We start from the raw sequence: 56900 nt of genomic DNA, 5'->3' as shown, positions 1-56900 counted from the left end.
CACCGCGGCGCGCGCGCTCCGGTACGGCAGCTTCCGCACGATCGGCGTCATCGCCCACCGCCTGGCCCGCACGGGCGAGTCGCGCACCGTCGAGGCGGTCGTCGAGGCCGCGCGCGCCGAGGGCTACACGGTCACCATCGTGGACGTCGAGAGCCCGTCCCCCGACGACGTCTCCGCCGCCGTCGCCCGGCTCTCCCACCAGGCCATCGACGGGCTCGTCATCGTGCGCGCCGAGTCCGCCACCCCGGACACGCTCGCCCTGCCCGCCCAGCTCCCGGTGGTCGTCTCCGACTCCCGGTTCGTCGGGACGCACCCCGCCGTGCGCGCCGACCAGGCCGAGGGCACCCGGCTGGCCGTGCGGCACCTGCTCGACCTCGGGCACCGCACCGTGCACCACGTCGCCGGCCCCGACGACTCGCTCCCCGCCCGCAGCCGCATCGACGCTTGGCGCGCCACGCTCGAGGAGGCCGGCCGCCCCGTGCCGCCGCCGCTGCACGGCGACTGGACCGCGCAGACCGGCTACGCGGCCGGCCGGCAGCTCGCCGCCGACCCCGACGTCACCGCCGTCTTCTGCGCCAACGACGAGACCGCCGCCGGCGTGCTGCACGCCCTGCACGAGGCCGGCCGCCGCGTGCCGGACGACGTGTCGGTCGTCGGGTTCGACGGCATCACCCTCGCCGAGCACCTGTGGCCGCCGCTGACCACCGTGGAGCAGGACTTCGCGCGCATCGGCAGCAGCCTCGTCGACCTGCTGCTGCGCCAGGTGCACGACGACGTCGACCTCAGCGGCACCCACGAGACCGTGCCCGTGCGCCTGGTCGTGCGGGAGAGCACGGGCCCGGCGCCGCGGTAGCCGTACCGACCCGCGGCCGGCAGGTCAGAGCGCGATCGCGGCCCGCGTCGTCACGAGGCCGACGTCGCCGAGGAAGCGCTCCAGCGCGATCATCGCGACCCCCGTGGCCACGGAGTTCCCCCGCACCGTCGAGATCTCCAGGCTCAGCCCGGCGGCGGACTCCCCCGGGGCCTCCTCGTCCACCCGCGCGCGGGTGAGCGGCAGCAGGCGGTCGCCGAGGGCCCACGTCGTCCAGCCGGTGAGGGTGACCCGCTCCGGGTTGACGACCGCCACGAGGTCGGCGAGCGCCGACCCGAGGTAGCGCGCGGTCGTCGCCAGCGTCTCCTCCACCGCCGGGTCGGGGGTGTCCGCCGCGGCGGCCGACGCGAGCGCCTGGATGAAGTCCCGCTGCATGTCCAGGCCGCACAGCGGATGCTCGGGGGCGATCTCGCGGAGGGTCTGCTGGATGCCGGGCGCGCCGACGTAGGCCTCCACGCAGCCGCGCCGCCCGCACCGGCAGCGGCGGCCGTCGACCGCGAGCAGCGAGTGTCCCCACTCGCCGGCCGCGTTGGTCGCGCCGCGCAGGATCCGCCCCTCGAGGACGATGCCGGCACCCACCCCGGTGCCGAGGTTCACGGTCACCATCGACCCGGCGTCCCGGCCGGTGCCGAACCACAGCTCCGCGGTCGCGATGGCCTTGAGCGGGTTGTCGAGCACGAGAGGGGCCCCGATGCGGTCGCGCAGGCTGTCGAGCTCCACCGAGTGCCAGCTCCAGTGCGGCACGACGACCGCCACCCCCGACGCGCGCTGCACGATGCCGGGCAGCGCCACCCCCACGCCGAGCACGTCGTCGACGCCCACCCCCGCCTTCTCGAGCGCGGCCTCGAAGGTGCGGCCGATGCCCTCCACGACGTACTCCGGCGCGCTCTCGTGCTCGTCGCGGGGCGTCTCGACCGCCGCCACCTCGTCGAGCGCCGCGTCGAAGACGATCGCGCGGACGTAGGTCTCCGCGACGTCGACCCCGACCACCCGGCCGCGGTCGGCGTTGATGCGCAGGCTGCTGGTGGGCCGGCCCACCCGCCCGGCGCTGAGGCGGGACTCGGTGACGATCCCCTCGGACAGCAGGTCGCCGACGACGGTGGCCACGGTGGCCGGGCTGAGCCCGGTCGTCCGGGCCAGGTCGTTGCGGGTGGCCTCCTCGGCCGACAGCAGGGCGTGCATCACGTCCAGCCGGGACTCGCTGCGGATGTCGCGCGACGTCCGCCTCTCGACTGCCATGGTCACTCCCGGGTGGAGACGGTGCGAAGGCGCGTCAGCCGCGGCCGGTCCGGCCCGGCGGTCGCGCGCACCAGCAAGCGTAGTCCGCCGTCGTTCCAGGCCGCGGGCAGCCAGAGCCGCGTGGGCCGGCCCCCGGAGAACCGCGGGGCGGCGGGGTCGTCGAGCCAGACGCGGCCGAGCAGCTCGCCGCGCGCGAAGGCGCTGACGCGCACCTGGGCGCCCTCGAACCACAGGGAACGCCCGCCCGCCGGGAGCGCGACGTCGAGCCACGCCTCGTCGCCGGGCTCGAGGTGCAGCGGCAGCTCGACGCCGGCCCCCGCGGCGGCCCGGGTGGAGAGCTCCAGCAGCGCGGCGTCCGGCTGGGCCTCGACCTGCCAGCCGTGCACCGGCTCGAGGCGCAGCAGCTCCGCCCCGCCCAGCGCGCCCGGCAGGTGCCCGAGCGTCACCTCGACCTGCCGCCCCTCGCCCGGCGCCAGGTGCAGCCACGGGTCCTCGGCCGTCACGGTGCGCCGCGCGCCGCCGTCCACCCGCACGTCGACCGAGCCGGGCATGCCGTCGAGGCGCAGGGCGTGGTGACGCGCACCGTCCACCGGCAGCGACCGGCGGTACGTCACCGCGCGCCCGACGCGCGTGCTGCTCCACCCGCCGAGCGTGCGCAGCGGCGCGGGGTCGCCGGCCCACTGCTCCCCCGCCGCGACGCCCCACAGCGCGGACACGTCGTCGCGTCCCACGACCGACCACACCCGGCCGAGCCCCCGGAGGGACCCGGCCCGCAGCGCGGGCAGCCGGGCGTCGTCGAAGTTCGCGTGCCCCCAGGTCTCGACGGTCGCCGCCAGCCGGCGGGCGCCGTCGGTGGGCACGACGACGGTGGCGCCGAAGCGCGCGAGGGTCGGGCGCGCGACGCCGTCGAGGGCGAGGTCGACGACGTCCGCCGCCCCCTCCAGCAGCAGCTCGCCGGCCCCGTCCAGGTCGGCGGCGTAGTGCGTGCGCCCGCGGTGGACGCCGACCTCCTCCGAGCTCGGCGGCAGGTCGTACCGCTCCGGGCGGCCGTCCCGGACGGGCAGGTCGAGCCGCACCGCCTCGGCCACGTCGACGGCGGCGACGGTGGGGTCGTCCGCCGGGTCGGTGTCCGCGGCGGCCGAGGGGCCGCGCGGGGACGTCTCCCCCGGGCCGGGCACGTCGTCGGGGTGGCGCAGGACGACGTCCCACCGGGCGGCGCCGGCCCGCACGACCGCGCGGACCTCCGCCCCGGGCTCCGGGGCGCGCAGCTCGACGAGCGTGCGGGCCCCCTCGTCGTCCTCCAGGACGACGACGGCGGGGCCCCGCCCGGCGAGCTCGAGCCCGGCCGGGCCCGCGCCGACGAGGTCCGCGGTCGACAGCCGCAGCGTGCCCGCCGCCCCGAACCGGCCGAGGGGCAGGTCGCGCAGCACGAGCAGGCACGACTCGGGCGGCAGGGCGACGTCCACCTCGGAGCGTCCCTCGACGTCCACCCGGACCGTGGCCACGGACCACGACTCCCCGAGGTTCGGTACGCCGAGCAGCGTGCCGCCGCCGTCGAGCTCCAGGAGCGACGGCGACGCGCTCGTCGGGGCGTCGGTCGGGCACGCGCCGGGCGCCGGTCGCGGCACGGCGCGCGCCAGCGCCGGGCCGAGGGTCCGCACGACCGCCGCCAGCACCCGGGCCTCCGCCACCTCGGGCCGCGCGACGCCCGTCGGGGAGAGGAACCCGCCGAAGTCGTAGTCGTGCGTCATGAAGCTGCCGGGGTCGCCCCAGTTGCCCACCGACGGCGTGTAGCCGAGGTCGACGCCGGACGCCTGCAGGTACGGCGCGAGCAGCGTCGCGCCGCTGACCAGGAGCCGGCGCAGGGTGACGTGGCGCCGGTTGGTCTCGGTGACCAGGAGCGGCAGCCCGCGCTCGGCGACCAGGTCGGCGTAGCGGCGCACCTCCGCCTCGACGTGGGGCGACCGGTCGTCGGGGTAGAAGTTGAACGCCGGCGCGACGCCCTCGGCTCCGCCCGTGGCGCCGACCAGGTCTCCCTGGCCGGCGCACGCGACGAGCGGCACGGTGATGCCGTGGGCGCGCGCCAGGTCCGCGAGCGCCCCGACGTAGCCCGCCCGGTCCTCGCAGTCGAAGAAGTCGAGCTCGTTCTCCAGCTGCACGGCCACGACGCTGCCGCCGCGCCCGTGCTGCCGGGCCGCCAGGACCGGCAGGGCCCGGTCGAACCACTCCCGCACGTGCGCCAGGTACCGCGGCTCGGCCTGGCGCAGCCGCAGCCCGGGCTCCAGCGCGAGCCAGGCGGGCAGCGCGCCGCCGTCCCACTCCGAGCAGATGTACGGCCCGGGCCGGGCGACCACCAGCAGCCCCGCCTCGTGGGCGAGGTCGAGGAAGGTGCCGACGTCTCGCCGCCCGGTGAAGTCCCAGCGGCCCGGCTCGAGCTCGTGGAAGTTCCACGGCAGGTAGACGTCGACGGCGTCGTACCCCGTCGCCCGCACCTGCGCGAGCCGCTCCGCCCACTCCTCGCGGGGCAGCCTGAAGTAGAACAGGGAGGCGCACAGCAGCACCTTCTCCGCGCCGTCGACCACGAGGCCCGAGGGCCCGAGCTCGACGGCGGTCCGGGTCGTCACGTCCGTCACTTCACACCCGCGCTTCCCACGGAGACGTTCATCTCGTACAGGTACTTCTGGCCGAGGTAGTACACGACGATCATCGGCAGCGTGAGCATGATCGAGCCGACCATGACGAGGTTCCACGGCGGCAGCTGCATGGCGTTGCTCGTCGACGTCATGTACTGCAGGCCGAGCGCGAGCGGCATCGTCTCCTCGGCGTTGAGGTAGATGAGCGGCCCCATGAAGTCGCCCCACGCGTGCGTCAGGGTGAAGATCGCGATGGCCGTGAGGATCGGCCACATCATGGGCAGCACGATGCGGCGGTAGATGCCGAAGTAGCCGAGCCCGTCCACCTGCGCGGCCTCGTCCATCTCGCTCGGGATGCGCGAGACGAACTGCCGCACGAGGAACACGTTGAAGGCGTTGGAGAAGAAGCTCGGCACGATGAGCGGCAGGTACGTGTTCACCCACCCCAGCTCCTTGAACAGCAGGAACTGCGGGATCATCGTGATCTGCGCGGGGATCATCATGGTGGCGAGGACGACGACGAACATGACGTTCTTGCCGGGCGCCCGCAGGCGGGCGAAGGCGTAGCCGACCAGCGACGACGAGAGCACCTGGCCGACGGCGGACAGCGTCGCGATGATCACCGAGTTGAGCACGAACCGGCCCACGGGCAGGCCCGTGGCGGTGAAGACGGTGGCGAAGTTCGACCACCGGAACTCGGTCGGGATCACGGTGAACGCGTTCTGCGCGCTGGTCTGGTCGCTCGACAGCGCGATGGAGACCATGAGGATCAGCGGCACGAAGAAGACCGCCGAGACGATCAGCAGCACCGCGTAGGTGGCCGGGGTCGCCTTGAAGGCCTTGAGCGTGCGGGCCGTGGCACCGGTGCCGGGCGCGACGCCCGGGTCGGCGGCGGCCACGGGTGGGGCCTGGGTCGCTGCGGCCATCACCGCACCTCCGTCTCGTAGAACACCCAGCGGCGGGACGTGCGGAACGCCAGCGCGGTGAAGCCGATGATCACGACGAACAGCAGCCAGGCCACCGCCGACGCGTAGCCGAAGTGGTAGAACCCGAAGGCCTGGTCGAAGAGGAGCGGGACCATCATCATGCTGGCGTTGTCGGGCCCGCCCTGGGTGAGGATGTACACCTGGGAGAAGATCTGGAACGCGCCGATCAGCCCCATGATGAGGTTGAAGAAGATGATCGGCGTGATCTGCGGGAACGTGATCGACCAGAACTGGCGGAACGGCCCCGCCCCGTCGATCTCGGCGGCCTCGTAGAACTCGCGCGGGATGCCGTTCATGGCGCTGAGGAGCAGCACGGTCGCGCTCCCGGCGCCCCAGGCCGACAGCACGATGAGCGCAGGCTTGACCCAGAGGGGGTCGAGCAGCCAGTTCGGCCCGTGCACGCCGAACACCCCGAGCAGGTCGTTGAGCGGCCCGGACGGCGCCAGCACCATCTTGAACACCATCGCGGTGGCCACGAGCGGCACCAGCGTGGGGAGGTAGATCATCGTGCGGAAGAACTTGCGGCCGCGGACCTTCTTGTTGAGCAGGTTCGCCAGCCACAGCCCGACCGCCAGCCCCAGCGGCACCGAGATCGCGGCGTAGTAGAAGGTGTTCCAGAGCGCCTTCCAGAACACCGGGTCGCCGGTGAGCGCCTGGACATAGTTGTCCAGGCCCACGAACACGGGCGGCGTGAACGAGTCCCACTCGGTGAGCGAGATGTACACCGACGCGATCATCGGGCCCAGCAGGAACCCGACGAAGCCGACGAGCCACGGCGAGATGAAGAGCCAGAAGAACAGGGCCTCCGTCCTGCCGCGCCGGGAGAGCTTGGGGCGGGGCAGGCGGGCGGCGCGCCGGCCGCCGGCGCGGCGCGAGCCCTGGGCCCGCGCCGCACCGATGACGGCGCCGAGGTCGGCGGCCACGGTCAGCCCTGGCCGACGATCGACTCGAGCTTCGTCTGGATCGCGTCGAGCTGCGTCTTCGCGTCGCCGCCCTCGTTCCAGAACGTGCCCAGGTTGTCGTCGAAGGCCGCCTGCATCTCGTTCCACTCGGGGATGAGGGGCGACGTGAACACGAAGTCGGACGACTCGGCGAAGGCTGCCATGTTGATGTCCTTCGTGGCCCACTTCGGCTTGAGGAAGGCGTCCGACTGCTGCACCTGCACGTTGGCGGGCACGTCCTGGGCGTTGTCGATGATGACCTGCTGCGCCTCGGCGTCGGTGAGGTAGTCGATCGCCTCGAACGCCTTGTCCGGGTGCTCGGAGTCGCGCGAGATCGCCAGCCCGGAGCCGAAGGCCGACACGGCCTGCTCGTCGCCCTGCCACATCGGGGCGATGTCCCAGTCGAAGTCCGACTCGAGCAGACCGCCGATGGCCCAGAACCCGGTCGTGTTCATCGCGACCTTCTGGGCGGCGAACGCCGGGTCGCCGCCCATGTCGGGGCCCATGTCCGCGTACTCGGCCGCGGTCGGGACGACGTGGTCCTTGAAGGTCAGGTCGTTCGCCCACTGCAGCGCGTCCACGACCTCGGGGCTGTTCACCGTCGGCGCGCCCGCGTCGTCGATGATCTGGCCGCCGTTCTGGTACGCGAAGCTCCACCACTGCGCCCACCAGCCGGCGCCGCCGTAGCCCCACTGCTTGCCTGGCACGGTGAGCTTCTCCATCGCGGCCTGGGCGTCCTCCTGGGTCCAGTCGGCCGTGGGGTAGTCCACGCCGGCGGCGTCGAAGAGGTCCTTGTTGTAGTAGACGATCATCGCGCCGGAGCGGTCCGGGATCGCGTAGACCTTGTCCTGGTAGGAGTACAGCTCGCCGGTGGGGCCGAAGCGCTCCTGGAGGTCCATGCCGGACTTCGACACGTACTCGTCGAGCGGCAGGATCTGGTTCTTGGACGAGTAGACGTTGACGCCCTCGGCCACCTGCATGATGTCGGGGCCGTTGCCGCCCGCGATCATCGTCTGCACCTTCTGCTCGTACTGCTCGCTCGGGATGAGCTGCAGGTCGACCTTGATGTCGGGGTGCGCCTCCTCCAGCATGTCCACGCGCTGCTGGTAGGACTTCTTGTCGACGTCGCCGCCCCAGACGGTCATCGTCAGCGTCGTGACCCCGCCGTCGGCGGAGTCCTCCCCCGAGCCGCACGCCGCCAGCGCGGTCATGCCCAGCGCGGCGACCGCCAGGCCGGCGACCCCCTTGGTCCATCGCGTCCTTGCGTTCATCGTCTCCGCCTCTCTGCGGTGGGGCCGGTCGTCCTCGACCGTCCCTCGATTGCAACGGTGGTAAATCTAACCCGTAGATAAATTAATCGCGAGGTTCTGGCGATCACGAACTGGTCACGGCGGGCCGGGCCGGCACCGAGGCGCCGGCCCGGCTCACCGTCAACCGCAGGTGTGCGCCGTGTACCCGACGGTGACCTGCGGCCCCTCGCCGATCGCGACCGTCGCCGTCCCGGCGGCGAGGGCCTGCTCGCGCGTGCTCACCACGGCAGACCCCGTGGCGCCGGGGGCCACGCCCCGCACGGTGCGGTCGCCGAGCGCCGTCCGGACCTCGACGTCGCCCGCGCGGTCGGTCACGTTGCGGACGGTCGTCACGAGCTGGGCACGCCCCTGCCCCACGCAGCGCGTGGCGACCGCCGGCTCGACGGTCGTGGGCGGGGAGTCCACCGTGAGCTCCGAGATCTTGAGGTACGAGCCCGGGGTCGCGAAGGTCAGCCGTACGGCCGACGCCCAGACCGGGTCGAAGGCGACGGCGGTGCGGGTGCCGTTCCCCTCCGGCGCCACGTCCTGCGCCGTCGTCGCGTGCCAGGTGCCGTCGCCGTCGCGGTACTCGACGCCGAACTGCGCGATCGTGCCCTCGACGTTCGTGAACGCGACCTGGTCGACGACGTGCGCCGCCGCGGGCTCCACGGTGAAGGTGACCTCGTCCTGCGTCGAGCCGCTCGCCCACGTGGACCACGACGTCGACGCGTCGCCGTCGCAGGCGTTCTCGGCGGGCATCGTCTCCCAGTCGGTCTGGTGGAAGCTCGCCGAGACCGCGGTGCCGTCCGCGCCGCACAGCTCGACGACCCCGTCCTCGGACACCTCGATCGTGCGGCTGAAGGTGCGGCCGGCGGAGAACCGGTCGTCCGCCGCGAGGGTGCCGGTGATCGTGTGCTCGCCGCGCGTGGCGAACGACGTCGCGTCCCAGGTCACGGCCACGTCGGTCGTGACGCCGTCCACCTCGACCGGGACCGTCGCCGGGAGGACGTCGGTGAGGTCCTCACCGGGCGCGACCCGCTCGGGCAGCCCGTCGTCGACCACCGACCAGACGCCGTCGCCCAGACCGCGCGAGTCCCACCAGCTCTCGTCCCAGCCGCCGCCCCAGCGCTCCGGGTCCTCCGCGGCGGGGTTGCGCAGCTCGGCGCGCCCGTTCTCGCCGATCGTGATCGGCAGCCACACGTAGGTGGAGTCGGCGGCGCCGGCGTTCCAGCGGTCGCCCATGTAGACGAACCGGCCGCCGCCGAGGTCGAGCACGTTGGTGGACTGCGAGCCGAAGGTGGACCGCCGGGTGTCGCCCACCGACAGCAGGCCGTCGCCGCCCTCGGGGATGGTGTTGTACGGGACGTCCTCGTACCGGTCGTCGGCCTCGACGCCGCGGATCCACGGCCCGAGGATGCTGTCGGCCGTGTAGTACGTCTGCGGGTTCGGGTCCCACCCCGTCGCGCCGGACGCGACGGCGTAGTACGTGCCGCCGTGCTCGAACAGCGCGGGCGCCTCGAGCATCCCGCACTCCTTGACGATCTGGAAGTCCTCACCGCGCACGGGCGCCTCGGCGGAGCCGTCCGCGAACAGGTACGGGTACCGGCCGTCCTCGGAGTACTGGCCGGCGTCCGCCATGTCCGTGTCCGTGGTGTGCGTGACGTTGGTGTACGTGTCGTCCAGCTCGGCCACGTAGAGCGAACGGTTCTCCTCCGACGAGTACACGATGTATGCCGTGCCGTCGTCGTCCTGGAACACGGTCATGTCGCGCGCCTGCCCCGGCACGGCCGCCGAGATGCAGTCCTGGTAGTTCGTGCGGTTCGGCATCCGGTACACGCCGGTCATCCGGAACGGGCCGGTCGGGCTGTCCGCCACCGCCACGCCCGCCATCGAGCGGGCGTACATGCTGCCGCCGGCCGTCGTCTGGCCGTCGGAGTGCCACCACAGCACCCACTTCCCGGTCTTCTCGTTGTGCAGCACCTTGGGCCGCTCGAAGATCGTGGTGCGGTCGGCCGCCTCGTTCGTGTCGAGGTGGTAGTCCAGCTCGGCGATCCGGTCGGCGCGGGGCTGCCCGGCGTCGTCGACGGTGTCGTAGAGGTCGTCGAAGTACGGCGACTCCAGCTCCGCCGGGTCGGACACGGACCGCATGACGACGCCCTCGTCCGTCCAGCTCCTCGTGTCGTACGACTTGTACGCGTGCACGCCCGGGCTGCCGTAGTAGCCGTTGCTGCGGTCCTCGCCGTACCAGTAGTAGACGGTGCGGCCGTCCTCCTCGCTCTGCACCACCTGACCGCCGTGCGCCTGGATGTGCTCGCCCTGGTCGTCGGGCCAGGCCGGGGAGAAGTAGTCGTCGGCGCCCGGGCCCGGGTCGAGGACGGCGGGGTAGGTCGCCCCGCCCGTGTCGCCGGCCGCGTCGCCGGACGCGTCGTCGGACGCCGTGCCGACGGTCGCCTGCAGGCCGACCAGCGCGAGCGCCAGGCCCACGCCGCCGGCCGTCACGCGGAGCCGGACGGGCCGCCCGGGTCCACGCTGTCCTGGCTGGGGATGTGGCATGTCGTTCTCCTTCGTCGTCGAAGCGAGTCGAGCGGCGGGGCCACCTCGAGCCCGCCGTGCGGCAGGCTGGCACGGCCGAATGTTGACGTCAACATTTCGGCCGCGCCCGCCGTGTCGCGTCTGCTGGAGAGGGCACGGTGGTCCGCAGCGCGTACCGGGCCGCACCCCACACCGCGAAGAGCAGGGGAGCGGCGGCCAGCCCCAGACCGACGGCGGGTCGCGCGGTGACCACGCCGGCCAGGAGGGCGAGCACGAGGAGTGCCGGCCCCGAGAGGTACCAGCGCCGCACCGCGACGTACAGGCTCGCGCGCAGCACGTCACGCAGCCGCGCGCCGGGCAGCTCGGGCACGGCGGCGAGCGCGATCACGGTCGTCGCCAGCGCGAGCACACCCAGCACGGCGAGGACGGGGATCGCGGCGGCGCCGATCGGACTTCCCCAGGCGGCCGCGCCGTCGACGGCGAGGACGAGGAGCGTCGTCGTGCCCAGCCCGCCGACGGCGACAGCGCGTCGGAAGTGCCGCCGGTAGGCGCGTGCGAAGGCGCGCACGACCGCCGTCGAGCCGTCGTCCGAGAAGGCGGCGAAGGCGCCGAAGGTCGCGACCAGCGCGGGCCCGAGCAGAGGGGCCACCAGCACCAGCGCGGGCCACGACGCGCGCACGTCGGTGCCCAGGAGCAGGGCCAGCACGGGCAGCGCGGCCAGCGCCAGCAGCAGGTTGGCCGCGAGCCCCGCGTAGACGGCGCCGAACACCGTCTCGTACATCTCCTGGTGCACGATCCGTGGGCGGCGGGCCGGCCGGCCGGGCGCGGGGATGGACGTCATCCCTTCACCCCCGACGTGGCGATGCCCTGCACGAAGTAGCGCTGCCCGAACAGGAAGATCAGCGCGACCGGCAGCACCGACAGCACGGAGCCGGCCATGATGAGCGCGTACTCGGCGTTGTACTGGCTGATGAACGTCTTGAGGCCGAGCTGGATGGTCCACAGCTGCGGGTCCCGCAGGTAGATCAGCGGGCCCAGGTAGTCGTTCCACGTGTTGACGAAGGTCAGCAGCACCAGGCTCGCGATCGCGGGCTTCGACAGCGGCAGCATGATGCGCCACCAGATGCCGTACTCGGACATGCCGTCGATCCGCGCGGCCTCGCTGAGCGACTCGGGGATCGACTCGTAGTACTGCTTCATGAGGAAGACGCCGAACGCGCTGAACGTCTGCAGCGCCACGATCGCCCACAGCGTGTTCGACAGGCCGACGTCGGACAGCATCACGAACTGCGGGATCATGTACGACTGCCAGGGCACGGCGATGGTGCCCACGTACACGAGGAACAGCACGTTGCGGCCGGGGAAACGCATCTTGGCGAACCCGTACGCGGCGAAGCTGCCCGTGGTCACCTGCAGCGCGGTGACCGTGACCGACAGGACCAGCGTGTTCTTGACCCACGTGACCATGTCGGACTTCGCCCAGATGTCGACGTAGTTGCTCCACCGCACCGGGTCCGGGATCCACTCGAGCGGCACCGTGAAGACGTCGTTGTTCTCCTTCAGGGAGGAGATGACCATCCACGCGAAGGGCAGCATGATCGCGGCGGCCGCCGCGACCAGGACGACGTACCCGAGGAGCCGCACCGCGCCGCGACGGCGGCGAGCCCTGCGCTGCGCGGGCCGGGGCGCGGACGACGGCGGGGCCCCGGTGGCGGCGGGCGCGGCGGGGGCGGAGACGGCGGCCATCAGGCGTCCCTCCTTCGGTTCCAGAGGAACTGGACGATCGTCACGGCGATGCAGATGAGGAAGAGGGTCACGGCGACCGCCGAGGCGTAGCCGAACTGGTTCTCCTCGAAGCCCTTCTGGTAGATGTACTGGCTCAGCACGAGCGTCGACTGCCCGGGGCCGCCGTCGGTCATCACGAGGATCAGGTCGAAGACCTTGAGGCTGTTGATCGTCAGCATCACGGTGACGAAGAACATCGTCGGGCGCAGGCACGGCAGCGTGACGTTCCAGAACCGGCGCCACGCGTTCGCGCCGTCCATGCGCGCCGCCTCGTACAGCTCCGCGGGCACGGTCTGCAGGCCCGCGAGGAGCAGCAGCATGAAGTAGCCCATCTCGCGCCAGACGCCCACGAGGATCACGGCGGGCATCGACCAGTCGCCCGACGTCGTCCAGCCGGGCGGGTTCTCCACCCCGAGGAACCGCAGGAACTGGTTGACCGGCCCGTACTCCGGGCTGAAGAGCATGTTCCACACCACCGCGATCGCGACGATCGACGTGATGTAGGGGAAGAACGCCACGGTGCGGAAGAACGCGACGCCGCGCAGCTTCCGGTTGAGCAGCAGCGCCAGCGACAGCGACGCCACCAGCGTCAGCGGGATGTGCAGGCCCGAGTAGTACAGGGTGTTGAGCAGCGCCTTGTGGTAGCTCGGGTCGCCGAGCATCCGCGTGAAGTTGTCGAGGCCGATCCACTCGGCCACGCCGAACACGTTCCAGCTCGTGAACGAGATGTAGAACAGGGTCAGCACCGGGACGAGCGTGAGCAGCGCGAAGCCGACGAAGTTCGGCAGGATGAAGCTCCAGCCCACCAGCGTGTTGCGCAGCCTCAGCCGGCTGCCGGGCCGGCGGCGGGGGCGCACGGCGCCGGGGCGCGGCACGGACGGCCCCGGCGGGCCGCCCGGGCGGTGGTCGACGGCGGTGGTCGCCATGAGATCTCCAGGGTCGATCGGGTCGTTCGGGGTGCTGGTCAGCCCACCTCGGAGGCGGCGCGCTTCTCCGCCTCCGCGATGCCGTCCGCGACGGACGACGAGCCCGACATGATCGCCGTGTGCGCGTCGTTGAGGATGTTCGACAGGGTCGCGGCACCCGGGTCGACCGGGTTCTCGGGGCGCACGTCGTGCGTGGAGAACGCGAACCTGGACAGGTCGTCGCCGGGGACCCCGTCGATCGAGAAGAACGCGTCGACGGCCGCGTCGCTGAGCAGAGCGGGCGTGATGCCGATCTCGGCGAGCTTCTCCGCCCCGCCCTCCCCCGCCGCGAACGCGAGGAACTCCTTGGCCGCGGACACCTTCGCGTCGTCGATGGCCGGGTTGATGCCGATCCCCGTCGGGTCGCCGAACGTCACCGGGGTCGCGTCGGTGCCGGCGGTCGACGCGTCGGCCTGCGGCGCGGGCGCCAGGCCCCACTCGAACTCGTCGGCGTCGCCGGACTCCTGCTGCGCGAGCAGGGTGGCGACGTACCACGAGCCCATCGGCATCATCGCGGCCTTCTGCGTGCCGAACTCCGCCTGGTACTGCAGCTCGTTGGTGGTCGCGGTGCCGAAGCCCACCTGCGCCTCGGCGTCCTGGAGGTCCAGGGCACGGTCGTAGAACGGCTGCAGGTAGCCGAAGTCGCCGCTCGTCATGTCGGCGCCCTCGGTCTGCGCGAGCGCGAAGCCCTGCACCACCGACTGCCACACGTGCTGGTAGGTGCCGTAGGTCCCGCCGTCCAGCCCGGCCTTGAGGTCCTTCGCCGCCTGGTCGTAGTCGTCCCAGGTCCAGGAGCCGTCGGGCTCGTCGACCCCGGCCTTCTCGAACAGGTCCTTGTTGTAGTAGAGGAGCCAGGCGTCCTGCCGGTAGGGCACCGCGTACGTGGCGCCGTCGACCTCGTAGGTGTCCAGGCCGCCGGTCGCGGGGTCGAGCCCGGACGCGACGTCGGACACGTCGAGGAGCTGCTGGCCGGACTGGTAGGTGAAGAAGTTCTTGAGGTTCTTCAGCACGTACAGGTCGGGCGCGGAGCCGGCCGCCAGGTCGGCGGTCATCTGGGTGTCGTAGTCCGTGGCGTCGTACTCCTTGAGCTCGACGGTGACGTCCGGGTTCTCCTCGTGGAACGCGTCCGCGAGCACCTGGAACTCGGGCGTGGTGGACAGGCTCCACCCCGCGAGGGTGAGCGTGACCGGGCCGGTGGCGTCGGCCTCGGGCTCGCCCCCGCCGCCGCAGGCGGACAGGGTCAGGGCGATCGCGGCGGCGGCGCCGATCGCGACCGGGGCGGTGCGCTTCATCGTTGTTCTCCTCCGGTGGGGCGGTGCAGGGCGGTGTCGGGGTGAGGCGCCGTCGGGTGGGCGGCGGTCAGGGCAGGCGGACGGTGGTGCGCTCGCCGTCCGGCCAGTCGACGGCGGCGGTGCCGGCGTGGACGGTCACGGTGGCGGAGCCGGGGCCGTCGTCGCCGCGGAGCGTGACCAGGCAGGCGGTCCAGGCCCCGGGCGCCGCGGGGAGGTCGACCCAGGGCACCCGCGCGTGGTCGCCGAGCGGGCTGACGTCGTCGCGCGCCGTCGTCCCGGGCGTCCCGGCGCCGAGCAGCGGCTCGACGAGGGACGTCAGGCCGTCGCCCTCGACGGTCGGCCAGCCGGACACGCGCAGCCGGACGCCCGCGGTGTCGACGCCGTCCGCGAGCGCGTCGACGCGGACGGCGCGCAGCTCCCACGGACCGCGGACGACGGAGACGACGGTGAGCACCCCCGCGTCGCGGGCCTCACCGGTCGCGCCGGAGCCGTGGCCCCGCTGGTCCGCGCCGGGCGCGACCCAGTGCGCCGCGACGCGCGACGCCGCCACCGCGGCCCCGCCGCCGTCGGCCTCCGGCTCGGGGACGACGCCGACCTCGAGCGTGGTCATCCCGGTGCGGTGCGTGGCCCTGCCGGTCGCGTCGAGGAGGCTCACGGACTGGTCGACGGGCGAGAGCCAGCTGTCGTCGTCGAGCCAGGGGCACGTCGTCGTGGAGTAGCCGAGGCGCGCGTACAGGGGCGAGTCGGCGGTGCGGTCGCCCTCGCGGGCGTGGTCGGTGCCGTGGTTGACCACCCGGACGACGCCGTCGGCGCGCGTGCCGCTGACCACCCACCCGGGCGCGGCGACCGTGCGCAGCACGTCGCCGCGCTCGATCGGCAGCGGCTCCTCCGGCGCGGTCCACGCCGGGTGGTCCGCGGGGAGCGCCAGCCCGAGCAACCCCTTGCTCGCCCAGTACGGCGACCCCGGGCCCGAGTACGACTGCGCGAGCCGCGGCCAGGCATGGTGCCAGCCGAGGGTGAGCAGGCCGCCGTCGTCGGGCGCCCCACGATCGACGAAGTGGCCCACGACGCCCGACGCCGCGCGGCGCAGCAGGCCGGGCGACAGCGACGGCACCTCGGCCATCGCGCCCACCCAGAACGGCGCGGCCGCGGCGAACCGGTACGTGAGGGAGCGGCCCTGCACCAGCGGCGAGCCGTCGCCGCCCACCAGCGCCACCGCGTCCTGCAGGTATCGGTCCAGCAGCGCGACGTCGCGCGCGCGCCGAGGCTCCGCGAGGTCGGCGGCGCCCGCCATCCGCGCCCACAGCGTGGGGTAGAGGTGCAGCGCCCAGCCGGCGTAGTGGTCGAAGGCCCGCTCCGCGCCGTCGGACATCCAGCCGTCGGCGCGCTCGAAGGAGTCGTGGGTCGCCAGGTCCGCGGCCATCTCGTCGAGGGAGTGCGGGCCACCGACCGAGCGGAGGAAGGTCTGCACGACCAGCCGGAACCACACCCAGTTGATCCGCGGGTACGTGTCGTCGCCGACGGCCTCCGCCAGGTACTCCACGACGCGCTCCTGGACCGCCGGCTCGAGCCGGTCCCAGATCCAGGGGCGCGTCAGGTCCAGCACCAGGGCGACGGACGCCGCCTCGACCTTGGCCTGACCGTGCTCCGACAGCCGCACCCAGCGCTCGGGGTGGTGAGGGTCGGTCCCGGCCGCGAGCCCCGCCGCGTACCGCTCGGCGTGGCCGTGCGGGTCGGCGCCCCGCTCCCCCGCCAGCCGGAACCCGGCGAGCAGGAAGGTGCGCGCGTAGCCCTCCAGGCCGTCCACGGCGCGGCCGTACCCGCCCTCGGGGCCGGGGAGCGTGACCAGCGCGCCGGACGGCGAGGCGAAGGGGCGCACCGAGGCGAGCATCCCGTCGGCCAGCGCGGCCCAGCGTGGCCGGTCCCAGCCGGAGAGGAGGGCTGCGTCGGGGTGGGGACGGGTCGCGCCTGCGAGATCCATCGCGCGTCCTTCCTCGTCGAAGCGGTGACCGCCGTCGGCGGCGATCAGATTCGATCAGCACAGATCGAACAGAAACAGAGTCAAGCGTTCAGGTTCTCGCCCTGTCAAGAGAGTTGCTGTACTCTTCTGATCGTTTGAGTTCGCTTTCTGGTCGATCGAGGAGCCATGACCACCTCCGAGGACCGCTTCGCCGGGCCGCTCGCCGCGGCCCTGCCGCTCCCGCCGCCAGGCCCCGCACGCGCCGCTGCGCTGGCCGAGGCGCTGCTGCCGCCGGACGCCGCGCTCCCGGTCCCCCCGGCCGTCGACCGGGACCGGTGGGACCCCGCCCGCGGCGCGCTCGACGCCGCCACCACGGCCGCCGTCGTCGCACGGGCCGCGGACGACCTCGGCACACCCTGGCCCCTACCGCTCGCGAGCACCGCGGCCCGGCTGCACCGCGATGGTGACCGCGACACCCACGAGCAGCTCGTCTTCCGGCGCGAGCAGCGGCTGTCCCGCGCCGTCGTGGCCGCGGCGGCCACCCTCGACGACCGCTGGGTCGACGAGGCGGCGGACGGCCTCTGGCAGCTGTGCGAGCAGAGCTCCTGGTGCTGGCCCGCCCACGACGACACCCGGGCCCGGCACGGCGCGGTGCTCCCCACCGTCGCGGACCCGTACCTCGACCTGGGCGCGGGCGAGACGGTCGGGCTGCTCGCGTGGGCCGACCACCTGATCGCCGGCCCGCTGGACGACCGCTACCCGGGGCTGCGCGCGCGGGTGCGGCGCGAGGCGCGCGCCCGTGTCGTCGAGCCGTTCCTGCGCCGCCGCGACTGGCACTGGCTGGGCCTGGACGGGCAGGTGCACAACTGGAACCCGTGGATCCACGGCAACGTCCTGGTCGCGGCGCTGCGCCTGCTCGACGGCGAGGGCGAGGCCGCGGAGCGCGCCCGCGTCGTCGAGCTCGTGCTGCAGGGCCTCGACCGCTACGTCGCGTGCCTGCCCGAGGACGGCGCGATCGACGAGGGGTACGCGTACTGGTGGAACGGCGCCTGCCGCGCGCTCGAGGCGCTCGACTTCCTGGCCCACGCCACGGGCGGCACGGTCGACGCCCTCGACCCCGCGCGGGTCCCGGTGCCCCTGCGGGCGACGGTCGCGTTCCCCCACCGCATGCACCTCGGCGGCGCCTGGTACCTCAACCTGGCCGACGGCCAGGCGCGCCCGCGCCTGACGCCCCCGTGGCGCGCCCTGCACCGTGCGGCGGTCCGGACCGGCGACGACGCCGCGGCGGCGCACGCGGCCGCGCACCGCGCGCCCGGGGCGGACGCCGTCGAGCAGCAGGGGCTCGGGCGGCTGCTGCTGGCGCTCACGGACCGCGACTGGCACGAGGCGCCCGACGCGACCCCGCCGCTGCCCGCCGAGTCGTGGTTCGGCTCCACCGAGGTGCTCGTCGCGCGCGAGCGGGCGGGAACCGCGACCGGGCTCACCCTCGCCGTCAAGGGCGGGCACAACGCCGAGGCGCACAACCACAACGACGTCGGCTCCGTCGTCGTCGCGTCGGACGGCGTGCCCGTCGTGGTCGACGCGGGGCGGCCCACGTACACCGCGCAGACGTTCGGCCCCGACCGGTACGCGATCTGGACCATGCAGTCGTCGTGGCACTCGGTCCCCGAGGTGGCCGGGACCCCGCAGGCCGTCGGCGCCGCCGCGCGGGCGCGCGACGTCCGGCCGGCGCTCGCCAGAGACGACGGTGCGCCGTCGGGCGTGACGTCGGGCGTGACGATGGACCTCGCCGCCGCGTACCCCGTGCCGGGGCTGCGCTCCTGGGTCCGCACGACGCGCCTGGACCGCGGGCCGGCCGCGCGCGTCGTGGTCTCCGACGTCTGGGACCTGGACGAGGACCCGGGGGCGGCGGCGACCACCGTCCGGTTCCTCCTCGCCGGTGAGGTGGACCTGGCGCCGGGGCGCGCCGTCGTGCAGCCGCTCGACGGCGCCCCCGCCGTGCGGCTCACCTGGCCGCCGGAGGTCGCGGCCACGCTCGTGGCGCGCCCCCTGGACGACCCCGTGCTGACCTCCGTGTGGGGCGACCGCCTCACCCGCCTGGACCTGGACGTCAGGGGGCGCGGCGACCTCGAGGTCGTCCTCGCGCGCACGGGCGGCGACCAGTGACGAGAATGGCCGGGCGCCGGGTCGCCGCCCGGCGGACCGAGGAGGATTCGTGACCACCGATCCCGAGCTGCGCGCCCCGCTCCCGGCGGAGCGTCGGGCCCATCTGCTCGCCGCCCTCGACCGCGACGGGGTGGTGCGCGTGGCCGACGTGTCGCGCGCCCTCGGCGTGACGCCCGTGACCGTGCGACGCGACATCACGCAGCTCGAGCAGGAGGGGCGGCTCGTGCGGGTGCACGGTGGCGCCGTGCCCGCCGAGGCCTCCGCCGCCCGCGACGGCGGCGTGCCGGTTCCTCCGCCGACCTCGCAGGCCATCGGCGTGCTCGTGCCCTCGCTCGACTACTACTGGCCCGGCGTGGTGCGCGGGATGGAGGCCGAGGCGCGGGAGCGCGGGCTGCGGGTCGTCCTGCGCGGCTCCTCGTACGCGGCGACGGACGAGCGGCCCGCCCTGGAGCGGCTCGCGGGGGCGGACGGCGTCAGCGGGCTGATCCTCGCCCCGCGCACCGACGGCGCCCGCGGCGGGGAGATCGCCCAATGGCTGCGGGCGTGCGGGCTCCCCCACGTGCTCGTCGAGCGCGAGGCCACCCTCCCGCAGCACCGCGAGGCGCTCGAGTCCGTCGTCTCCGACCACGCCCTCGGCGCGCTCATGGCCGTGCACCACCTCGCCGACCTCGGGCACCGCAGGGTGGGCCTCGTGCTCTCCCGCGAGTCGCCGACCTCGCGCAAGATCGCCGCGGGCTGGAGCGCGGCGTGCGCCGAGCTCGGGCTGTCGAGCCAGGAGCACTTCGAGCGGCTCGCGCCCGACCGGCGCACGCCCGAGTTCCCGGGGGTCGTGACGGAGGTCGTTGACACCGCCGTCGCCTCGGGGACGACGGCGCTGCTGGTGCACTCCGACCCCGAGGCGTCCGCGGTCGTCCAGGAGGCGATGGACCGCGGGCTCTCCGTGCCCGGCGACCTCTCGGTGCTGTCCTACGACGACGAGGTCGCCGGACTGTTCAGCCCGGCGCTCACCGCGGTGCAGCCGCCCCGCGCGGCCGTCGGGCGGGCCGCCGTCGACCTGCTGGTCAAGCGGCTCGCGGACCCCGGGCGGCCCGTGCACCGCACGGCGATCAGCCCGCGCCTCGTGGTGCGGGAGTCGACGGGGCCGGTCCGCCCGGTCACCTCAGGAGGCCGTTGACCTGCTCGTTCACCTCCGTGAGCGTGGAGACGTCGCGGTCGCCGATGTAGATCTCGTCCATCATCGGCGTCATGAGGGCGTCGATCGCGCCGAACTCCTCGGTCACGGGGAAGAAGAACGTCTGCTTCTTCTCCACGAGGTCCGTGAACACGGAGGCGTCCAGCCCCCGCTCCTCGAACGCCTCGACCGCCGCCTCCGTCCCGGCCGGCCGGGCGGGGAAGACCACGCCCGCCTCCCCCACGATCCGCTGGCAGTCGTCCGACCCGAGGAACGCCACCCACCGGGCCGCCTCCTCGGGGTCCGGGGACTGGGCGCTGATCGAGTCGGCCAACCCGTTGTACATCGACACCGGGTGCCCGACGGGCCCGCTGGGCGGGGGCGCGATACCCAGGTCCACGCCCTCCAGGTTGGCGTAGGTGCCCAGCATCCAGGAGCCGTTCGCCGAGATCGCCGCGCGGCCCGAGCCGAGGGCCTGCTGCGGGTTGGGCTCCGTGCCGACCTCCTCGTACGGCGCCATGTACCCCTTCTCCACCAGGCCGAACAGCCACTTCAGCGACGCCTGCACGCGCGGGTCGTCGAAGTGGTACTCGGTGCCCCACACGTCCTTGTCGGTGAACGTCCAACCGGTGGCGCCGGCCAGCCACGACCACGTCGTCTGGCCGGACATGCCACCCGACCCGTTCGAGGCCAGGCCGTACACGGCGACGCGGTCGGGGTCGAAGCCCTCCTCGTCGCCGCGGACCCCGTTCTCGTCCACGGTGAGGTGGGCGATCACCTTCTCGAAGCTGCCGCCGTCCTCCGGGTTCCAGTCGAGGTCCTGGAGGTCCTCGGGGCTCAGCCCGGCCTCGGTGACCGCGTTCGTGTCGTAGAACAGCGCGACGGTGTCGAAGTCCTTGGGCATCCCGTACTGGCTGCCGTCCTGACCCACCCACAGGTCCGGCAGGCCCTCCTGGAACTCGCCGTAGTCGACGTCGGCCGTCGCCTCGAGGGTGTTCAGGTCGCGCAGCAGCCCGCGCTGCGCGAAGCCGGGGTACTGGGTGAGGTGGTCGGTGAAGACGTCCGGCCCGGCGCCGGCCACGAACCCCGCCGTGAGCTTGCGCCAGTAGTCGTTCCAGCCGTACTGGCTGATCCGCACCTGCAGGTCCGGGTTCCGCCGCTCGAACTCGTCCGCGCAGCGCTGGTAGGCGGGCAGCTGGTTGGCGTCCCACAGCCAGTAGTCCAGGACGACGGAGTCCTCCGAGGCCGCGGCGGTGCCCGGCCCGGCACAGCCGGCCAGGGCGAGGGTGCCCGCGGCGAGCGCCGCGGCCAGGGATGCGGTGATACGACGTGCGTGGTGCACGGTGGGCCTCCTCACTTGATCCCGCTGAAGCCGATGGAGTTGACGATCCGCCGCGCGAACACGAGGAAGAGCAGGATCATCGGCAGCGCGGCCACGAGGGTCGCGGCCATCAGCCCGGCCCAGTCCGGTCCCGTCTGCGGCGTCTGCGCGTTGAAGTTCCCCAGGGCCACGGTGAGCACCCGGGAGTCGTCGGTGTACGAGACCATCAGCGGCCAGAAGTAGTCGTTCCACGACCCGATGTAGGTGAGGATCGAGATCGTCGCGATCGGCCCCACCGACATCGGGATGATGATCGCGAAGAACACCCGGACCTTGCTGGCGCCGTCGATCAGCGCGGCCTCCTCCACCTCGGTGGAGACGTTCATGAAGAACTGCCGCAGGAAGAAGATCGCGAACGGCGTCATGAACAGCCCCGGCAGCATGATGCCGAGCAGCGTGTCGACGAGCCCCAGCTCGCGCACCAGGAGGAAGTTCGGCAGCAGGGTGAAGATCACCGGCACCATCAGCGACAGCAGGAAGACGCCGAAGACGACGTTGCGCCCCCGCCAGCGCAACCGGGAGAACGCGTACGCGGCCATCGCGGAGAAGAACACCTGGCAGGCGGTGACGACCGTGGCCACCACCACCGAGTTGCGCAGGTAGAGCCAGAAGTCGATGGAGGCCCCCGACCCGCCCTGGGCGATCGCCTCCTCCGTGCTCTGCAGGCCGAACACGCGCTCGAACCCGCCCCAGCTGAAGTCGACCGGCAGCAGGGAGGTCGAGTTCGCGTACAGGGCGCCGTTGCTGGACAGCGCCGTCCGGAGCATCCAGTAGAAGGGGAACAGCGTGACGAGCAGCAGCAGGATCATCACCGCCCAGGCCAGCACCCGGCCGGGGCTGACCCGACGCCGACGACGGCGCGGGGGCGCCGCGCGCGGCGTGTCGGGCGCGGGGACGGTCGTGGGTGCGGCGGGTGCCGTCGTGGTCTCGGTCATGGTCGCCGCCTCCTAGTTCAGGTCCGTCTGGCCGGCCCGCGTCATGCGGTACTGGAAGAAGGTGACGACCACCAGGATCAGCAGCATGGCCACGCTCAGCGCGGACGCGTAGCCGAAGTCGAACTGCCCGAACGCCTTGTCGTAGATGTAGAGCTGCAGCACCCGGCTGGCGTCCACGGGGCCGCCGTTGGTGGTGACCGCCACGGTGTCGAACACCTGGAACGAGCCGATCACCGAGATGATCAGCACCAGGCCGAGGATCGGGCGCAGCAGCGGCAACGTGATCCCGAAGAACGTCCGCACCTCCGACGCGCCGTCCACCCGGGCCGCCTCGTACGTCGTGGGCGGGATGGCCTGCAGGCCCGCGAAGATCAGCAGCGCCGTGTAGCCCATGTGCCGCCACACGTTGACCACCGCGATGGTGGGGATGGCCCAGGCCTCGGAGGTGAAGAACCCGATCCGGTCGAGGCCCACCCACTCGAGCACCTGGTTCCCGATGCCCAGCTGGTAGTCGAGGATCCACAGGAACACGAGGGCCGCGACCACGTTCGAGACGAGGTACGGCGCGAGGACCAGCGACCGCAGCAGCGTGGACCGGCTGAGCCGCTGCATCAGCACCGCGATGACCAGCGCCACGACCGTCTGCAGGCCGATGTTGATCACCACGTACAGCAGCGTGACCCGCACGGCGTTCCAGAACACGGGGTCGGCCGCCATGGCGCGGTAGTTCTCCAGGCCGACGAACTCGGCCGGGCTGAGCAGGTCCCAGGACGTGAAGCTCAGCCAGATGCCGCGGACCAGCGGCCAGAAGTAGAACGCGACCAGGCCGATGCTGGCCGGCAGGATGAAGAGCAGGGCGAGCCGGGTGTCGTCCCGGCGGCCCACCCGTCCCGGGGCTCGGACGGACGGTGAAGCCATCAGATTCCTCCTTGCGTCGTTGCAAGCAGTGCTCGGCCGGTGCCGTGGGGTGCGGCCCGGCGTCGTCGACGACGCCGGGCCGGTGGTGCTCAGTCGCGCTCGGGGCGGCTGCCGAAGTCCGGCACGGCCAGACGCTCGCCGCCGGCCAGCGCGGAGGCGTGCGCCACGATCCCGGGTGCGGTGAACCGGGCGGCGAGCCAGGCGTCCACCGGCGCGTGCTCGCCGGTGACCACGGCACGCACGAAGTCGTCCGCGAGGAAGTGGTGCGAGCCCTCGTGGCCGTTCGGGGCCTCGGCGTAGGCGGCGGGCAGGCGCGTCCGGTCGTGCACGGGCGTGGACCCGGAGGTGAACGCCTCCCGCAGCGCCGGGTCGACGTCGGCGAGGTCGGCGTCGTCGGCCGCGCCGCGGACCGGGACGAAGTCCGCCGAGACGTCGGTCGACGCCTCCTTGTCGTTCCACACGCTCTGGTGCGCGAGCTGCTCGAAGCTCGCCTCCGTGCCGAAGAAGCGGAACCGGGACTCGCGGATGTGCGACGGGTAGCCCACCCGGCGCATCTCGTTGGTGCGCATCGCCCCGCCGTCGGCCAGCTCGAACAGCGCCGTCGCGTTGGAGAAGCTGTTGCCGAACTGGCTGATCTCCCGGTCGAAGACGCCGTCGCCGCGCCGGTCCTCGACGCCGATGCAGCTCACGCTGACGGCGTGGGTGGGCAGCGCGCCGAGCACCCCGCCGATGGCGTGCGTCGGGTAGAGCATGGGCGGGTAGCTCGCGGTGGCCTTCCAGTTCTCGCCGCCGCTGTACTGGTAGGCGGCGTAGAACCCGAGGTCCATGTCGTGCACGTAGTCGCCCTCGGCGTAGAACACCTGGCCGAGCGCGCCCTCGCGGACCTTCTCCCGGATGAACACCGTCGCGGGGTTGTAGTAGCTGGTCTCGCCCATCATGTAGGTGAGCCCGGTGCGCTCGACGGCGGCGATGATCGCCTCGATGTCGGTGATCTCGGTGGCCATCGGCACGGCCGAGTACACGTGCTTGCCGGCCTCCAGCGCGGCCAGCACGAGCGGCGCGTGCGTCCAGCGCTGCGTGAAGATCGCGACCGCGTCGACGTCGGAGTCGAGCATCTCCTCGAAGCTGTCGACGACGCTCGCGCGCTCGTAGCGGTCCGCGAGCGACTTCGCCCGCTCTGGCACCAGGTCGGTGATCGTGAGGCGGTCGACGTTCGGGTGCAGGTCCCAGAGCGTCGCGAAGCTCCGCGAGAACTGGCCGGCACCGACGATGCCGATGCTGATCGAGCCGGCGTCCGCGGCGAGCGGGGCCGTGGGGTCGAGAGGCAGTGCGGACAACGGTTCCTCCTGGGTGGTGGGACAGGTCTGCGTGCGTGCTGGGGTCAGGGTCGGCCGGGCGGGTCGACGAGCATCCACTGGCAGGCGACGACGGCGGCGCCGCGGGCCCACTCGTCGAACCCGGACGAGAAGGGCGTCACCGAGGGCGGGGTCGCGTGCGGGTCGAGGTGCTCGGAGATCGCCGCCTCCATGGCGGGGCGCGCGTGGGCGAGCATGTCCAGGCCGTCGCCGGCGAGGATCACGGCCGGCAGCCCGAGGATGTTGACGAGCTGGGCGACGAGCACGCCCAGGGCGTGGCCGGCGTCGGCGAAGACGCGCAGCGCGACGGCGTCGCCGGCGTCCGCGAGCGCGAGCGCCGTGGGCAGGTCGACGTCCGACCGCCCGAGCGGCACGCCGATGCCGTGGGTGATGGCCGCGGTGGTGAGGAACGCGGAGGCGCAGCCCCGGTGGCCGCGAGGGCACGACGGTCCGGAGTCGGAGACGCGGTGGTGCCCGAGCATGCCCGCGCGGCCGGTCGGCCCTGCGAGCACCGTGTCACCGAGCACGATCCCCAGGCCCACCCCGACGCCGACGGTCACGACGGCGAAGTCGCTGGTGCCGCGCCCCGCCCCGGCCCACTGCACCCCGGCGGTCAGGGCCCGCGCGTCCCCGCTCAGGACGGTGGGGATTCCGGTGGCCTCCTCGAGGATCGGCCCCAGCGGCACGTCGTCCCAGCCGAGGTACACGTTGCCGCGCACGGTGTCGTCGAACCGGGACATCTGCCCCGCCACCCCGACGCCGATCGCCTGGATGTCGACCGACCGCCCGAGTTCGTTCACCAGGTCAAGAATCTGGGCCACCACGGTGTCCTGCTCGACGTCGGCGAGGGCACGGTGCCCGGTCGCCTCCACGAGCCCGGCGGCATCCGTCCGGACCGCGTAGACCTCGTCCGAGGTGACCTTGACGCCGATGAACCTGTGCCGCGCGGCGTCGAGCACCAGGGGTGCGCCGGGGCGGCCGCGGCTCTCGCCGAGGGGCGCCGCGTCCTCGGTGATCAGGCCCGTGGCCAGCAGCGGCTGCGTGATCTTGGTGATGCTCGCCGGCGACCGCTCCAGGCGCCGCGCGAGCTCGGCCCGCGACAGGGGCCCGGCCAGCAGCAGGGCACGCACCACCGCCCGGGCGGACGGCCCGAGCGAACCGAGGCGGGGAACATCTGCGCGGCGCTGCACCCGGACACTCTCGCGCCCATTCCTTCACCCTGTCAATGAATGAGTGCCAGCGTGTCGGCGCGAGCCGCGGCGCGGCGCGCGCGACCTGCGTCCGCACCTCCGCCACGATGGGCCCGGCATGTGCGGGACGGCGCCTCCGCCGAGGCCCGACCGCCCGCCGGGACCAAGGAGAACCGCTGATGTCCTTCCAGGCCTACCTCGACACCGTCGAGACGAAGACCGGCCTCACCCCGCGCCAGCTCGTGGAGGCCGCGGCGGAGCAGGGGTTCGGACCGGAGAGCCGGACCACGCCCGTCGTCGCGTGGCTCAAGGAGACGTACGGGATCGGGCACGGGCACGCCCAGGCGGTGGCGCACGTGATCGTCAAGGGCGACCGGATCAGCTCCAAGCACGTCGGCACGACCGGCTCGCACCGCGACGCGAGCGACCGCCTGTGGCTCGACGGCAAGGACTCCCGTCCCGCGGACTGGTGACGGTCAGCCGGCGAGCGCCACGAGCCGCTCCGTCGCGACGCACGACACCAGGCAGCGCTCCTTGCCGTCGCCGAGGAGCCGCGCGGTCCACGTCGTGAGGCCGCCGTCGCCGAGCTCGGGCTCGTCGTCGGTCGCGACCCGCAGGGCGACGCCGGCGTAGTAGGCGCGGCCGCGCTCGCGGGCGGCGTCCTCGACCACGGGGACGACGTCGTCGCGGACGGCCGGCAGCACCGTGTCGGCCACGCGCTCCGCCACCGCGCCGTCGTCCCAGACGGTCAGGACGATCCGCGGCCGGCGGTGCGGGACCGTCGCGCCGAGCAGCCGCTGCCATGCGCGCACGTGCGTGACCAGCAGGCCGGCCTCGGTGCGCGCTGACGCCGACGCGCGGGCGCTCGAGACCAGCACGAGCAGGCGGAAGTGCGCCGCCGCGCCGGGGCCGAAGACCTGCGCGCGCAGCTGGCGCTGGATCGCGGCGACGTGGACCGCCTCGTCGCGGGGCCGCGCCGACCGGCGGTCCGCGGCCTCGACGGCGAGCACGTTGCTGGAGTCGCTCACCACCTCGGTGAGCCGGGTCGTCGTGACGACGCGGTGCTGGCTCACGCCGCCCAGCGCCGCGGCCGTCGCGAGCGGCGCGACCGGCGCCGGCTCGACGGCGTCGAACTCGGCCGGCAGCTCCGCCCACAGGCGGGCCTCCAGCGGCCACAGGCGGCGCGGGTCGAGGGCGGACGGCCGCACCATCCGGTCATGGCGCCACTGCGCGAGGACGTCGGCGGGCCGGGTGGCGGCTGCGCGGGCGGCCGCGACGTCGAGCAGCAGCGAGCGCAGGTCGGCGCCCGGCAGGCCGCCCTCGAGCAGCGGCCTCGCCGCGTCCGGCAGCCGGCGCCACACCCGGTCGGCGGGGCGCGTCCGGTCGTCGGTGGCCATCTGGTGCGTCGTCGGCCGTGGTCAGTCGCCCGGCCACTCCCCCGTCCAGCGCTCGAACGCCCGGGCGCCGCCGCGGTCGATCGCCGCCTTCACGACGGCGAAGATCGCGCCCTGCAGCAGCGACGCGAGCAGGATCTCCCGCAACCGGTACTCGGACTGCAGCGGGCCGGGCGCGTCGTCCGGGTGCCCGGGCGCCACCCGCTTGTAGACCTGCTTGAAGACCTGCCCCGCCACGATTCCGCCGACGATCGAGCTGACGATCCCCACCGGCCGGTACAGGATCTTGGCGGCCTTGCCGCCCGACCTCTCGGTCCGGACCACGTCGTTGTCCTCGCTCATGTCCCGACGCTAGGCCGGGCGCGGCGTTCCCGCACGGACGGCACGGGCCGGACAGCCCTCGGCCATACCAGCTCGTGATCGTTTCGTGACATTCCACCCACCGGTGCGGTACGTTCCTCCGGGCCGGTGGTTCAGGCAGCAAGAGAGGTCGCATGGCACCCCACGTTCACAGGAGCACCGCGCGCCGCGGCGTGCTCGCTCCGTCCGTCGTCTCCACGCGGGCCGCGCGATGACGCAGACCCAGCCCGCGCCGGCCCCCGCCACCCGCACCTACCCGAGCCGGCGCGACCCCGGCCGCGGCGGGCGCAGCCGCCCGGTCGACGCCCGCCGGCACGTCCCGGAGCCCGTCCGCGACGCCGGTCCGGCCCGCGCGCAGGCGCCCGCCGCTCCCCCGGCCCCCGTCGCTCCGGCGACCTTCGCCGCTCCCCCGGCCACGGTCGCCCCCGCCGTCGTGCACACGCACGTGTTCGACCCGGTCCGCCCTGCGGCGGGCCACGCCACGACCACCAGCGTGGAGGGGCGCACCGAGAACCGCGCCGAGCGACGTCCGGCGCGCAAGCCGGCACGCAAGGGCCGCGTGCCCGGCCGGCTGGCGGGCCTCGGCGTGGGGCTGACCGTCGCCGTCGCCACCACGACGACGCTCACCGCGATCGCACCGCAGGCCTCCGCCCCGGAGCCGGACGACCAGCCCACGACGACGGGCTCGCTCGAGGCGATCACGGCCGCAGCGGCCGCCGCCGTCGACGACCGCGACGGCGCGGCCTCCCGCAGCGGCGCGCGCGCCGGCGTCGCGCAGGCCTCGACCCTGAAGCAGGCCGCGGCCGGCGTGACGGTCCAGGTGTCCGACAAGGCGAAGATGTCGGTCGAGAAGCTCGACCGGGGCGAGATCGAGGGGCCGCCGCCCGTGCTGCCGGGCTGCGACGGCGTCGCCGCCGGGAGCGGCTCCAACGGGCAGATCCCCTCCAGCGAGCTGTGCACGCTGTGGGACGGACGCACCCAGGTGCGCGCCGACGCGGCCGTCGCGCTCGCCGAGCTGAACGAGGCCTACAAGGCCGCGTGGGGCGAGTCCATGTGCATCACGGACGGCTTCCGCAGCTACGCCCAGCAGGTCGCGACGAAGGCCGCCAAGGGATACCTCGCGGCCCGGCCCGGCACCTCGAACCACGGCTGGGGCCTCGCGATCGACATCTGCCCCGAGACGTACTCCGGCTCCCGGTGGGACTGGCTCGCCGCGAACGCCCCCGCCTACGGCTGGGACAACCCCAACTGGGCCCGCCCCGGCGGCTCCAAGTACGAGCCGTGGCACTGGGAGTACACCGCGGGCGTCACGCAGATGGGCGGCTACTGACCGGTCCTCCCGACCGACCCGCGGTGGTCGCCCGCCCGGTGCGGTCCTAGCCTGGCGTGCGACGCACGGCGTGCGGCGGAGGGTGGCGGACGGTGACCGAGAGCGACAGCGCGAGCGCGCGGCGCCGCCTGGTGCGCGTGCGGCTCCCGAGGTTCTCGCTGCGCCGCCGCTCCCTCGAGGCGCAGCCCGTGGTGGACGCCGCGTCCGAGCGGCTGCAGGAGTTCCTGGTGCTGCTCGGCGGCGCGCTGCTCACGGTCGGGACGGCGGCCACGGACATCCAGCACACGCTCAAGCGGGTGGCCGTCGCGCTCGGGTCGCCGCGGACCGCGCTGTTCGTCTTCCCCACGCTGATCCTCATCCGGATGCCGGGCGACACCGAGACCCGGTTCGACGTCGCGGAGTCGGCGGGCGGCGAGGTGCGGTTCGACCGGGCCGCGCAGGTCTACGCCGTCGTGGACGACGCCGTCGCGGGCCGCATCGACGCGGACGAGGGCGTCGTCCGGATGCAGGAGATCCGGGACGCGCACCCGCGCTTCCCGGGGTGGGTGCGCACGGCCGGGCACGGGCTGGCCGCGGCCGGGCTCGGGCTCGTGCTGCTCGGCGGCAACCCGCTCAGCCTCCTCTACGCCTTCGTGCTGGGCCTGGCGGTGGGGGCGGTCAAGCTCACCGTGCGGCCCGGCACGTACGCCGCGACCCTGCTGCCTGTGGTCACGGCGTTCGTGCTCGCGCTGCTCGTGTTCGGGCTGGCGGACACCGAGGTCGTGAGCGAGCCCCTGCAGGTGCTGGTGCCCCCGCTGGTCACGCTGCTGCCCGGCGCCGCCCTCACGACCGGGGTCCAGGAGCTCGCCGCCGGCGACATGGTGGCCGGGTCCAGCCGCCTCGTCTCCGGCATGGCGCAGCTGCTGTTCCTCGCCTTCGGGATCCTCGCGGCGCTGGCGATCACCGACGTGCCGAGCTCGGCCGCCCTCGCCTCCTCCCCGAGCTCGCTCGGTGCGATCCAGCCGTGGGTCGGCGTCCTGCTCTTCTCGGCGGGAATCTTCCTCTACCACTGCGGGCCGCCCCGGTCCCTGTTCTTCCTCACCGTCGTCCTGCTCGTGGCCTACGGCGGGCAGCTCGTGGGCGCGACGCTGACCAACGGCGTCTACAGCGGCTTCCTCGGCGCGGCCGCGCTGACGCTGTGCGCCTACCTGGTGCAGACCGTCCGGGGCGCGCCGCCCGCCGTGGTCTGCTTCCTGCCGGCGTTCTGGCTGCTGGTGCCCGGGGCGACCGGGCTGATCGGGCTCACCCAGACCGCCGGGGGCGCGCCCGTCGCCGCGGCCAGCCTGCCCACCATCGCCGGGTCGATCGTCGCCATCGCGCTCGGCGTCCTCGTCGGGACGGCGCTGTACCGGCAGATCTACACGATCGCCCCGGCGCGGTGGCGCCTGCGCCCCACCTGACGGTCGTCGCGGCCGGTCAGAGCAGGAGGAGGTCGAGGGCCGCGAGCGCCACGAGCACCGTGACCAGCCGCTCGAAGAGCTGCTGGTCCACGTGCCCGATGACGCGCCGGCCGACCCAGGTCCCGACCAGCACGACGGGCGCGAGGACGGCCCACAGTGCCACGGTGTCCGCGTGCACGATCCCCACGCCGACGGCGACCGGCAGCTTGATGACGTTCACCGTGAAGAAGAACCACGCCGTCGTGCCGAGGAACCGCCACTTCTCGTACCGCGCGGCCAGCAGGTAGAGGCTCATCGGCGGGCCGCCGGCGTTCGCGACCATCGTCGTGAAGCCGGCCAGCCCGCCGTAGCCGAGGGTGGCGGCGCGGGTGTCCACGCGCAGCCGGTCCCGCCAGAGGTTGAGCACCAGCAGCGCCAGCAGGATGCCGCCGATCGTGCGCTTCATGACGTCGTCGCTGACGACGTTCAGGAAGAGCGCGCCGAGCGCCACGCCCACCAGCACCGGCGCGAGCAGCCGGCCGATGACCCGGAAGTCCGCGTGCTTGCGGTAGGCCCAGATCGCGACGAGGTCGCCCGTGAGCAGCAGGAGCAGCACCGCGCCGGTGGAGTCCTTCGCCGGGACGACCAGCGCCATCAGCGCCGCCGCGATCATGCCGAGCCCGCCCAGCGCCGTCTTCGAGAAGCCGACGAGCAGCGCGACGACGACGGCGACGGCCCAGCCCGTCCACGGCAGTCCGGCGATCAGCGGGGCGGGTTCGAGCACCCGGGCAGCGTAGTCGTCGCCGCGGGGCGCGGCCGTCAGTCGAGGATCGCGTCGGCCTCCACCTCGACGAGCACGTCGGGCTCGAAGAGCATGGAGACGCCGATCGCCGAGAGCGGTGGCAGCGGGTCGGGCAGCCCGAGCTCCTCGGCGACCTGCGCGATGCCGGCCAGGAACTCGGGGTACTTCTCGGGCTGCCAGTCGGTCACGAAGAAGCGCAGGCGCACGACGTCGGCGAACGTCGCGCCCGCGCCGGCGAGGCCGCGCGCGGTGTTGCGGAGCGCGGCCGCGAGCTGGCCGGCGAGGTCGCCGGGGGCGAGGGGCCTGCCCTCCCCGTCCCGCGCGATCTGGCCGGCGACGTGCACGTGCGTGCCGCCCGTGGCGACGGAGACGTGGTGGTACGGGACCGGCTGGAACATGCCGTCGGGGGTGCGGAGCTCGACCGTCATGGGGTTCCCTTCGTCGGACTGTCTGGTATCGCATGGATACCTGGTGCCTGAAGGAAACTTCAACGAGACTAGGTGTCGTGGACGACACCGCCCCCTCCGACGTACCGCTCCGGCTGACCGCCGCGCACCGCCAGCTGCTGGACCAGGTGCTCGACAAGTGGTCGCTGCAGGTGCTCGACGCGCTGTGCGAGGCCCCGCGCCGGTTCAACGAGCTGCGCCGGGAGATCCCCGTCGTGACGCAGAAGTCGCTCACCGCGACCCTGCGCCGGCTCGAGCGCAACGGGATGATCGAGCGCGTCGTGCTGAGCACCCGGCCCGTCGCCGTCGAGTACCGGCTCTCACCCGTCGGCGCCGGCCTGCAGGACCTGATCGACGCGCTCTACCACTGGACCGCGAACGTCCTGCCGGCCGTCGACCGCGCGCGTGCGCGGTTCGACGGCGACACGGCGGACGGGCGGTGACAGCGCAGCGCCCTCACCCCTTGACCGATCCCGCTGTCAGCCCCTTCATGACCCTCTGGTTGAGGAACAGATAGATCGCGAGGGTCGCGAAGACGTTGAGGCAGATCGCGGCGAACGTCGGCCCGTAGTCCACCTGGCCGAACTGTCCTCGGAAGTTCAGCAGCCCGACCTGGATCGTCCTCAGCTCGTCACGGTTGGTGAACGTGAGAGCGATCAGCAGATCGTTCCAGATGAAGAAGAACTGGACGAGCGCGACGGTGAAGATCGCGTTGCGCACGAGGGGCAGGCCGAGGGAGAAGAACATCCGGAGGACATTCGCCCCGTCGAGAGTCGCCGCTTCGAAGATCTCCCGAGGCACGCCGCGGAAGAAGGTCGCCATCATGAACACCGTCAACGGCAGGCCGATGGCGGTGTACGTGATGATGAGCGGCCACAGGGAGCCGGTCAGCCCGATCTCGAAATACATGGTGAACAGCGGGAGCAGGATCATCTGCCCGGGCACCATGATGCCCGCGAGGAAGAGCAGCAGGATGGTCGCTCGCCCCTTCCAGACCATGACCTCGAGTGCGAACCCGGCAGCCACTCCGAACAGGATCGTCAGGGCAAGGGAGGGAAACACTGCCAGGACACTGTTGCGCGCATAGATGCCGAGGTTTCCGTCGGTGACTGCAGTGATGTAGTTGTCGAAGTTGGTCCAGTTCTCCGGCAGGGAGAACGTCGGGTCGTTGAGGAACTCGGGCTGCGTCTTGAGCGATCCGAGCACGAGCCAGATCAGCGGATAGACCACGATCACCAGGACGACGGCGACGATCGTCCCGGTCCAGATCGAGCGCCACACGGCACGAGCGGGACGCCTCCGACGCACCGGTCGGGCGGTGGGGCGGGAAGCGCGAGCAGGCGCGGAGATGAGTGTCTGGGACATGGTCATGCCTTCGTCAGGTCGCGGCGGCTCGAACGGAAGATGAAGAGGGTCACCAGGAGGCACAGCGCCGTGAGCAGCAGGGCGATCGAGCTGCCGAACCCGTACTCCCCGTAGGTGAACGAGGTCTGGTACATGTACAGCGTCAACGGCGTGGTCTGGTTGCCAGGGCCGCCGTTGGTCAGGGCCAGCACCGAGTCGAAGACCTTGAGCGTGCCGTTGATCGAGAAGATCACCGACGACAGCAGCACCGGCAGCGACAGCGGCAGCACGATGTGCCGCACGAGTCGGGGGCCGGAAGCGCCGTCGAGACGGGCGGACTCCAAGGTCTCCTCGGGGATGTCGACCAGTCCCGCGTAGAGCAGGACGGCGTAGAACCCCATCGACCGCCAGGTCTCCATGGCGACGATGACCCAGAAGGCCATGCTGCTGCTGGCGAACCAGTCGACACCGCCGATGCCGACGGCGTCGAGCAGCGCGTTGACCGGACCGGTCCGTGGTGCCGACTCGAACAGCTGCTGGAACATCAGCGCGACGGCCACCGTCGGCAGCACCACGGGGAAGAAGACCAGGGTCCGCACGATGCCGGAGGCCCGGCGCAGGATGAAGACGTACAGCAGGGCGAGCAGATACCCGACGACCACCTGGACGATCGTCAGGACGACGGCGAAGCGCACGGTGAACCACAGGGCGTCGCGTACGCTCGGGTCCTCGACGAGACGAGCGAAGTTGTCCAGGCCCACCGGCTCGAACCCCGTGATCGCGTTCCCCTCGTAGAACGTGTAGCCGAGGGACCAGACCACCGGGACGAGCATGACGAGCGTGTAGACCAGGAGCGCTGGGCCGAGCAGCAACGCGATCGCGCGCCGGTCGCCGAGGACGTGTCGCATGGGGCTCTCTCTACTTTCGAGGCTGCAGAGGGTGCCCTCGCTGGGCGGGCACCCTCTGCTCGGGATCAGGTCAGCCGAGGTCGGCCTGGACCGCGGCCATGTAGTCCTCGGGGCTCATCTGCCCCGTGACCAGGAGCTGCGCGTTCGAGGTCGCCGTCGTGGTGGCCTTCGGGTTGAACAGGGCCTCGAACCAGAGCACCGTCGTGTCCGCCTTGTCGATCTGGTCCAGGACGGTCGACGTCAGGGGCGGGACCTCCGCGTCGGTCTCCGCCTTGAACCCGGTGACCACGCCCTGTCCGGTCAGGGACTGCGGACCGAAGCCGTCCGCGATGCATCCGAGCCAGTCCTTCGCGCCGTCGTCGAAACGATCCTTCGACATGGCCAGCGGGACACCGATGTTGGCCGCGAGCTGGGACGAGTCGCCGGCCCCACCGTCGACGTCCGGGAACGGGATGAAGCCGATGTTGTCGGCCCCGACGGTGTTCTGGGCCTCGTCGTTGAAGTTCGCCAGGGCCCAGCTGCCCATGTAGTACATGCCGGCCTTGCCGGTGAGGAACTGATTCATCGCCGTCGTGTAGTCGATCGATCCGACCGACTTCCCGAAGGCGCCCTCCTCACCCAGCGCCGCGACCTGTGCTGCGGCGTCGACATACTCCGGGTCCGTGAGCTTCGCCTCACCGTCGGCGACCTTCTTCAGTGCGTCCGGCCCGAGCGTGCGGTAGATGTAGTTGCCCACGAGGCGGGTGAGCGGCCAGCCGTCCTTGCCCGCGGCCGCCATCGGCGTGACGCCGGCCTTCTCCAGCGCGGCGGACGCCGCGACGAGGTCGTCCCAGGTCTCGGGGACAGCGATCTCGTTCTTCTCGAAGAGCGCCTTGTTGTACCAGATGCCCTCGACGTTGAACTCGGTCGGCAGCACGTAGACCTCGCCGTCGTAAAGTGCCTCGATGGTCGACCGGGCAGCAGGGATGATGGCGTCCGGCTTCCCCATGGCCTCGAGCTCCGCATCGACGTCGACGAGCTGTCCGGACTCGTGGATGTCCTTGATGACGTCGGGCGAGTTGCCCGTGGCGAAGACCGACGGCAAGGCGCTCTGTCCCGCGAGGAGCTGGAGCTGTTGGTCGAAGTTCGCCTGCGGCTGAGTGGTCACCTTGAGCGGCGAGGCCGACTCCTGCTGGGCGCACAGATCAGTGCTCAGGGCGGTCAAGGTGTCCTTCACCGCGGTGTTCTCCGCCAACGACAGGTACTCGAAGTCCCCGGTGGCGCCGGTACCTTCGTCGCCGGACCCGTTCCCCGACGAGCACGCCGAAAGGGTCAGAGCCAGAGCCGCCACCGAAGCGGCGACGACCGTCGCGCGCCGTTGCGTCGCAGTGTTCATCACTTCCTCCTCGAAGTTTGTCGCGCCGCCTTTGAAGCGCTTCAATGCGTGAGGTTAGAGTGCGTCCACATCGCGTGGCAAGGGATCTTGAAACGTTCGAATATCACGTTTTGGCTACGTATCGCGCTGACGTGGGCCTATTCATCCTGCAGATGATGCGGATCATGTCGGCCTATGCTGCAGCGCAGCGTCGAGGAGGTTCGGCAAGGTGGCCGACGAAGAAAGATCCCGAGCACGAGCCTCGATTGCGGACGTCGCTGTGCTGGCCGGCGTCTCGCTCGGCACCGTCTCCAACGTGCTCAACCATCCGAGCCGCGTCTCGGCAGTGACTGCACAAAAGGTAGCGCGGGCGATGGCGAAGCTCGACTACGTCCCCGACGGCAACGCACGTTCCCTCGCCGCAGGGTCCAACCGGACGATCGGCATCGTCCTCCCGGACCTGAGCAACTCGCTGTTCGTCGACGTAGCGCGAGGCGCCGAGGACTCGGCGGATCGAGCCGGGCACGCACTGATGATCGCCAACAGCGACACCCGCCTGGAGCGCGAGTCCCGTCATCTGCGCACCTTCGCCCAGGCACGTGTCGCGGGCATCCTTCTGACGCTGAACGACGAGGACCACTACGAGGCGATCGTCGGCGACACCCCGAAGAACCTGCCCACCGTCATGCTCAACCTGGCCGTCCCCGTCTCGCGGTCGTGCAGCGTGTCGGTGGACAACGAGCTCGGCGGCTGGATGGCCACGACTCACCTCATCGAGACCGGACGCCGACGCCTGGTGTTCGTCGGTGGTCCCGAGAGCCTCGACCCGGTGCGCGACCGTTCGAAGGGCTTCGCGCGTGCGGTCGGCGAACGCTCGCTCCAGCCGGTGCGGGCGATCAGCCCGCCAGGGGTCAACAGGGCCGACGGCTGGGGTGTCGGGACGGCCCTCGTCGATGAGATCCGAGCCGGCGTCGTCGACGGAATCTTCGCGGCGACCGACCTCCTCGCGGCCGGGATCGTCCAGGCCTTGACGGCCGCAGGCGTCCAGGTTCCCGAAGATGTCGCCGTCGTGGGGTACGACAACAACCAGGCGGCCTGGGACAGCCCCATCCCGATCACGACGATCGCCCAGCCCGGCGAGGACATGGGTCGAGTCGGTGCCGACCTGGTCCTCGAAGAGGCGCAGAGACGGTTCGAGCACCAGCATCGCTCGCTGGTGCTCGAACCATCTCTCGTCGTGCGCGCGAGCTCACGGCCCTCGGCGCGGCCCCCCGGCTAGGACGGGCTGGTTCCGACGCGGTCCAGGACCTCGTCGGGCAGGTCGTCCATGGTGGCACCCGCACCGAGGTCGACGGCTCCGAGCCACACCTCCCGGGCCCGGGCCCAGGGTGTCCCGCTCACGAGGGCGACCTGTCCGCCGTCCAGCGACACCACCTCGGACCACAGGGTCGACTCGAGGTCTCGCCACTCGACGTTGAGGTGCACCGCAGCGTGAGCGTGCAGGTTTCGCAAGGCCACGCCGGGCAACGTCGACCCGAGCTCGATCTCCTCGTCCCGGGCTTGCTCGGAGTCATACATCGGGAGGGCCCGACCCGTACGCACACCCTCGATCACCCGCGCGAGCGCCCGCGCGTGGTAGCCCACGTGAGCCACGACATGCGCTCTGCTCCAGCCTGGGACGCGCGACGGCCCCGACAGCTCGGCGTCAGTCAGCTCCCGCAGCTTGCGTGAGAAGTACGCCGTGCCACGGCGCGCCAGGAGCAGCTCCTCGAGTACCTGAGGATCAGTGACCAGATCGGTCCGCGCGCCCATCGGGTCACCCGCGGCTTCCGGGAACGAGACGCCCTGACTCCGGGAGGTAGGCGCGCTGGAAGTGGAGCCGCTCGACGATGGGCGCGTCCGAGAACCGGAACAGGTCGAACTCGCTCTCCGCTTCCAGCGACCACGCCGTCCAGGACGGCAGGACGAACAGGTCACCCTTCACCAGGTCCCGGCGTTCGCCGTCGAGCACGACGGTCCCACCGCCCTCGAACACCTGCCAGACCGAGGACCCGACCTCCCGTCGGGTCGCCGTACGCGCTCCCGCACGGAGCCGGTGGAACTCGCACCGTATCGTCGGCAGCACGTCGCCTCCGTTGGTGGGGTTCGTGTACTTGATGGCCGCATGACCCTGTTCGATGGTGGCAGGGTGCCCCTCGTCCTCCAGGGCGAGCTGCTCACGCAGCGCGGCGTCGGTGTGCTCCCATCGGTAGGCCCCGATGGGGGTCGAGACCTGCGACTCCTGAGAGGAGAGCGGCGTCAGACCGGGATGGGCCCAGAGCCGCTCGGACCTGGAGATGCGCGGTGACGCCTCGTCCGTGACCCGCTCGGAGCCGAACTCGAAGAAGCCGAAGTCGACGTCGTGCACGAACGGCACGTCGAGCCCGTCGATCCACGCCATCGGCTGGTCGGTGTCGTTGTGGTGCCCGTGGAAGTTCCACCCCGGGGTGAGCAGCAGGTCGCCGCGACTCATGCGGACCGGATCGCCGTTGACGACCGTCCACACCCCCTCGCCCTCGACGACGAACCGGAACGCGTTCTGCGCGTGCCGGTGCTCCGGCGCGGTCTCGAACGGCCCGAGCCATTGGATGGCGCACCACAGCGTCGGGGTGGCGTAAGCCGTCGGGGCGAGACCTGGGTTGGCGAGCCCGATGGCGCGCCGCTCGCCACCTCGCCCGACGGGGACGAGGCCCCCGGCGCGACGGGCGATGTCGAGCAGCTCGGACCAGCGCCAGACGAAGGGGATGGCCGAGGGTTTCGGCGCCAGCGGCATCAGGTCGTTCGTCTGCGTCCAGAGCGGCGCCATGCTGTTGCGCGCGAAGTCCGCGTACAGGCGGTCGAGCTCCGGGCTCGGCTCGGGCTGCCCGGGATCCCCGGGCTGGGCGTGGGTCGAGATCTGGCTGTCGGTGGTCATCAGCTTCCTCCTTCGCTCTGGGAGACGGCATGCGTGACCGCAGCGGCCGACGTCGGTGGGTGCGTCGTGGGCTCGGGGACGACGGGGCCACGCCTCAACAGGGCGATGGCCGCGGCGGCGACGAGCATGGGGATGACGAAGAGGTAGTAGAGCTGACCGGGCTCCCAACCGGTGTCGAGAAGACGTCCGGCGACGATGGGCGAGACGATGGCACCGACCCGGCCGAGCCCTATGATGAGGCCGACACCGGTCGCCCGGGCAGCGGCGCTGAAGTAGACCGGACCGATGGAGAACATGCCGGCCATCGCAGCGCTCGTCATCGCCCCGAGGGCTGCCGCGAGGACGAACGCGGTGACGAGCGAGCTCATCGAGGTCGCGTACCCTGCGAACGCCACGCCGGAGAGGACGAAACAGCCGATCAGCGTGGGACGGACGCCGAACCGGGCGGCGATCGGACCGAAGCCGAGCGAGCCGACGATCCCCCCGACGCTGAACATGACGCCGGCCTGGACGCCGTCGCCTGCTGTGAACCCGTTGAGGACCACCAGCTGGGGGGTCCACGAGTTCGCGAAGTAGAAGCCGGCCATGAGCATGAAGAACGCGATGCCCAGGGACGCCGTCACCAGGCCCGCCCTGCCGACGAGGATGTCGCGCCAGCGGGCGGTTGCCGTGCTGGCGGGTTCGGCCGGCGGGAGCTCCGCCGCGGTCGGCTGCCCGATCCGGGTGAGGATCGCGTTCAGGCGCTCCAGGGCACCTCGGGGGCGCCTGCTGACGAGGTAGTCGATCGACTCGGGAAGGACCCGCCACACCACGACCATCAGGACGGCGGTGGCGAGGGCGCCGAAGGCGAACACCGACCGCCAGCCGAGGGACGCCAGCAGAACGCCGGCGAGGATGCCGCCCAGCGTGCCGCCGATCGGCTGGCCCGCGGTGTAGAAGCTGATGGCGGTGGGACGGTGCTTGGCGGACGCGTACTCCGAGACCAGCACGTTGAGGCATGCCTGGAGCGTCCCGATCGCGAGGCCGGTCAGCACACGGACGGCGAGGAGCATCGCGTAGCCCGTCGCCGCCGCGGACAGGCCCATGCCGATGATGATCAGGACACCGCAGGCGAGGATCGTGGTGCGTCGTCCGATCACGTCCGCGACCTGCGAGACGAGTGCCGACCCCACGGCCATGCCGAGCAGGGCGCTGCTGAGCAGCACTCCGAGCTGCCCGGCGCTGAGCTGCCATTCGTCGGCGATGTGGGAGCTGCTGAAGGCGAGCGCGAGCACGTCGAACCCGTCGAGCATGTTCATCGCCACGCACAGCGAGACGACCGCGTACTGGGTGCGGCTCATCGGCGCGGACTCGACCCGTTCCTTGAGGTTCATGGTCATCGCCCTCATCCCGCCAGCGAGCCCACGCGGCCCTGGGGCCGTGAACGGTAGGGGACGGCGTGCTCCGCGGTCACGCCGACCTCGAGCGCGCCGATCCGCTCGATCTCGAGACGCACCCGGTCGCCGTCGTGGATCGGCCCGACGCCGGCGGGCGTCCCGGTGAGGATCACGTCGCCGGGCTCGAGCGTCATGACCGAGCTCGCGTACGCGATCAGCTCGGGAACGGAGTAGATGAGATCGGAGGTGCTCGTGCTCTGGCGCAGCTCTTCGGACACCCAGCAGCGCAGGTCCAGGTCGCCGGGGTCGCCGACCTCGTCCGCGGTGACGAGCCACGGACCGAGCGGGGCGAACGTGTCGAACGACTTGCGTGTCGATCGGTCCTCGGTCGAACGAACGGTGATGTCGAGCCCGCAGGTGTAGGCGAACACGTGTCCCAGCGCGTCGTCGGCGGTGACGTGGCGGGCGCGGCGGCCGATCACCACGGCCAGCTCACCTTCCTGGTCGGTGCGCTGGTCGGTGTAGGGCAGCTCGACGTCCTGACCAGGGCCGATCACCGAGCCCGGCGCCTTGAGGAAGACGCCGTACTCGGCGATCGTCTTCTGCTCGGACATCTCGACCTTGTGGTCGAGGTAGTTGACGGGCGCCGCCACGATCTTGCCGGGACGAGACAGCGGCGCCGTCAGTCGGGCGTCGTCGCGGCGATGGCGCGGGCTGCTGGCCAGGTCCAGGTCGCGCAGCTGGTCGAGGCCGTTCCCGGCGTCGAGCCAGGAGGCCCACGGGCCGCCGGAGCCGCCCGCCGGGACTCCCAGGACGTCGAGGACGTCGTACATCTCGTCGTCGGTCACGACGACCGGGATCCGGTCGTCCAGTACTGCAAGTCGCATGGTTGATCTCCGTTGATCGGGTGTTGATCGGTTGTCGCGTGCGTGCCGACGCTCAGGTGAGCGACAGCGGACGAGAGGGGGCGACGCGGTCGGCCACCGTCCCCGCGTAGAGCCAGTCGGTGTACTCGCTCAGGTCGTCGGCGTGGGCGAGGAGCGCGTTGCGCAGCGATCGGGTCGCACCGGCCGCATGGCAGATCTCGCCGAAGAAGCGGGCGCGCCGCTGCACCTCCGCAGTGCGGGGGACGCGAGTCTCGGTGAACCGGCGCACGAGCTGCGGCCAGTCGACCGGTCCAGCCCCGCGATCCGCCAGCAGCACCTCCAGGGTCCGGGCGTCCTCCAGCGCCTGGCAGCAGCCCTGCGCGAGGTACTGCAGCATCGGGTGCGCAGCGTCACCGGTCAGCACGACGCGACCCTCGCCCCAGAAGTCGGCCGGCTCACGGTCGAACAGCGGCCAGCGTCGCTGGGTGCCCACGTGCGACACGGCCTCGCGGACGCGCGGATGGCAGTCCCCGAACACGGCCTCCAGCTCCCCGGGGGTGCCGTACTCCGGCTCACCCCGGTCGAATCCCGGTGAGCGGAACGTGGCGACGACGTTGAGCACGCTGCCGGCGCGCAGCCGGTACTGCACCACGTGCGCGTTCGGAGCCACCCAGCACACGACGTCGTCGAGGCCTTGCTCGTCGGGCACCTGGTCGATGGGAACCGTGCCCCGGTACGCCACGAAGCCCGAGGGGATGACCGAGTCACCGACCAGCTCGTCGCGCAGCGCCGACCGGAGGCCGTCCGCCCCGAAGGTGACGTCGGCAGGGAACGTTCGCCCGTCGTCGGACTCCGCGACGGTGCCATGGTCGTGCTGGACCACTGACGCGATCCTCGTGCCGGTCGACAGCTCGACTCCGGCCTCTCGGCAAGCCTCCAGGAGGATGGCGTGCAGATCGGTGCGATGGATCACCACGTAGGGCGAGCCGTACCGCTCGAGGAAGTCCCCCTGCAGGTCCAGCGCGGCCAGCTCCTGCCCGTTCACGGCGTCCCGCAGGACGAGACGTCGGGGCTCGACCCCTACCTTCCGGACCTTGTCCATGAGCCCCCAGGAATCGAGAATCCTGGTGGCGTTGGGGCCGAGCTGCAGGCCCGCCCCGATCTCGCCGAACTCCGGCGCCTGTTCGACCACCCGCACGGGGAGCCCTGATCTTTTCAGCGACATCGCTGTGGCGAGGCCTCCGATGCCGCCGCCGACGACCAGTGCACGTTCCGTCGGGAACACCACGTTGTGAACCATGCCCGGGACCGTAGGCGCGCCGCACGACGCTCGGCGATAACGTTCCGCTGTGAGGAACACACGTCGGCACCCGCCGCTGCCCGAGCGCCCACCGGCCGCCGTCGAGGCCCTCGACCGAGGGCTGCGCCTGCTGCAGATGCTGCGGGACTACGGAAGCCTGCGGGTCGCCGACGCGTCACAGCACCTGGGGATCTCCCGATCCAGCGCCCACCGGCTGCTGCAGACCCTCGTCTTTCGGGGGTTCGCGGTACAGGACGAGGCGCACGTGTACCTGCCCGGACCGTCGATGGATGCGGGCCCCGCGCGGCTCGCGTGGACCAAGGACTTCCGCCGTCTGTGCCAGCCGCACCTCGAGGTGCTCTCCCGGCGAAGCCGCGAGTCCGCCAACCTCATGATTCGCGTGGGCCGCAACGTGCGGTTCCTCGTCATGGTGCGCGCCAGGACCGTGGACGCCACGCACGACCGCGACGGCGTGGTCATGCCGGCCAACGAGGCGTCCGGCGGCAAGGCGCTCCTGGCGGAGCTGCCCGACGACGAGGTTCGTGCCCTCTTCGGCACCGACGCCGCCTCGGGCCTGTCCGACCTCGAGACGACCAAGCTCATGACGGACCTCGCCGCGGTGCGCAAGCACGGGTTCGCGCTCAACGTCGAGGAGACCGAGCGAGGCGTTGCCGCTGTCGGCACGGCGATCCACGACCGGTGGGGAACCGCCGTGGGCGCCGTGTCCGTGTCGACCCGTGCCGACCGGTTCGCCGAGCGGCTGAACGGGGTGCTGCTCCCCCTGCTCCTCGACTCCCGCGCCCAGATCGAACGCGACCTGGCAGAGCTCGACCTGGGGTGAAGCGCCTCCGCCTCCGCTACCTGGAAGCCCCGCCGGTCCCCGCGACCGCGACCGCCGCCCGCAGCACGACGTCCCGCAGAAACTCGTGCTCCGGGTCGTGGTCGTTGACGGGGTGCCACCACATGGCCTCCACCATCGCGCCGAGATCGACGGTGGAGGGCACGGCACGCACGGCGAAGCCTGCAGGGAGGAGCCGCACCAGGCGCTCCTGCAGCAGCGCGACGCGACGCGTGCCGGCCACGAGCGCGGGCACGGTGAGGAACTGCTCAGTGACGACCTCGACCCGCGGCTCGATCCCCAGCATGCGCAGGTGTCGCGCGGCCGGCGTCGAGGCGGTGGGGCTGTGGAACGTCATCACCCAGGGCAGGGCGCGTAGCTGCTCCTCCGTGAGTTCGTCGCCCACCTCGCTGTTCGACTCCGCCACGACGCAGGTCCACCGGTCGTCGTGCAGGTCCGTGTGCGGGAGGTCGGTGAGGAAGCCGTGCGGCATGAGGATGAGGTCGGCGCCGACGAGCACCCGTTCGGCCTCCTCGATGAGGCTCGGCGTGTTCGCGGTGAAGTGCAGCCGCATGCCGGGCGCCTCGCGTGCCAGGATCCCCGCGATCGCGGCGCCGAGGACTGCGATGCTGTAGTCGCTGGCGATGATCCGGACCTCGCGGGTCGACGACGCCGGGTCGAACACCGGCTCCGCGGCGAACACGCGCTCCACCCCGGCAAGCACGGTGCGGATGCGCTCCCGCAGCTGCAGCGCGAGCGGGGTGAGGGTGTACTCGTTGCCGCGACGGCTGAGCAACGGATCGTCGAAATGGCGGCGCAGCTTCGCCAGCGACGCCGAGAGGGCCGGCTGACTGAGCCTCATGTGCGCCGCAGCCTTCGTCACGCTACGGCTCTGCAGCAACGCATCGAGGGCGACCAGCAGGTTGAGGTCCAGGTTCACCAGCCGCGACGCCATCGGCGCGGATCCGGCAGCGTCCAGAGAGATCGCATCCATGCGATTGATGTGCACCATCGGCACATCATGCCTTGCCATAGTCGCGCATCGGGTCGCACGGTGTGCCCATGACGCGACGCGACGATGCGAGGGACGGCCTCCAGGGGAAGGTGACGATCGTGACCGGGGCGGCCCGCGGCCAGGGCGCGGCGGAGGCTCGGACGCTGGCGCAGCACGGCGCGAGCGTGCTCGCGGTTGATGTCGCCGAGGTGCCTGACGACGACCTCGGTGATGCCCGCTACCAGCGGATGGACGTGACCGACCGGGCGGGGTGGGTCACCCTCGTCGAGCGCCTGCAGCGAGACCACGGACGGATCGACGCGCTGGTCAACAACGCGGGCGTCACGTGGCGCGCGCGGCTCGCAGACGTCGACCCCGACGACATGGAGCGGGTCTACCGCGTCAACGTCGTCGGCCCGCTGCTCGGCATCCAGCACTGCGCTCCGCTGATGCCTCCCGGGTCGGCGATCGTCAACGTCGGGTCGGTGGCCGCGTTCACGGGCCACGTCCCGGTGGCGTACACGACGAGCAAGTGGGCGCTGCGCGGACTGTCCAAGGTGGCCGCACTCGAGCTCGGCCCGCGCGGCATCCGCGTCAACACCATCCACCCCGGCTACATCGACACGCCGATGACCGCCTCCGCGGCCCCGACGTTCCGCGACGCCAACGTCGCCGAGACACCGCTGGGCCGAACGGGCACCGTCGACGAGGTCGCCGCGCTCGTCGCGTTCCTGGTCAGCGACCGGTCGTCGTACCTCAGTGGCGCCGAGATCGCCGTCGACGGCGGGATGACCGCGCACGGCGGGGTGAAGTCGATCGCCGACGCCGTGGGCTGACCCGCACGCCCCATCAACCCGATCTATACCGATCATCTTTTTTCGTCGCTTCCCTGACGCACGTCCGCGCAGGCAGGGTCGTTCCGGGCCGTGCGGCGCAGCGCGGCCCCTGATCCGACGACGCACCGACGTCGACGGAGCCGACTCCGGCCCGACCTGCACGGTCGCGCCGCTCGCTCGTGGCCACGCCGAGCGTCGGCACGAGCATGTCCACCCCCCGTGTTCCACGAAGGAGTGACAGCATGACGGCACGAAGCGCACGACGAACGATCCTGGGCGGAGGTACCGCACTCGCGGTGCTCGCCGCCGCACTAGCCGCCGGCGTGACGACCACCAGCGCCGCTACCACGTCGTCGAACGAGTGCGACGACGTCGCGTGGACGGACACCACGAGAACGCCCGAGGAGCGAGCCGACGCCCTGCTGGCAGCGAGCTCGCAGCACCAGAAGTACCGCTGGCTCGTGGAGCAGCCGGCGAACAACCCGCAGCAGACCGAGTTCGCTCCGCCGTACTGGGCCGCGGACGCTCCCACGACGACGTATCCCGCCCAGCTGCCGTGCACCCCGACCGTCGCGTACACGGACGGCCCCGAGGGCGTCCGCTCGGTGCACGGCGTCACCGCGTTCCCGTCAGCGATCGCCCTCGCCTCGACGTGGGACGAGCAGCTCGCCGTCGACCGGTTCGACGCGCAGGCCGACGAGGCCTGGGCGAAGGGCAAGAACGTCGTGCTGGCTCCGGGCGTCGCCGGCGGGCGCACCCCGCTGTCGGGAAGGACGCCGGAGTACCTCGGTGAGGACCCGGTGCTCTCCGGCACCATGTCCGCCGCGGGCACCCGCGGGCTCCAGCAGGACGGGCGGGTCCTTGCCAACCTCAAGCACTTCGTGGGCAACGAGCAGGAGCTGGACCGCGACACGAGCTCGTCGGACATCGACGAGCGGACGCTGCGCGAGACGTACCAGCTGCCCTTCGACATCGCCGTGAAGCGCGGGGACCCGGCGAGCGCGATGTGCAGCTACAACCAGGTCAACGGCACCCACATGTGCGAGAACCCGCTCCTGGGACGGCTCGCGGACTCCGGGTTCGACGGCTACACCGTCTCCGACTTCGGCGCCGTGCACTCCACGGCAGACTCGCTCGTGAACGGCCTGGACCAGGAGCTCAACGCCCCGCTCTGGTTCACGCCGGCCAAGCTCGACGGTGCCCTGGAGGCCGGAGACATCACGCAGCAGCAGATCGACGACGCCGCGCGGCGGGTGATCGTCTCGTACATCCGGGGTGGCCTGTTCGACAACCCGATCCCCGCCACGCCTGCCGAGGACGCCACCACGACCGAGCACACCCAGGTCGCCACCCGGGTCGCGGAGCAGGGCAGCGTCCTGCTGAAGAACGACGGGGCGCTCCCGCTCGAACCGGAGCCGGGGCAGACGATCGCGGTGATCGGGGCGACCGCCTCGGCCACTCCGACGGACGGCGTCAGCGCGATGCAGGCGTGCGGTCTCGCCCTCCCGGAGTTCACGGGCAGCACTCGTTCCATGACCTGCGACAACCTCGTAGCAATCGAGGACGCGGTCCGCGAGCGAGCCGCTCAAGACGGGGCGGACGTCGTGTTCGACCCGGGCACCGACCCGGCGGCCGCGGCGAAGGTCGCCGCGGACGCCGACGTCGCCGTCGTCGTCGGGTTCCAGGAGAGCGGCGAGTTCGCCGACCGCACCGACCTCCATCTCGACCACGGTGGCGACGCGCTGATCGACTCCGTGTCGGCCGCCAACGACAACACCGTCGTCGTGCTGCAGAGCGGCACCGCGGTCGAGATGCCGTGGCTGGACGACGTCCGATCCGTGCTCGAGGCCTGGTACGGCGGCGACCGGCAGGGGCCGGCGGTGGCGTCCCTGCTGTTCGGTGACACGAACCCGTCCGGCAAGCTCCCCATGACGTTCCCGCGGTCCGTCGACGACACGCCGACCGCCGGCGACCCCCAGCGGTACCCGGGAACGTTCGCGGACGGCTCGACGACCCGACCGGAGGGGTCGCACGAGATCCGCCAGGTGGACTACTCCGAGGGGATGCAGGTCGGGTACCGGTGGTACGACGCCCAGGGCATCGAGCCGCTCTTCCCGTTCGGGCACGGCCTGTCGTACACGACCTTCGAGTACGACGACCTCCAGGTCACCCCGGACTACACGGACGGCACCGAGGAGGTCGGGATCCGGTTCCGGCTGACGAACACGGGCGAGCGCACCGGGACGGAGGTCGCGCAGGCCTACGTCGAGCTGCCGCCGTCGGCCGGGGAACCTTCCCAGCGCCTTGCGGCGTGGAAGCGGGTGACCCTCGAGCCGGGCGAGAGCACGACGGTCGACCTCACCCTGAGCCCGCAGGACCTTCGGGATTTGCGCCTGCTCCAGCACTGGGACACGCAGGCCGGCGCCTGGGCCACCGAGCCCGGTAACTACCGCATCACCGTGGGCAGCTCGTCCAAGACGAAGCTCTGGGACGACCTGGCCGTCCGGTCGAACGGTCGGTGATCGACGGAGGTCATGATCGCGGGGCGGGGCGCGACGACCACGAACGTCGTCGTGCCTCGCCCCACTGCACATCACTGTGATCGATACCGTCCATCGACAAGTTCGTCTTCCCTGATGCTCGAGACGGGAGCAGGGTCGGAGTCAGACCGCGCGGCGCCGCGCAGCAGCGACGGCGCGCGGACGGACGACGACGACCGACGCGGAAGGACCGTTCGATGACGAACCTGCTGGCACACCTCGCCCACCTGGAGATCGCCTCCCCCGACGTGCAGGCCACGGCGGCGTTCTTCGAGAAGCAGTTCGGGCTGCGCCCGGTGCAGACCGACGACGACGGCACGACCTACCTGCGCTGCTGGGGCGACTACTACCCGTACAGCCTGATCGTCTCCCCCGGCGACGAGCCCGCGCTGGTGAACATGGCCTGGCGCACCGCGAGCGCCGAGGCGCTGGAGGACGCCGCCGCGCGCGTGCAGGCCAAGGGCGTCGAGGGCGCCTGGCACGACAAGCGGCAGGGCCACGGCCGGTCGTTCCAGTTCACCGGCCCGTACGGCCACACGATGGAGCTCTACTGGGACGTGCCGCAGCACCAGGCCCCGGCCGAGCTCGCGTCGGTGTTCCCGGACCGGCCGGAGCGCCGCAGCGCGCACGCCGCGGCGCCGCGGTTCCTCGACCACGTGACCATCGCGGCGTCCGACGTCAAGGGCTTCGCCGCCTGGTACAGCGAGGTGCTCGGCTTCCGCGTCATGGCGTTCACGGAGCTGGACCACGCCGAGGTCACGGTGTTCAGCGTGCTGACCACCAACGAGAAGTCGCACGACCTCGGCGTCGTGCTCGACTCGTCGCAGCGACCCGGCCGCGTCAACCACATCGCGTTCTGGACCGACTCGGTGCAGGAGCTGCTGGTGGCCGCCGACGTGCTCATGGAGCACGGCGCGACCATGGAGTACGGGCCGAGCATCCACGGCATCGGCGAGCAGTCGTTCCTGTACTTCCGCGAGCCGGGCGGCATGCGCGTGGAGCTCAACACGGGCGGGTACCGCAACTACGTGCCCGACTGGCGGGCCAACACGTGGAAGCCGTCGCTGGGCTCCAACAGCATCTACCGCAACTCGGCCATGCCGATGTCGATGACGGAGTCGTTCCCGCCGGACGAGGGGCGGCCGACCGCGACCGAGGAGGGCATCCTGCCCGGCACCGAGGACGCGATCCTCAACCCGTACGCCCAGCACGGCCAGGGCTGAGGGAGGCACCGTGTTCCAGTACTTCCCCGGCAACTACGTGTGGAACCTGTCCGTCAACCTCGCGATGGAGATGGGCGCGCAGATCGGCGAGGTCGACACGATCTGCCGCCCGCTGCTCGACGCCGCGACCCGCGGCGAGGACGCCGGCACCGCCGAGTTCATGGCCTCCTGGGAGCGGCAGGGCGACACGCTCGTCGAGCTCGCGGCGGAGGACGAGGCGGCGGGCCGGCTGCTGTCGGCGGGCGAGAAGCTCGGCCGCGCGGCCACCTACTTCCTCACGGGCGAGCGCATGCAGGCCGCGGGCCACGCGCCGCGCGTCGCCCTGTACGCGAAGTTCCGCGAGACGTTCGAGCGCGGCGTCGCGCTGGCGGGCGAGAACGCCGAGCGGGTCGAGATCCCGTACCTGGGCGCCCACCTGTCGGGCATCCTCACCCACGCGCTCAACCCGGACGGCACCCGGCTCGAGGGCCCCGCTCCCCTGCTGGTCCAGGTCAACGGCCTCGACAGCACCAAGGAGATGCTCTACCGCACCGGCCCGGCCGCGAAGCTCGCCGCCCGCGGCGTCGCGAGCCTCTGCCTGGACCAGCCCGGCACGGGCGAGGCGCTGCGCCTGCACGACCTGCCCGCCGTCCCGGAGGCCGAGCAGTGGGCGTCCGTCGTCTACGAGCACCTCGCCGCGCGCGACGACGTCGACGCCGAGCGGATCGGCATCCTCGGCGTCTCGCTCGGCGGCTACTACGCCCCGCGCGCGGTCGCGTTCGAGCCGCGGTTCGCGCTCGGCGTCGCGTGGGGGGCGAACCACGACTGGCGCGCCGTCCAGCAGGCCCGGCGTGCCCGCGAGGGCGAGCGCCCGGTGCCGCACTACTGGGACCACGTGCAGTGGGTGTTCGGCACCCAGGACCTGGACGAGTTCTTCGAGGTGGCCGAGCGGATGCACCTCGACGGCGTGCTGGACCGCGTCAAGGTCCCGTTCCTCGTCACCCACGGCGAGCACGACAGGCAGATCCCGCTGGAGTACGCGCACCGCACGTACGACCAGCTCACGTCGTCGCCCGACCGCGAGCTCGTCGTGTTCACCGACCGCACCGGGGGCACCGCGCACTCGAGCGTCGACAACGGATCGGTGGCCACCGACGTCATCGCCGACTGGGTCGCCGAGCGCCTGGGCGGGAGGACGAAGTGAGGGCTCTCGACCCCACCGATCTCGACGGCGCGCGGCTCGACCGCACCGACCCGGAGGGCGCGATCGCCGCCGCGGCGAAGCGGGTCTCCAATTGGGGCCGCTGGGGGGACGACGACGTCAAGGGCACGCTCAACCTCCTCACGGACGACCACCGCCGCCGTGCCGCCGCGCTGGTGCGCCGCGGCCGCAGCTTCTCCCTCGCGCAGCCGTTCGACATGGACGGCCCGCAGAGGGGCTGGCGCCGCCGCACCAACCCGGTGCACACCATGCTCGACACGGGCACGGACGCCGAGGCGGGGGTCCAGGGCTTCCCGCACGGTATGGGCGGCGCGGACGACGTCGTCGCGATGCCGCTGCAGTGCTCCACGCAGTGGGACGGGCTCGGGCACATCTTCGACCACGGCCGCGCATGGAACGGCCGGCGCGCGGGCGAGGTGGTGACCTCACTCGGCGACGGCGTCACCGGCATCCAGACCGTCGCCGCCGACCTCGCCGGGCGCGGCGTGCTGCTCGACGTCGGACGCGCGCTGGGCGACGACGTCGCCGGCACGGGCGGCGAGCTGCCCGACGGCTTCGCCATCACCCCCGAGCACCTGGAGGCGACGATCGCCGCGCAGGGCCCGTCGTCCGAGGTGGGGCCCGGCGACATCCTCGTGGTGCGCACCGGGCAGTACGGCCGGGCGCTGCGCGACGGCTGGGGCGAGTACGCCGGCGGCCCCGCCCCCGGCCTGTCGTTCACGACGGCGGACTGGCTGCGCGAGCGGGACGTCGCCGCCGTCGCGACCGACACCTGGGGCTTCGAGGTGCGGCCCAACGAGTTCGACGTGGCGTTCCAGCCGCTGCACCAGGTGGTCATCCCGAACATGGGCCTGTTCCTGGGCGAGATGTGGGCGCTGGAGGAGCTCGCGGCAGACTGCACCGACGACGGCTCGTACGAGTTCCTGCTGGTCGCGGCGCCGTTGCCCGTCACGGGGGCGGTCGGCGCCCCGCTGAACCCGATCGCCCTGAAGTAACCATCCTCTTTCGGAAGTGAGGCGACGATGCCTGCAGTTCGTTCCGTCCTGGTCGTCGGCGGCGGTGCCGCCGGCTGCGCCACCGCGATCCTGCTCGCCGAGGCCGGCGTGCAGGTCGACGTCGTCGAGGCACGGCCCGACGTGCCCGCCACCGGGTCCGGCATCACCCTGCAGGGCAACGCCCTGCGCGTGCTGCGCGACCTCGGCGTCTGGGAGCCGGTGAGCGCGGCCGGCTACGCCTTCGACTCGCTGGGGATCCGCGCCCCCGACCCCGCCGGCACCCTGGTGGCGGAGATCCCCGACGTGCGCACCGGCGGGCCCGACCTGCCCGCCACGCTCGGGATGTCGCGTCCCGTCCTCGCGCGCGTGCTGCTGGAGCGCGCCGCCGACGCGGGCGCCAAGGTCCGGTTCGGCACCTGCCCCACCGACCTGCGCCAGGACGCCACCGGCGTCGACGTGACCTTCTCCGACGGCTCCGCGCAGCGCTACGACCTCGTCGTGGGCGCCGACGGCATCCACTCCTGGACCCGGTCCACGATCGGGATCGACGTCGAGCCGCGCGGCACCGGCATGGGGATCTGGCGCGTCCACGTCCCCCGGCCAGCCGCCGTCGAGCGCACCGACCTCACCTACGGCGGCCGCTGCTACATCGCGGGCTACTGCCCCACCGGCGCCGACAGCCTCTACGCCTACCTGGTGGAGGACGTGCAGGACCGCTCGGGCCTGCCGCAGGCCGAGCAGCTCGCCGTCTTCCGCGACCTCGCCGGCGCGTACCACGGCCCGTGGGACGACATCCGCGCCGGCCTCACCGACGACACGCCCGTCAACTACGCCCGCTTCGAGACGCACGTCGTCGACGCGCCCTGGCACCGCGGCCGCGTCGTCCTCGTGGGCGACGCCGCGCACTCGTGCCCGCCCACCATCGCCCAGGGCGCGGCGCAGGGTCTCGAGGACGCCGCCGTGCTCGCCGAGCTGCTGACCGGCGCGGAGGCGCTCGACGACGCGCTGCTGGCGCGGTACACCGACCGGCGGCTGCCCCGCGCCCGCGAGGTGGTCGAGGCGTCGGTGCAGATCGGCGCGTGGATGCTCGACCACACCCCGCCGTCCGAGGCGGACGTGCCCGGGCTGATGCGCCGCGTCTCGACGCTCGTGACGGAGGCGCCATGAGGTTCGCGCGCTACGCCGCCGACGGAGGCACGAGGGACGCGCTGGTCGTGGGCGCGCCGGGCGAGGAGCGGCTGCACGACCTGCGCGCCGGGACGACGGTGCTGGGCCTGGCCGACGCCGGGCTCGACGCCGCCCGCGAGGCCGCGGCGTGGGCGGAGCGCTCGTCGGCGCCGGTCCCGGTGGCAGGCGGCCGGCTCCTGCCGCCGCTGCAGCCGCCGTCGGTGCGCGACTTCGTCGCGTTCGAGGAGCACGTGGAGGGCGTCGCCCGCGCGGTCTCCGGGGACGACGGCGTCACCGACGCCTGGTACGACGCACCCACGTTCTACTTCACCAACCCGCACTCGCTGGTCGGCGCGCACGACGACGTCGCCGTGCCGCCCGGCAGCCGCCGGTTCGACTACGAGCTGGAGGTCGCCGTCGTCGTCGCGGGCGCCGGCACGAACCTCTCGGTCGACGCCGCGCGCGGCCACGTCTTCGGCTACACCGTCTTCAACGACTGGTCGGCCCGCGACCTGCAGGGCCGGGAGATGCAGGTGAACCTCGGCCCCGCCAAGGGCAAGGACTCGGCCGCGACGCTCGGGCCGTGGGTCGTCACCGCCGACGAGCTGGAGGAGTACCGCGACGACGACGGGTACCTCGCCCTCGGCCTGCAGGCGTTCGTCGACGACCGCCGGATCGGGCACGACCTGCTGTCCAACGCCGGCTGGACGTTCGAGGAGATGATCGCGTACGCCTCGCGCGGCACCTGGGTGCGCCCCGGCGACGTGCTCGGCTCCGGCACCTGCGGCAACGGCGGCTGCCTGGCGGAGCTGTGGGGGCGGTCCGGCGTCCAGGACCCGCCGCCGCTCGCTCCCGGGAACGTCGTGCGGCTCGAGGTGGAGGGCATCGGCGCAGTCGAGAACCGCGTCGTCGCCGGCCCCGAGCTCGCCGACCTGCCGGTGGTGCCGCGGGCGCGCGCCCGCGACCGGCGACGGGCCCGCGTCACGGAAGGAGCCCTCCCGTGACGACCCTCGCCCCCGGCGCCCGCGCCGCGCTCGAGGGTGCGCTGCGCGACGGCATGACGATCGCCGTGGGCGGGTTCGGCCTGTGCGGCGTGCCGTACGAGCTGATCGACGCCGTCCGCGACTCCGGGGTCCGCGACCTCACGATCGTCTCCAACAACCTCGGCGTCGACGGGCTGGGCCTCGGGGTGCTGCTGGAGAACGACCAGGTCAGCCGCGTGCTCGCCTCGTACGTGGGCGAGAACAAGCTGTTCGCGCGGCGGTTCCTGGACGGCGAGCTCGACGTCGAGCTGGTGCCGCAGGGCACCCTCGCCGAGCGGCTGCGCGCCGGCGGCGCGGGCATCCCCGCGTTCTACACGCCGACCGGGGTCGGCACCCCGGTCGCCGAGGGCAAGCCGACGATCGACCTCGACGGCCGCACCTACCTGCTCGAGCGCGCGATCCGCGCCGACCTCGCCCTCGTGCACGCGCACACCGGCGACGCCGCCGGCAACCTGCGCTACCGGCTCACCGCGCGGAACTTCAACCCGGTCGTCGCGACGGCCGCTCCCGTCACCGTCGCGGAGGTCGAGCACCTCCTCGACCCCGAGCGGGACGGGTTCCTCGACCCGGACGACGTCGTGACGCCGGGTGTGTTCGTCACCGCCGTCGTCACGACTGACCGCGAGCGCCCGATCGAGAAGCGCACCGTCCGCCCGCGGGCCGAGCTCGCCGAGGCCCGAGGAGGAGCACGATGACCTGGACCCGGGACGAGATGGCGGCCCGCGCCGCGCGCGAGCTGCGCGACGGGGACTTCGTCAACCTCGGCATCGGCATCCCGACGCTGGTGGCGAACCACGTGCCCGACGGCGTCCGCGTCACGCTGCAGAGCGAGAACGGGCTGCTCGGGATCGGGCCGTACCCCCTGGACGGCGACGAGGACCCCGACCTCATCAACGCGGGCAAGCAGACGGTCACCGCCCTGCCGGGCGCCAGCTGCTTCGACGCCGTCACGTCGTTCACCATGATCCGCGGCGGGCACGTCGACGTCGCGATCCTCGGCGCCCTGCAGGTGTCGGCCCGCGGCGACCTGGCGAACTGGCAGGTGCCCGGCAGCATGGTCAAGGGCATGGGCGGCGCGATGGACCTCGTCGCCGGCGCGCGGCGCGTCGTCGTGGTCATGGACCACGTCGCCCGCGACGGCGGCCCGAAGATCGTCGACGAGTGCACCCTGCCGCTCACCGGTCTCGGCGTCGTCGACCGGATCATCACCGACCGCGCGGTGCTGGACGTCACCGGCGACGGGCTCGTCGTCCGCGAGCTGGCGCCGGGGGTGTCGCACGACGAGGTGGTCGCGTCGACCGGGCCGCTCAGAGCGTCGTCGTGAGCGTCCCGCCGTCCGCGCGCAGGGCGGCGCCGTTGGTGGCCGAGGAGACGGGGCTGGCCAGGTAGGCGACGAGGGGCGCGATCTCGGCCGGCTCGAGGAACCGCTGCACCAGCGAGGTCCGGTTCGCCGCCGCGATCGCGCCCTTCGCCTCGTCCACGGGGACGCCCTGGGCCCGGGCGACGTGCTCGACCGCTCGGGCGACGCCGTCGGAGTACGTCGGCCCGCCGAGGACGGTGTTGACCGTGACGTCCGTCCCGCGGGTGAGCTTGGCCAGGCCGTTGGCCAGGCCGAGCAGCGCGGCCTTCGTCGTCCCGTAGTGCGTCATGTCGGCGGGGACGCTCACGCCCGACTCGCTGCTCACGAAGACGACGCGGCCCCAGCCGCGCGCCAGCATGCCGGGCAGCGCGTGCCGGGACAGGCGGACGCCGCTCATCACGTTGACGTCGAAGTACCGCTGCCACTCGTCGTCGGGGATCTCCTCGAACGGCCGGACGTCGAAGACGCCCACGTTGTTGACCAGCACGTCCACCTCCCCGAGCGACGCGAGCAGCCGCCGCACCTGGGCGGCGTCCGCGAAGTCCGCCGCGATGCCGGACACCGCCGCGCCCGGGACGGCGTCCTCCAGCCTCCGCACCGCCGTCGCGACGCCGTGCTCGCTCCGCCCGTTGACGACGACGGACGCTCCCTCGGCGAGCAGCGCCTCCGCGACCGCGTAGCCGATGCCCTGCGTCGACCCGCTCACGAACGCCCGCCTGCCCGCCAGCCCCAGCTCCACCGTGCCGCCCTCTTCTCGCCGTCGTTACTTGCTCAAGCAAGTGAACCGTAGGGCCGATGACTTTCCTGGGCAAGTCAATCGCGGTGCCGGGCACGCGCGCCGCCGCGTACGCTGACCGTCATGCCGGACCCCGACGCGCCCGCCGCCGCCCCCACCGAGCTCACCGGCGAGGACCTCGAGACCTGGTCCGCGCTGGCGACCTTGCTGGAGTGGCTGCCGCCCGCGCTGGACGCCCAGCTCCAGCGCGACGCACAGCTGTCCCACTTCGAGTACGGCGTCCTGTACGCCCTGGCCCAGGCGGCGGACGGCACCCTCCGGATGAGCGTCCTGGCCGGCTACGCGAACAGCACGCTCTCGCGGCTGTCCCGCGCGGCCACCCGGCTGGAGACCCATGGCTGGCTGCGGCGCACGCCCGACCCGGCCGACGGTCGCTACACCCTGGCCGTGCTCACCGAGCCCGGCCGGGCGAAGGTCCGGGACGCGACCCCTGGCCACGTGGAGGTCGTCCACCGGCTCGTGCTCGACCGGCTGACGAAGGCGCAGGCCCGGCAGCTGCGCGAGATCAGCCGGCGGATCGCCGGCGCGGTCCGGGACGACGGCGGCTGGCGGCCGCGCTGACGCGGCCTGGGCGCCGCTGCTCCGCCCCGCGACGTCAGTCGAGCAGGTGGCGCAGGTAGCGCTCCGGCGCGTCGAGGAACGCCCGCCAGTGCTGCACCAGCTCGAGGTCCTCCCACGTCGTCGGGCGCAGGCCCCACGGCCCGACCTCGAGGATCGTCGCGCCGGGCAGCGCCGCCAGCACCGGCGAGTGCGTGGCGCACAGGATCTGCCCGCCGCGACCGGCCAGGTCGGCGAGCACGCTCATGAGGCTCAGGGTCGAGGAGAAGCTCAGCGCCGCCTCGGGCTCGTCGAGGCAGTACAGCCCCGGCCCGTCGAACCGCGACTCGAGGACGGCGAGGAACGACTCGCCGTGGCTCATCTCGTGGAACAGCGGGTCCCGCGGGCCCGGGTGCTCCTCGAGGAACGTGTACCAGCCGTGCATCGTCTCGGCGCGCAGGAAGAAGCCCCACCGCCCCGACCCGACGCCGCGCTGCAGCCGGACAGCGCGGTGCAGCGGGGACTCCGTCTCGCGGGTCGAGTGCCGGCCGTGCGCGGTGCCACCCTCGGGCGACAGCCCGTACGCGACCGCCACCGCCTCCACCAGCGTCGACTTGCCGCTGCCGTTCTCCCCCACCAGGAACGTCACGCCCGGCGGGAGGTCCAGCCCGTCGCGCAGCAGCTGGTCGACGGCGGGGATCGTGCGCGGCCACACGCCCACGGGCAGCGGGTGCTCGGCGTCCGGCGCGACCCGGACCACCGGCGGCTGCGAGAAGTCCACGGGGGCATCATGCCCAGGCCTGGGGCGATCACACCGCGAGCGCCGGCTCCACGAAGCTGATGACCTTGCGCCTCTGCCGCGCGTACTCGATCTCACGGCAGGTCGCCGCACCGACGTAGCCGCCCTCGCTGACCACGCGGACCTCGTCCGCCAGGTCGATCCGCCTGAGGTGAAGCTCGCCCAGCGCCTCCCGCCGGGACGGCGTCAGCTCGTCGTCGATCGCCTCCGGTGCGAGCACGATCACGCCCCGGGCGGTCAGTCGCCGCCGCTCCGAGTCGAACAGGTCCTGGAAGCGCAGCGATCCGCACAGGCACACCACCGTCGGTCGTTCGACCACGTCCCCTCCCTCTGGCACTTGCGCAGCGCCCCAGATACAAGCATGGTCGCTCGCCCATGGTTCTGAGCCGCGCGGGAGAGCGCGAGCGCTAAGGCAGAAGCTTCGCCACCAGCGCATCGACGACCTCGTCGGTCGAGGTGTGCGGGTCGATGGGCGAAGTGAGGCGGTCGAACACGAGCCCCTCGATCGCGTAGTGGAAGTTCACGATCTCGCGGCGGCCTCCCGGGAGCCCGGCCGCCTCGTTGAAGGCGACGTCGGCATCGAGACCGGACTGCTGCCACTCGCCGAGGACGGCCGCCAGCTCAGGGCGCCGCGCAGCCTCCAGGCGAAGCTCGTAGAGGGCGAGAGTCACCTCGCGGTTGGTCGTCAGTCGACGCACGATGTCGCGGACATAGGCGGCGAAGAGGTCGCGGCTCGGTGCGGCGGACGCCCTCGCCGCGAGGTCGGCCTCAGAGGGCGCGAGCCGTGCACCGATCCGCTCGGACAGGCCGGCGATGAGCAGCTCCCGGTTGCGGAAGTAGTTCGACGCCGTGCCCACCGGGACGCCGGCCTCGACGTCGACCGCACGATGGGTGAGTCCACGCGACCCCTCCCGTGCCAGGACGGCGATGCCCGCATCGGCCAGCAGGGTACGGCGCGCGTCGTTCTTGGCCATGGTCCGACCCTAGCTCAACCACGACACCTGCTATGGTTTCAACCACTGCAGATGTCGTGATTGGAGATCGCATGCGAGAACTGACCTACTACGTCGCCGTCAGCGCAGACGGGTTCATCGCCGGCCCCGCCGGCGAG

The 56900-nt window shown here is 72.5% G+C and carries 54 protein-coding genes (2 of these 54 cut by a window edge); 21 read left to right on the top strand and 33 right to left on the bottom strand.

Going from position 1 to position 56900, the window contains the following annotated elements:
• Positions 1–853, top strand: the 3' portion of a protein-coding gene (locus tag AAG589_RS19245) for a LacI family DNA-binding transcriptional regulator (RefSeq protein ID WP_430569219.1). 134 nt of this gene lie to the left of the window's left edge; only the last 853 of its 987 coding nucleotides appear in the window; its start codon lies off the left edge, out of view; the stop codon is at positions 851–853.
• A gap of 24 nt (positions 854–877) precedes the next feature.
• On the opposite strand, the gene AAG589_RS19240 is transcribed toward AAG589_RS19245, so the two are convergent.
• The 11 genes from AAG589_RS19240 to AAG589_RS19190 form a co-directional block, all read right to left on the bottom strand.
• Complete coding sequence (locus tag AAG589_RS19240; RefSeq protein ID WP_430568903.1) at positions 878–2110, bottom strand: ROK family protein; 1233 nt, start codon at positions 2108–2110, stop codon at positions 878–880.
• A gap of 2 nt (positions 2111–2112) precedes the next feature.
• Positions 2113–4734, bottom strand: coding sequence for a beta-galactosidase (locus AAG589_RS19235; RefSeq protein WP_430568902.1), 2622 nt, complete (start codon positions 4732–4734; stop codon positions 2113–2115).
• A gap of 5 nt (positions 4735–4739) precedes the next feature.
• On the bottom strand, positions 4740–5669 hold the full coding sequence (locus AAG589_RS19230; protein WP_430568901.1) for a carbohydrate ABC transporter permease: 930 nt from the start codon (positions 5667–5669) through the stop codon (positions 4740–4742).
• Positions 5669–6652, bottom strand: a complete 984-nt coding sequence (locus AAG589_RS19225; protein WP_430568900.1) for a carbohydrate ABC transporter permease — start codon at positions 6650–6652, stop codon at positions 5669–5671. The genes AAG589_RS19230 and AAG589_RS19225 overlap by 1 nt, the downstream gene beginning before the upstream one ends.
• Positions 6653–6654: 2 nt before the next feature.
• Positions 6655–7941 carry an ABC transporter substrate-binding protein gene (locus tag AAG589_RS19220; RefSeq protein ID WP_430568899.1) on the bottom strand — a complete coding sequence of 429 codons (1287 nt, stop codon included), beginning with the start codon at positions 7939–7941 and terminating at the stop codon, positions 6655–6657.
• Between the two features lie 159 nt (positions 7942–8100).
• Positions 8101–10512 (bottom strand): family 43 glycosylhydrolase, encoded by a 2412-nt coding sequence (locus tag AAG589_RS19215; protein WP_430568898.1) that lies wholly within the window; start codon positions 10510–10512, stop codon positions 8101–8103.
• A gap of 88 nt (positions 10513–10600) precedes the next feature.
• Positions 10601–11332 (bottom strand): ferredoxin-NADPH reductase, encoded by a 732-nt coding sequence (locus tag AAG589_RS19210; protein ID WP_430568897.1) that lies wholly within the window; start codon positions 11330–11332, stop codon positions 10601–10603.
• Positions 11329–12237: a carbohydrate ABC transporter permease gene (locus AAG589_RS19205; RefSeq protein WP_430568896.1), complete on the bottom strand. Its 909-nt coding sequence runs from the start codon at positions 12235–12237 to the stop codon at positions 11329–11331. The genes AAG589_RS19210 and AAG589_RS19205 overlap by 4 nt, the downstream gene beginning before the upstream one ends.
• The gene (locus AAG589_RS19200; protein WP_430568895.1) at positions 12237–13202 is read right to left on the bottom strand and encodes a carbohydrate ABC transporter permease; all 966 of its coding nucleotides are present in this window, start codon (positions 13200–13202) and stop codon (positions 12237–12239) included. The genes AAG589_RS19205 and AAG589_RS19200 overlap by 1 nt, the downstream gene beginning before the upstream one ends.
• Before the next feature lie 38 nt (positions 13203–13240).
• Complete coding sequence (locus AAG589_RS19195) at positions 13241–14533, bottom strand: ABC transporter substrate-binding protein (RefSeq protein WP_430568894.1); 1293 nt, start codon at positions 14531–14533, stop codon at positions 13241–13243.
• 67 nt (positions 14534–14600) lie between these two features.
• Positions 14601–16514: a DUF2264 domain-containing protein gene (locus tag AAG589_RS19190; protein WP_430568893.1), complete on the bottom strand. Its 1914-nt coding sequence runs from the start codon at positions 16512–16514 to the stop codon at positions 14601–14603.
• Positions 16515–16679: 165 nt separating this feature from the next.
• Between AAG589_RS19190 and AAG589_RS19185 the strand changes: the two genes are divergently transcribed.
• Both AAG589_RS19185 and AAG589_RS19180 read left to right on the top strand, forming a co-directional pair.
• The gene (locus AAG589_RS19185; protein WP_430568892.1) at positions 16680–18659 is read left to right on the top strand and encodes a heparinase II/III domain-containing protein; all 1980 of its coding nucleotides are present in this window, start codon (positions 16680–16682) and stop codon (positions 18657–18659) included.
• 49 nt (positions 18660–18708) lie between these two features.
• Positions 18709–19833: a LacI family DNA-binding transcriptional regulator gene (locus AAG589_RS19180; protein WP_430568891.1), complete on the top strand. Its 1125-nt coding sequence runs from the start codon at positions 18709–18711 to the stop codon at positions 19831–19833.
• On the opposite strand, the gene AAG589_RS19175 is transcribed toward AAG589_RS19180, so the two are convergent.
• The 5 genes from AAG589_RS19175 to AAG589_RS19155 form a co-directional block, all read right to left on the bottom strand.
• Entirely contained in the window at positions 19814–21172 is a 1359-nt protein-coding gene (locus AAG589_RS19175; RefSeq protein ID WP_430568890.1) for an ABC transporter substrate-binding protein, read from the bottom strand. The genes AAG589_RS19180 and AAG589_RS19175 overlap by 20 nt on opposite strands.
• Before the next feature lie 11 nt (positions 21173–21183).
• Positions 21184–22146 (bottom strand): carbohydrate ABC transporter permease, encoded by a 963-nt coding sequence (locus tag AAG589_RS19170; RefSeq protein ID WP_430568889.1) that lies wholly within the window; start codon positions 22144–22146, stop codon positions 21184–21186.
• Positions 22147–22158: 12 nt separating this feature from the next.
• A complete protein-coding gene (locus tag AAG589_RS19165; RefSeq protein ID WP_430568888.1) occupies positions 22159–23064 on the bottom strand; it encodes a carbohydrate ABC transporter permease in 906 nt (301 codons plus the stop codon).
• Positions 23065–23153: 89 nt separating this feature from the next.
• Complete coding sequence (locus AAG589_RS19160) at positions 23154–24401, bottom strand: Gfo/Idh/MocA family protein (RefSeq protein ID WP_430568887.1); 1248 nt, start codon at positions 24399–24401, stop codon at positions 23154–23156.
• Positions 24402–24445: 44 nt separating this feature from the next.
• A complete protein-coding gene (locus tag AAG589_RS19155) occupies positions 24446–25609 on the bottom strand; it encodes an ROK family transcriptional regulator (protein ID WP_430568886.1) in 1164 nt (387 codons plus the stop codon).
• 179 nt (positions 25610–25788) lie between these two features.
• Between AAG589_RS19155 and AAG589_RS19150 the strand changes: the two genes are divergently transcribed.
• Positions 25789–26082, top strand: a complete 294-nt coding sequence (locus tag AAG589_RS19150) for a DUF4287 domain-containing protein (RefSeq protein WP_430568885.1) — start codon at positions 25789–25791, stop codon at positions 26080–26082.
• A gap of 3 nt (positions 26083–26085) precedes the next feature.
• Here the strand turns inward: AAG589_RS19150 and AAG589_RS19145 are convergent, their stop codons facing one another.
• Positions 26086–27006 carry a hypothetical protein gene (locus AAG589_RS19145; protein WP_430568884.1) on the bottom strand — a complete coding sequence of 307 codons (921 nt, stop codon included), beginning with the start codon at positions 27004–27006 and terminating at the stop codon, positions 26086–26088.
• A 21-nt stretch (positions 27007–27027) separates the two neighbouring features.
• Positions 27028–27345, bottom strand: a complete 318-nt coding sequence (locus AAG589_RS19140) for a DUF4235 domain-containing protein (protein WP_430568883.1) — start codon at positions 27343–27345, stop codon at positions 27028–27030.
• Positions 27346–27574: 229 nt separating this feature from the next.
• Here AAG589_RS19140 and AAG589_RS19135 point away from each other — a divergent pair, with 229 nt between their 5' ends.
• Positions 27575–28693: a M15 family metallopeptidase gene (locus AAG589_RS19135; RefSeq protein WP_430568882.1), complete on the top strand. Its 1119-nt coding sequence runs from the start codon at positions 27575–27577 to the stop codon at positions 28691–28693.
• 92 nt (positions 28694–28785) lie between these two features.
• Positions 28786–30132, top strand: a complete 1347-nt coding sequence (locus tag AAG589_RS19130) for a threonine/serine ThrE exporter family protein (RefSeq protein ID WP_430568881.1) — start codon at positions 28786–28788, stop codon at positions 30130–30132.
• A gap of 16 nt (positions 30133–30148) precedes the next feature.
• Here AAG589_RS19130 and AAG589_RS19125 read toward each other — a convergent pair whose 3' ends face one another.
• Complete coding sequence (locus AAG589_RS19125; protein WP_430568880.1) at positions 30149–30895, bottom strand: sulfite exporter TauE/SafE family protein; 747 nt, start codon at positions 30893–30895, stop codon at positions 30149–30151.
• Positions 30896–30930: 35 nt separating this feature from the next.
• Positions 30931–31341, bottom strand: a complete 411-nt coding sequence (locus tag AAG589_RS19120) for a Rid family hydrolase (RefSeq protein WP_430568879.1) — start codon at positions 31339–31341, stop codon at positions 30931–30933.
• Between the two features lie 77 nt (positions 31342–31418).
• Between AAG589_RS19120 and AAG589_RS19115 the strand changes: the two genes are divergently transcribed.
• Positions 31419–31802: a winged helix-turn-helix transcriptional regulator gene (locus tag AAG589_RS19115; RefSeq protein WP_430568878.1), complete on the top strand. Its 384-nt coding sequence runs from the start codon at positions 31419–31421 to the stop codon at positions 31800–31802.
• 13 nt (positions 31803–31815) lie between these two features.
• Here the strand turns inward: AAG589_RS19115 and AAG589_RS19110 are convergent, their stop codons facing one another.
• The 3 genes from AAG589_RS19110 to AAG589_RS19100 all read right to left on the bottom strand — a co-directional run bounded on the left by AAG589_RS19110 (position 31816) and on the right by AAG589_RS19100 (position 34827).
• A complete protein-coding gene (locus AAG589_RS19110; RefSeq protein WP_430568877.1) occupies positions 31816–32724 on the bottom strand; it encodes a carbohydrate ABC transporter permease in 909 nt (302 codons plus the stop codon).
• A gap of 2 nt (positions 32725–32726) precedes the next feature.
• On the bottom strand, positions 32727–33611 hold the full coding sequence (locus AAG589_RS19105; protein ID WP_430568876.1) for a carbohydrate ABC transporter permease: 885 nt from the start codon (positions 33609–33611) through the stop codon (positions 32727–32729).
• Between the two features lie 70 nt (positions 33612–33681).
• Positions 33682–34827: an ABC transporter substrate-binding protein gene (locus tag AAG589_RS19100; RefSeq protein ID WP_430568875.1), complete on the bottom strand. Its 1146-nt coding sequence runs from the start codon at positions 34825–34827 to the stop codon at positions 33682–33684.
• Between AAG589_RS19100 and AAG589_RS19095 the strand changes: the two genes are divergently transcribed.
• Both AAG589_RS19095 and AAG589_RS19090 read left to right on the top strand, forming a co-directional pair.
• Positions 34817–35038, top strand: a complete 222-nt coding sequence (locus tag AAG589_RS19095) for a hypothetical protein (RefSeq protein ID WP_430568874.1) — start codon at positions 34817–34819, stop codon at positions 35036–35038. The genes AAG589_RS19100 and AAG589_RS19095 overlap by 11 nt on opposite strands.
• Before the next feature lie 156 nt (positions 35039–35194).
• The gene (locus AAG589_RS19090) at positions 35195–36244 is read left to right on the top strand and encodes a LacI family DNA-binding transcriptional regulator (protein WP_430568873.1); all 1050 of its coding nucleotides are present in this window, start codon (positions 35195–35197) and stop codon (positions 36242–36244) included.
• Here AAG589_RS19090 and AAG589_RS19085 read toward each other — a convergent pair.
• From AAG589_RS19085 to AAG589_RS19065, 5 genes are read right to left on the bottom strand one after another with little or no spacing between them, the layout of a single operon-like run.
• Complete coding sequence (locus AAG589_RS19085) at positions 36241–36777, bottom strand: maleylpyruvate isomerase family mycothiol-dependent enzyme (RefSeq protein WP_430568872.1); 537 nt, start codon at positions 36775–36777, stop codon at positions 36241–36243. The two genes, AAG589_RS19090 and AAG589_RS19085, sit on opposite strands and share 4 nt — an antisense overlap.
• A 4-nt stretch (positions 36778–36781) precedes the next feature.
• Positions 36782–37918, bottom strand: coding sequence for a cupin domain-containing protein (locus AAG589_RS19080; RefSeq protein WP_430568871.1), 1137 nt, complete (start codon positions 37916–37918; stop codon positions 36782–36784).
• Complete coding sequence (locus AAG589_RS19075; protein ID WP_430568870.1) at positions 37918–39306, bottom strand: MFS transporter; 1389 nt, start codon at positions 39304–39306, stop codon at positions 37918–37920. The genes AAG589_RS19080 and AAG589_RS19075 overlap by 1 nt, the downstream gene beginning before the upstream one ends.
• Positions 39303–40181: a fumarylacetoacetate hydrolase family protein gene (locus AAG589_RS19070; RefSeq protein ID WP_430568869.1), complete on the bottom strand. Its 879-nt coding sequence runs from the start codon at positions 40179–40181 to the stop codon at positions 39303–39305. The genes AAG589_RS19075 and AAG589_RS19070 overlap by 4 nt, the downstream gene beginning before the upstream one ends.
• Before the next feature lie 52 nt (positions 40182–40233).
• A complete protein-coding gene (locus AAG589_RS19065; RefSeq protein WP_430568868.1) occupies positions 40234–41460 on the bottom strand; it encodes an FAD-dependent monooxygenase in 1227 nt (408 codons plus the stop codon).
• Between the two features lie 49 nt (positions 41461–41509).
• Here AAG589_RS19065 and AAG589_RS19060 point away from each other — a divergent pair, with 49 nt between their 5' ends.
• The gene (locus AAG589_RS19060) at positions 41510–42301 is read left to right on the top strand and encodes an IclR family transcriptional regulator (protein WP_430568867.1); all 792 of its coding nucleotides are present in this window, start codon (positions 41510–41512) and stop codon (positions 42299–42301) included.
• 16 nt (positions 42302–42317) lie between these two features.
• Here the strand turns inward: AAG589_RS19060 and AAG589_RS19055 are convergent, their stop codons facing one another.
• The gene (locus AAG589_RS19055; RefSeq protein ID WP_430568866.1) at positions 42318–43292 is read right to left on the bottom strand and encodes a LysR family transcriptional regulator; all 975 of its coding nucleotides are present in this window, start codon (positions 43290–43292) and stop codon (positions 42318–42320) included.
• A 68-nt stretch (positions 43293–43360) separates the two neighbouring features.
• Between AAG589_RS19055 and AAG589_RS19050 the strand changes: the two genes are divergently transcribed.
• The 9 genes from AAG589_RS19050 (at position 43361) to AAG589_RS19010 (ending at position 53621) form a co-directional block, all read left to right on the top strand.
• Complete coding sequence (locus tag AAG589_RS19050) at positions 43361–44128, top strand: SDR family NAD(P)-dependent oxidoreductase (protein ID WP_430568865.1); 768 nt, start codon at positions 43361–43363, stop codon at positions 44126–44128.
• A gap of 242 nt (positions 44129–44370) precedes the next feature.
• Complete coding sequence (locus tag AAG589_RS19045; RefSeq protein ID WP_430568864.1) at positions 44371–46650, top strand: beta-glucosidase family protein; 2280 nt, start codon at positions 44371–44373, stop codon at positions 46648–46650.
• A gap of 215 nt (positions 46651–46865) precedes the next feature.
• Positions 46866–47891 carry a VOC family protein gene (locus tag AAG589_RS19040; RefSeq protein ID WP_430568863.1) on the top strand — a complete coding sequence of 342 codons (1026 nt, stop codon included), beginning with the start codon at positions 46866–46868 and terminating at the stop codon, positions 47889–47891.
• A 10-nt stretch (positions 47892–47901) separates the two neighbouring features.
• A complete protein-coding gene (locus AAG589_RS19035) occupies positions 47902–49074 on the top strand; it encodes an alpha/beta hydrolase family protein (protein WP_430568862.1) in 1173 nt (390 codons plus the stop codon).
• Positions 49071–50087, top strand: coding sequence for a cyclase family protein (locus AAG589_RS19030; protein ID WP_430568861.1), 1017 nt, complete (start codon positions 49071–49073; stop codon positions 50085–50087). Before AAG589_RS19035 ends, AAG589_RS19030 begins: the two co-directional genes overlap by 4 nt.
• Before the next feature lie 27 nt (positions 50088–50114).
• Positions 50115–51254, top strand: coding sequence for an FAD-dependent oxidoreductase (locus tag AAG589_RS19025; protein ID WP_430568860.1), 1140 nt, complete (start codon positions 50115–50117; stop codon positions 51252–51254).
• A complete protein-coding gene (locus AAG589_RS19020; protein ID WP_430568859.1) occupies positions 51251–52258 on the top strand; it encodes a fumarylacetoacetate hydrolase family protein in 1008 nt (335 codons plus the stop codon). The genes AAG589_RS19025 and AAG589_RS19020 overlap by 4 nt, the downstream gene beginning before the upstream one ends.
• The gene (locus tag AAG589_RS19015) at positions 52255–52992 is read left to right on the top strand and encodes a CoA transferase subunit A (protein ID WP_430568858.1); all 738 of its coding nucleotides are present in this window, start codon (positions 52255–52257) and stop codon (positions 52990–52992) included. Before AAG589_RS19020 ends, AAG589_RS19015 begins: the two co-directional genes overlap by 4 nt.
• Complete coding sequence (locus tag AAG589_RS19010) at positions 52989–53621, top strand: 3-oxoacid CoA-transferase subunit B (RefSeq protein ID WP_430568857.1); 633 nt, start codon at positions 52989–52991, stop codon at positions 53619–53621. Before AAG589_RS19015 ends, AAG589_RS19010 begins: the two co-directional genes overlap by 4 nt.
• Here the strand turns inward: AAG589_RS19010 and AAG589_RS19005 are convergent.
• Positions 53605–54363, bottom strand: coding sequence for an SDR family NAD(P)-dependent oxidoreductase (locus tag AAG589_RS19005; protein ID WP_430568856.1), 759 nt, complete (start codon positions 54361–54363; stop codon positions 53605–53607). The two genes, AAG589_RS19010 and AAG589_RS19005, sit on opposite strands and share 17 nt — an antisense overlap.
• A 153-nt stretch (positions 54364–54516) precedes the next feature.
• Between AAG589_RS19005 and AAG589_RS19000 the strand changes: the two genes are divergently transcribed.
• Positions 54517–55014: a MarR family winged helix-turn-helix transcriptional regulator gene (locus tag AAG589_RS19000; RefSeq protein ID WP_430568855.1), complete on the top strand. Its 498-nt coding sequence runs from the start codon at positions 54517–54519 to the stop codon at positions 55012–55014.
• 34 nt (positions 55015–55048) lie between these two features.
• Here the strand turns inward: AAG589_RS19000 and AAG589_RS18995 are convergent, their stop codons facing one another.
• The 3 genes from AAG589_RS18995 to AAG589_RS18985 form a co-directional block, all read right to left on the bottom strand.
• A complete protein-coding gene (locus AAG589_RS18995) occupies positions 55049–55771 on the bottom strand; it encodes an AAA family ATPase (protein WP_430568854.1) in 723 nt (240 codons plus the stop codon).
• Between the two features lie 28 nt (positions 55772–55799).
• Positions 55800–56108 carry a hypothetical protein gene (locus tag AAG589_RS18990; protein WP_430568853.1) on the bottom strand — a complete coding sequence of 103 codons (309 nt, stop codon included), beginning with the start codon at positions 56106–56108 and terminating at the stop codon, positions 55800–55802.
• A gap of 88 nt (positions 56109–56196) precedes the next feature.
• On the bottom strand, positions 56197–56763 hold the full coding sequence (locus AAG589_RS18985; protein ID WP_430568852.1) for a TetR/AcrR family transcriptional regulator: 567 nt from the start codon (positions 56761–56763) through the stop codon (positions 56197–56199).
• Positions 56764–56834: 71 nt separating this feature from the next.
• Between AAG589_RS18985 and AAG589_RS18980 the strand changes: the two genes are divergently transcribed.
• On the top strand, positions 56835–56900 hold the 5' portion of the coding sequence (locus AAG589_RS18980; protein ID WP_430568851.1) for a dihydrofolate reductase family protein. Its footprint extends 516 nt past the window's final position; 66 of the gene's 582 nt are visible here — the first part of the coding sequence; it begins with the start codon at positions 56835–56837; the stop codon falls past the right edge of the window.

The sequence above is a fragment of the Isoptericola sp. F-RaC21 genome (genome assembly GCF_038593535.1).
In the GTDB taxonomy this organism is placed as follows: domain Bacteria; phylum Actinomycetota; class Actinomycetes; order Actinomycetales; family Cellulomonadaceae; genus Isoptericola.
The sequence above is the reverse complement of the archived record's forward strand: the minus strand, read 5'-3'. Positions and strand labels throughout refer to the sequence as shown.

What these genes read in the sequence shown, in the direction of transcription:
- AAG589_RS19240 (WP_430568903.1), bottom strand. Translation starts at nt 2,110, where the DNA reads ATGGCAGTCGAGAGGCGGACGTCGCGCGACATCCGCAGCGAGTCCCGG.
- AAG589_RS19230 (WP_430568901.1), bottom strand. Translation starts at nt 5,669, where the DNA reads ATGGCCGCAGCGACCCAGGCCCCACCCGTGGCCGCCGCCGACCCGGGC.
- AAG589_RS19220 (WP_430568899.1), bottom strand. Translation starts at nt 7,941, where the DNA reads ATGAACGCAAGGACGCGATGGACCAAGGGGGTCGCCGGCCTGGCGGTC.
- AAG589_RS19215 (WP_430568898.1), bottom strand. Translation starts at nt 10,512, where the DNA reads ATGCCACATCCCCAGCCAGGACAGCGTGGACCCGGGCGGCCCGTCCGG.
- AAG589_RS19210 (WP_430568897.1), bottom strand. Translation starts at nt 11,332, where the DNA reads ATGACGTCCATCCCCGCGCCCGGCCGGCCGGCCCGCCGCCCACGGATC.
- AAG589_RS19205 (WP_430568896.1), bottom strand. Translation starts at nt 12,237, where the DNA reads ATGGCCGCCGTCTCCGCCCCCGCCGCGCCCGCCGCCACCGGGGCCCCG.
- AAG589_RS19200 (WP_430568895.1), bottom strand. Translation starts at nt 13,202, where the DNA reads ATGGCGACCACCGCCGTCGACCACCGCCCGGGCGGCCCGCCGGGGCCG.
- AAG589_RS19195 (WP_430568894.1), bottom strand. Translation starts at nt 14,533, where the DNA reads ATGAAGCGCACCGCCCCGGTCGCGATCGGCGCCGCCGCCGCGATCGCC.
- AAG589_RS19190 (WP_430568893.1), bottom strand. Translation starts at nt 16,514, where the DNA reads ATGGATCTCGCAGGCGCGACCCGTCCCCACCCCGACGCAGCCCTCCTC.
- AAG589_RS19185 (WP_430568892.1), top strand. Translation starts at nt 16,680, where the DNA reads ATGACCACCTCCGAGGACCGCTTCGCCGGGCCGCTCGCCGCGGCCCTG.
- AAG589_RS19170 (WP_430568889.1), bottom strand. Translation starts at nt 22,146, where the DNA reads ATGACCGAGACCACGACGGCACCCGCCGCACCCACGACCGTCCCCGCG.
- AAG589_RS19165 (WP_430568888.1), bottom strand. Translation starts at nt 23,064, where the DNA reads ATGGCTTCACCGTCCGTCCGAGCCCCGGGACGGGTGGGCCGCCGGGAC.
- AAG589_RS19150 (WP_430568885.1), top strand. Translation starts at nt 25,789, where the DNA reads ATGTCCTTCCAGGCCTACCTCGACACCGTCGAGACGAAGACCGGCCTC.
- AAG589_RS19145 (WP_430568884.1), bottom strand. Translation starts at nt 27,006, where the DNA reads ATGGCCACCGACGACCGGACGCGCCCCGCCGACCGGGTGTGGCGCCGG.
- AAG589_RS19140 (WP_430568883.1), bottom strand. Translation starts at nt 27,345, where the DNA reads ATGAGCGAGGACAACGACGTGGTCCGGACCGAGAGGTCGGGCGGCAAG.
- AAG589_RS19135 (WP_430568882.1), top strand. Translation starts at nt 27,575, where the DNA reads ATGACGCAGACCCAGCCCGCGCCGGCCCCCGCCACCCGCACCTACCCG.
- AAG589_RS19120 (WP_430568879.1), bottom strand. Translation starts at nt 31,341, where the DNA reads ATGACGGTCGAGCTCCGCACCCCCGACGGCATGTTCCAGCCGGTCCCG.
- AAG589_RS19110 (WP_430568877.1), bottom strand. Translation starts at nt 32,724, where the DNA reads ATGTCCCAGACACTCATCTCCGCGCCTGCTCGCGCTTCCCGCCCCACC.
- AAG589_RS19105 (WP_430568876.1), bottom strand. Translation starts at nt 33,611, where the DNA reads ATGCGACACGTCCTCGGCGACCGGCGCGCGATCGCGTTGCTGCTCGGC.
- AAG589_RS19085 (WP_430568872.1), bottom strand. Translation starts at nt 36,777, where the DNA reads ATGGGCGCGCGGACCGATCTGGTCACTGATCCTCAGGTACTCGAGGAG.
- AAG589_RS19080 (WP_430568871.1), bottom strand. Translation starts at nt 37,918, where the DNA reads ATGACCACCGACAGCCAGATCTCGACCCACGCCCAGCCCGGGGATCCC.
- AAG589_RS19075 (WP_430568870.1), bottom strand. Translation starts at nt 39,306, where the DNA reads ATGAGGGCGATGACCATGAACCTCAAGGAACGGGTCGAGTCCGCGCCG.
- AAG589_RS19070 (WP_430568869.1), bottom strand. Translation starts at nt 40,181, where the DNA reads ATGCGACTTGCAGTACTGGACGACCGGATCCCGGTCGTCGTGACCGAC.
- AAG589_RS19065 (WP_430568868.1), bottom strand. Translation starts at nt 41,460, where the DNA reads ATGGTTCACAACGTGGTGTTCCCGACGGAACGTGCACTGGTCGTCGGC.
- AAG589_RS19055 (WP_430568866.1), bottom strand. Translation starts at nt 43,292, where the DNA reads ATGGATGCGATCTCTCTGGACGCTGCCGGATCCGCGCCGATGGCGTCG.
- AAG589_RS19050 (WP_430568865.1), top strand. Translation starts at nt 43,361, where the DNA reads ATGACGCGACGCGACGATGCGAGGGACGGCCTCCAGGGGAAGGTGACG.
- AAG589_RS19045 (WP_430568864.1), top strand. Translation starts at nt 44,371, where the DNA reads ATGACGGCACGAAGCGCACGACGAACGATCCTGGGCGGAGGTACCGCA.
- AAG589_RS19040 (WP_430568863.1), top strand. Translation starts at nt 46,866, where the DNA reads ATGACGAACCTGCTGGCACACCTCGCCCACCTGGAGATCGCCTCCCCC.
- AAG589_RS19025 (WP_430568860.1), top strand. Translation starts at nt 50,115, where the DNA reads ATGCCTGCAGTTCGTTCCGTCCTGGTCGTCGGCGGCGGTGCCGCCGGC.
- AAG589_RS19020 (WP_430568859.1), top strand. Translation starts at nt 51,251, where the DNA reads ATGAGGTTCGCGCGCTACGCCGCCGACGGAGGCACGAGGGACGCGCTG.
- AAG589_RS19010 (WP_430568857.1), top strand. Translation starts at nt 52,989, where the DNA reads ATGACCTGGACCCGGGACGAGATGGCGGCCCGCGCCGCGCGCGAGCTG.
- AAG589_RS19000 (WP_430568855.1), top strand. Translation starts at nt 54,517, where the DNA reads ATGCCGGACCCCGACGCGCCCGCCGCCGCCCCCACCGAGCTCACCGGC.
- AAG589_RS18985 (WP_430568852.1), bottom strand. Translation starts at nt 56,763, where the DNA reads ATGGCCAAGAACGACGCGCGCCGTACCCTGCTGGCCGATGCGGGCATC.